Annotated in this window: 57 protein-coding genes; 37 read left to right on the top strand and 20 right to left on the bottom strand. The window is 72.7% G+C overall.

Annotated elements, in window-relative coordinates; all coding sequences use genetic code 11:
* The first annotated feature begins 406 nt into the window (after positions 1-406).
* Positions 407-1,450 carry a hypothetical protein gene (locus ABZ721_RS31170; protein WP_358792107.1) on the top strand — a complete coding sequence of 348 codons (1,044 nt, stop codon included), beginning with the start codon at positions 407-409 and terminating at the stop codon, positions 1,448-1,450.
* Positions 1,451-1,480: 30 nt separating this feature from the next.
* On the opposite strand, the gene ABZ721_RS31165 is transcribed toward ABZ721_RS31170, so the two are convergent.
* Positions 1,481-3,601, bottom strand: a complete 2,121-nt coding sequence (locus tag ABZ721_RS31165; RefSeq protein WP_358792106.1) for a prolyl oligopeptidase family serine peptidase — start codon at positions 3,599-3,601, stop codon at positions 1,481-1,483.
* Positions 3,602-3,794: 193 nt separating this feature from the next.
* Here ABZ721_RS31165 and ABZ721_RS31160 point away from each other — a divergent pair, with 193 nt between their 5' ends.
* The 8 genes from ABZ721_RS31160 to ABZ721_RS31125 all read left to right on the top strand — a co-directional run bounded on the left by ABZ721_RS31160 (position 3,795) and on the right by ABZ721_RS31125 (position 11,284).
* The gene (locus tag ABZ721_RS31160; protein WP_269271241.1) at positions 3,795-3,989 is read left to right on the top strand and encodes a hypothetical protein; all 195 of its coding nucleotides are present in this window, start codon (positions 3,795-3,797) and stop codon (positions 3,987-3,989) included.
* A gap of 16 nt (positions 3,990-4,005) precedes the next feature.
* Positions 4,006-4,866: an N-acetyl-1-D-myo-inositol-2-amino-2-deoxy-alpha-D-glucopyranoside deacetylase gene (gene mshB, locus ABZ721_RS31155; RefSeq protein WP_358792105.1), complete on the top strand. Its 861-nt coding sequence runs from the start codon at positions 4,006-4,008 to the stop codon at positions 4,864-4,866.
* Positions 4,863-5,282 (top strand): DUF6113 family protein, encoded by a 420-nt coding sequence (locus tag ABZ721_RS31150; protein ID WP_358792104.1) that lies wholly within the window; start codon positions 4,863-4,865, stop codon positions 5,280-5,282. The genes mshB and ABZ721_RS31150 overlap by 4 nt, the downstream gene beginning before the upstream one ends.
* Positions 5,283-5,617: 335 nt before the next feature.
* Positions 5,618-7,489: a hypothetical protein gene (locus tag ABZ721_RS31145; RefSeq protein WP_358792103.1), complete on the top strand. Its 1,872-nt coding sequence runs from the start codon at positions 5,618-5,620 to the stop codon at positions 7,487-7,489.
* A 106-nt stretch (positions 7,490-7,595) separates the two neighbouring features.
* Complete coding sequence (locus tag ABZ721_RS31140; RefSeq protein ID WP_358792102.1) at positions 7,596-8,552, top strand: ABC transporter ATP-binding protein; 957 nt, start codon at positions 7,596-7,598, stop codon at positions 8,550-8,552.
* The gene (locus ABZ721_RS31135; RefSeq protein ID WP_358792101.1) at positions 8,549-9,289 is read left to right on the top strand and encodes an ABC transporter permease; all 741 of its coding nucleotides are present in this window, start codon (positions 8,549-8,551) and stop codon (positions 9,287-9,289) included. Before ABZ721_RS31140 ends, ABZ721_RS31135 begins: the two co-directional genes overlap by 4 nt.
* A 79-nt stretch (positions 9,290-9,368) precedes the next feature.
* Complete coding sequence (locus ABZ721_RS31130) at positions 9,369-10,562, top strand: sensor histidine kinase (protein WP_358792132.1); 1,194 nt, start codon at positions 9,369-9,371, stop codon at positions 10,560-10,562.
* 83 nt (positions 10,563-10,645) lie between these two features.
* On the top strand, positions 10,646-11,284 hold the full coding sequence (locus ABZ721_RS31125; protein ID WP_358792100.1) for a response regulator transcription factor: 639 nt from the start codon (positions 10,646-10,648) through the stop codon (positions 11,282-11,284).
* A gap of 16 nt (positions 11,285-11,300) precedes the next feature.
* Here the strand turns inward: ABZ721_RS31125 and ABZ721_RS31120 are convergent, their stop codons facing one another.
* Positions 11,301-12,125 carry a transglutaminase-like domain-containing protein gene (locus ABZ721_RS31120; protein WP_358792099.1) on the bottom strand — a complete coding sequence of 275 codons (825 nt, stop codon included), beginning with the start codon at positions 12,123-12,125 and terminating at the stop codon, positions 11,301-11,303.
* Positions 12,122-13,129, bottom strand: a complete 1,008-nt coding sequence (locus ABZ721_RS31115; RefSeq protein ID WP_358792131.1) for a GNAT family N-acetyltransferase — start codon at positions 13,127-13,129, stop codon at positions 12,122-12,124. The genes ABZ721_RS31120 and ABZ721_RS31115 overlap by 4 nt, the downstream gene beginning before the upstream one ends.
* A 114-nt stretch (positions 13,130-13,243) precedes the next feature.
* Between ABZ721_RS31115 and fdxA the strand changes: the two genes are divergently transcribed.
* Entirely contained in the window at positions 13,244-13,564 is a 321-nt protein-coding gene (fdxA, locus tag ABZ721_RS31110; RefSeq protein WP_003985062.1) for a ferredoxin, read from the top strand.
* A gap of 88 nt (positions 13,565-13,652) precedes the next feature.
* Positions 13,653-14,750: a succinyldiaminopimelate transaminase gene (dapC, locus tag ABZ721_RS31105; RefSeq protein WP_358792098.1), complete on the top strand. Its 1,098-nt coding sequence runs from the start codon at positions 13,653-13,655 to the stop codon at positions 14,748-14,750.
* 72 nt (positions 14,751-14,822) lie between these two features.
* On the opposite strand, the gene ABZ721_RS31100 is transcribed toward dapC, so the two are convergent.
* A complete protein-coding gene (locus ABZ721_RS31100) occupies positions 14,823-15,335 on the bottom strand; it encodes an ATP-binding protein (protein ID WP_358792097.1) in 513 nt (170 codons plus the stop codon).
* A 275-nt stretch (positions 15,336-15,610) separates the two neighbouring features.
* Positions 15,611-16,552 (bottom strand): heavy metal transporter, encoded by a 942-nt coding sequence (locus ABZ721_RS31095; RefSeq protein ID WP_358792096.1) that lies wholly within the window; start codon positions 16,550-16,552, stop codon positions 15,611-15,613.
* 98 nt (positions 16,553-16,650) lie between these two features.
* Between ABZ721_RS31095 and dapE the strand changes: the two genes are divergently transcribed.
* The 3 genes from dapE to ABZ721_RS31080 all read left to right on the top strand — a co-directional run bounded on the left by dapE (position 16,651) and on the right by ABZ721_RS31080 (position 19,743).
* Positions 16,651-17,721 carry a succinyl-diaminopimelate desuccinylase gene (dapE, locus tag ABZ721_RS31090; protein ID WP_358792095.1) on the top strand — a complete coding sequence of 357 codons (1,071 nt, stop codon included), beginning with the start codon at positions 16,651-16,653 and terminating at the stop codon, positions 17,719-17,721.
* Positions 17,722-17,834: 113 nt separating this feature from the next.
* Positions 17,835-18,908 carry an alpha/beta hydrolase-fold protein gene (locus tag ABZ721_RS31085; RefSeq protein ID WP_358792094.1) on the top strand — a complete coding sequence of 358 codons (1,074 nt, stop codon included), beginning with the start codon at positions 17,835-17,837 and terminating at the stop codon, positions 18,906-18,908.
* 40 nt (positions 18,909-18,948) lie between these two features.
* On the top strand, positions 18,949-19,743 hold the full coding sequence (locus ABZ721_RS31080; RefSeq protein WP_358792130.1) for a TIGR00730 family Rossman fold protein: 795 nt from the start codon (positions 18,949-18,951) through the stop codon (positions 19,741-19,743).
* A gap of 16 nt (positions 19,744-19,759) precedes the next feature.
* On the opposite strand, the gene folP is transcribed toward ABZ721_RS31080, so the two are convergent.
* Positions 19,760-20,620 (bottom strand): dihydropteroate synthase, encoded by an 861-nt coding sequence (gene folP, locus ABZ721_RS31075; RefSeq protein ID WP_358792093.1) that lies wholly within the window; start codon positions 20,618-20,620, stop codon positions 19,760-19,762.
* Positions 20,621-20,754: 134 nt separating this feature from the next.
* On the opposite strand from folP, the gene ABZ721_RS31070 reads away from it, so the two are divergent.
* A complete protein-coding gene (locus ABZ721_RS31070) occupies positions 20,755-21,174 on the top strand; it encodes a cell division protein DivIVA (protein ID WP_358792092.1) in 420 nt (139 codons plus the stop codon).
* Positions 21,167-21,802: a DNA-3-methyladenine glycosylase I gene (locus ABZ721_RS31065; RefSeq protein WP_358792091.1), complete on the top strand. Its 636-nt coding sequence runs from the start codon at positions 21,167-21,169 to the stop codon at positions 21,800-21,802. The genes ABZ721_RS31070 and ABZ721_RS31065 overlap by 8 nt, the downstream gene beginning before the upstream one ends.
* Here the strand turns inward: ABZ721_RS31065 and ABZ721_RS31060 are convergent.
* A complete protein-coding gene (locus ABZ721_RS31060; RefSeq protein WP_358792090.1) occupies positions 21,768-22,568 on the bottom strand; it encodes an enoyl-CoA hydratase-related protein in 801 nt (266 codons plus the stop codon). The genes ABZ721_RS31065 and ABZ721_RS31060 overlap by 35 nt on opposite strands.
* 279 nt (positions 22,569-22,847) lie before the next feature.
* Between ABZ721_RS31060 and ABZ721_RS31055 the strand changes: the two genes are divergently transcribed.
* On the top strand, positions 22,848-23,015 hold the full coding sequence (locus ABZ721_RS31055) for a DUF3117 domain-containing protein (RefSeq protein WP_069464762.1): 168 nt from the start codon (positions 22,848-22,850) through the stop codon (positions 23,013-23,015).
* Between the two features lie 87 nt (positions 23,016-23,102).
* Here the strand turns inward: ABZ721_RS31055 and ABZ721_RS31050 are convergent, their stop codons facing one another.
* The gene (locus ABZ721_RS31050; protein WP_358792129.1) at positions 23,103-23,768 is read right to left on the bottom strand and encodes an O-methyltransferase; all 666 of its coding nucleotides are present in this window, start codon (positions 23,766-23,768) and stop codon (positions 23,103-23,105) included.
* A 199-nt stretch (positions 23,769-23,967) separates the two neighbouring features.
* Between ABZ721_RS31050 and sigE the strand changes: the two genes are divergently transcribed.
* The 5 genes from sigE (at position 23,968) to ABZ721_RS31025 (ending at position 28,225) form a co-directional block, all read left to right on the top strand.
* A complete protein-coding gene (sigE, locus tag ABZ721_RS31045; RefSeq protein ID WP_358792128.1) occupies positions 23,968-24,729 on the top strand; it encodes an RNA polymerase sigma factor SigE in 762 nt (253 codons plus the stop codon).
* Complete coding sequence (locus tag ABZ721_RS31040) at positions 24,726-25,514, top strand: zf-HC2 domain-containing protein (protein ID WP_358792089.1); 789 nt, start codon at positions 24,726-24,728, stop codon at positions 25,512-25,514. Before sigE ends, ABZ721_RS31040 begins: the two co-directional genes overlap by 4 nt.
* 97 nt (positions 25,515-25,611) lie before the next feature.
* On the top strand, positions 25,612-26,892 hold the full coding sequence (locus ABZ721_RS31035; protein ID WP_358792088.1) for a trypsin-like peptidase domain-containing protein: 1,281 nt from the start codon (positions 25,612-25,614) through the stop codon (positions 26,890-26,892).
* 122 nt (positions 26,893-27,014) lie between these two features.
* A complete protein-coding gene (locus ABZ721_RS31030; protein WP_358792087.1) occupies positions 27,015-27,464 on the top strand; it encodes a sec-independent translocase in 450 nt (149 codons plus the stop codon).
* A 146-nt stretch (positions 27,465-27,610) separates the two neighbouring features.
* Positions 27,611-28,225, top strand: a complete 615-nt coding sequence (locus tag ABZ721_RS31025; RefSeq protein ID WP_358792086.1) for a hypothetical protein — start codon at positions 27,611-27,613, stop codon at positions 28,223-28,225.
* Between the two features lie 55 nt (positions 28,226-28,280).
* Here ABZ721_RS31025 and ABZ721_RS31020 read toward each other — a convergent pair whose 3' ends face one another.
* Genes ABZ721_RS31020 through ABZ721_RS31010 form a run of 3 tightly spaced genes read right to left on the bottom strand, consistent with a single transcriptional unit; the run spans position 28,281 to position 31,360 of the window.
* A complete protein-coding gene (locus ABZ721_RS31020) occupies positions 28,281-29,438 on the bottom strand; it encodes an Mrp/NBP35 family ATP-binding protein (RefSeq protein ID WP_358792085.1) in 1,158 nt (385 codons plus the stop codon).
* A gap of 19 nt (positions 29,439-29,457) precedes the next feature.
* Positions 29,458-30,006, bottom strand: coding sequence for a DUF1003 domain-containing protein (locus ABZ721_RS31015; RefSeq protein ID WP_358792084.1), 549 nt, complete (start codon positions 30,004-30,006; stop codon positions 29,458-29,460).
* Complete coding sequence (locus ABZ721_RS31010) at positions 29,996-31,360, bottom strand: CBS domain-containing protein (RefSeq protein WP_358792083.1); 1,365 nt, start codon at positions 31,358-31,360, stop codon at positions 29,996-29,998. The genes ABZ721_RS31015 and ABZ721_RS31010 overlap by 11 nt, the downstream gene beginning before the upstream one ends.
* Before the next feature lie 270 nt (positions 31,361-31,630).
* Between ABZ721_RS31010 and ABZ721_RS31005 the strand changes: the two genes are divergently transcribed.
* On the top strand, positions 31,631-32,356 hold the full coding sequence (locus ABZ721_RS31005; protein WP_358792082.1) for a hypothetical protein: 726 nt from the start codon (positions 31,631-31,633) through the stop codon (positions 32,354-32,356).
* A gap of 35 nt (positions 32,357-32,391) precedes the next feature.
* Here ABZ721_RS31005 and ABZ721_RS31000 read toward each other — a convergent pair whose 3' ends face one another.
* Positions 32,392-32,919 (bottom strand): hypothetical protein, encoded by a 528-nt coding sequence (locus ABZ721_RS31000; protein WP_358792081.1) that lies wholly within the window; start codon positions 32,917-32,919, stop codon positions 32,392-32,394.
* Positions 32,920-33,110: 191 nt separating this feature from the next.
* On the opposite strand from ABZ721_RS31000, the gene ABZ721_RS30995 reads away from it, so the two are divergent.
* Positions 33,111-34,043: a DMT family transporter gene (locus tag ABZ721_RS30995; protein ID WP_358792127.1), complete on the top strand. Its 933-nt coding sequence runs from the start codon at positions 33,111-33,113 to the stop codon at positions 34,041-34,043.
* 81 nt (positions 34,044-34,124) lie between these two features.
* On the opposite strand, the gene ABZ721_RS30990 is transcribed toward ABZ721_RS30995, so the two are convergent.
* Positions 34,125-35,240 (bottom strand): magnesium and cobalt transport protein CorA, encoded by a 1,116-nt coding sequence (locus ABZ721_RS30990; protein ID WP_358792080.1) that lies wholly within the window; start codon positions 35,238-35,240, stop codon positions 34,125-34,127.
* 434 nt (positions 35,241-35,674) lie between these two features.
* Here ABZ721_RS30990 and ABZ721_RS30985 point away from each other — a divergent pair, with 434 nt between their 5' ends.
* The 4 genes from ABZ721_RS30985 to ABZ721_RS30970 all read left to right on the top strand — a co-directional run bounded on the left by ABZ721_RS30985 (position 35,675) and on the right by ABZ721_RS30970 (position 38,675).
* Positions 35,675-36,262, top strand: coding sequence for a suppressor of fused domain protein (locus ABZ721_RS30985; protein ID WP_358792079.1), 588 nt, complete (start codon positions 35,675-35,677; stop codon positions 36,260-36,262).
* A 109-nt stretch (positions 36,263-36,371) separates the two neighbouring features.
* The gene (locus ABZ721_RS30980) at positions 36,372-37,010 is read left to right on the top strand and encodes a DUF6758 family protein (protein ID WP_358792078.1); all 639 of its coding nucleotides are present in this window, start codon (positions 36,372-36,374) and stop codon (positions 37,008-37,010) included.
* 85 nt (positions 37,011-37,095) lie between these two features.
* A complete protein-coding gene (locus ABZ721_RS30975) occupies positions 37,096-37,953 on the top strand; it encodes a PHP domain-containing protein (protein ID WP_358792077.1) in 858 nt (285 codons plus the stop codon).
* Positions 37,954-38,066: 113 nt separating this feature from the next.
* Positions 38,067-38,675: a MarC family protein gene (locus ABZ721_RS30970; protein ID WP_358792076.1), complete on the top strand. Its 609-nt coding sequence runs from the start codon at positions 38,067-38,069 to the stop codon at positions 38,673-38,675.
* A gap of 75 nt (positions 38,676-38,750) precedes the next feature.
* On the opposite strand, the gene ABZ721_RS30965 is transcribed toward ABZ721_RS30970, so the two are convergent.
* The gene (locus ABZ721_RS30965; protein WP_187145002.1) at positions 38,751-38,891 is read right to left on the bottom strand and encodes a hypothetical protein; all 141 of its coding nucleotides are present in this window, start codon (positions 38,889-38,891) and stop codon (positions 38,751-38,753) included.
* 123 nt (positions 38,892-39,014) lie between these two features.
* Here ABZ721_RS30965 and ABZ721_RS30960 point away from each other — a divergent pair, with 123 nt between their 5' ends.
* On the top strand, positions 39,015-39,911 hold the full coding sequence (locus ABZ721_RS30960) for an NYN domain-containing protein (protein WP_358792075.1): 897 nt from the start codon (positions 39,015-39,017) through the stop codon (positions 39,909-39,911).
* Positions 39,912-39,942: 31 nt separating this feature from the next.
* On the opposite strand, the gene ABZ721_RS30955 is transcribed toward ABZ721_RS30960, so the two are convergent.
* Both ABZ721_RS30955 and ABZ721_RS30950 read right to left on the bottom strand, forming a co-directional pair.
* Positions 39,943-40,803, bottom strand: coding sequence for an alpha/beta fold hydrolase (locus ABZ721_RS30955; RefSeq protein WP_358792074.1), 861 nt, complete (start codon positions 40,801-40,803; stop codon positions 39,943-39,945).
* Between the two features lie 137 nt (positions 40,804-40,940).
* The gene (locus ABZ721_RS30950) at positions 40,941-42,530 is read right to left on the bottom strand and encodes a DEAD/DEAH box helicase (RefSeq protein ID WP_358792073.1); all 1,590 of its coding nucleotides are present in this window, start codon (positions 42,528-42,530) and stop codon (positions 40,941-40,943) included.
* A 467-nt stretch (positions 42,531-42,997) separates the two neighbouring features.
* Between ABZ721_RS30950 and ABZ721_RS30945 the strand changes: the two genes are divergently transcribed.
* Complete coding sequence (locus tag ABZ721_RS30945; RefSeq protein ID WP_358792072.1) at positions 42,998-43,726, top strand: ferritin-like fold-containing protein; 729 nt, start codon at positions 42,998-43,000, stop codon at positions 43,724-43,726.
* Positions 43,727-43,817: 91 nt separating this feature from the next.
* Here ABZ721_RS30945 and ABZ721_RS30940 read toward each other — a convergent pair whose 3' ends face one another.
* The 4 genes from ABZ721_RS30940 to ABZ721_RS30925 all read right to left on the bottom strand — a co-directional run bounded on the left by ABZ721_RS30940 (position 43,818) and on the right by ABZ721_RS30925 (position 45,623).
* The gene (locus tag ABZ721_RS30940; RefSeq protein ID WP_358792071.1) at positions 43,818-44,096 is read right to left on the bottom strand and encodes a hypothetical protein; all 279 of its coding nucleotides are present in this window, start codon (positions 44,094-44,096) and stop codon (positions 43,818-43,820) included.
* Between the two features lie 113 nt (positions 44,097-44,209).
* Entirely contained in the window at positions 44,210-44,440 is a 231-nt protein-coding gene (locus tag ABZ721_RS30935) for a DUF3107 domain-containing protein (protein WP_358792070.1), read from the bottom strand.
* A gap of 205 nt (positions 44,441-44,645) precedes the next feature.
* Positions 44,646-45,287 carry a TetR/AcrR family transcriptional regulator gene (locus ABZ721_RS30930; protein WP_277439963.1) on the bottom strand — a complete coding sequence of 214 codons (642 nt, stop codon included), beginning with the start codon at positions 45,285-45,287 and terminating at the stop codon, positions 44,646-44,648.
* 102 nt (positions 45,288-45,389) lie between these two features.
* Entirely contained in the window at positions 45,390-45,623 is a 234-nt protein-coding gene (locus tag ABZ721_RS30925) for a hypothetical protein (protein ID WP_358792069.1), read from the bottom strand.
* Between the two features lie 105 nt (positions 45,624-45,728).
* Between ABZ721_RS30925 and ABZ721_RS30920 the strand changes: the two genes are divergently transcribed.
* From ABZ721_RS30920 to ABZ721_RS30890, 7 genes are all read left to right on the top strand, one after another.
* Positions 45,729-46,727 carry an alpha/beta hydrolase gene (locus tag ABZ721_RS30920; RefSeq protein WP_358792068.1) on the top strand — a complete coding sequence of 333 codons (999 nt, stop codon included), beginning with the start codon at positions 45,729-45,731 and terminating at the stop codon, positions 46,725-46,727.
* Positions 46,728-46,735: 8 nt separating this feature from the next.
* Positions 46,736-48,163, top strand: coding sequence for a DUF3152 domain-containing protein (locus ABZ721_RS30915; protein WP_358792067.1), 1,428 nt, complete (start codon positions 46,736-46,738; stop codon positions 48,161-48,163).
* 10 nt (positions 48,164-48,173) lie between these two features.
* Complete coding sequence (locus ABZ721_RS30910) at positions 48,174-48,323, top strand: Ms4533A family Cys-rich leader peptide (protein WP_358792066.1); 150 nt, start codon at positions 48,174-48,176, stop codon at positions 48,321-48,323.
* 176 nt (positions 48,324-48,499) lie between these two features.
* A complete protein-coding gene (locus tag ABZ721_RS30905) occupies positions 48,500-50,218 on the top strand; it encodes an ABC transporter substrate-binding protein (protein ID WP_358792065.1) in 1,719 nt (572 codons plus the stop codon).
* 11 nt (positions 50,219-50,229) lie between these two features.
* Positions 50,230-51,213, top strand: a complete 984-nt coding sequence (locus ABZ721_RS30900) for an ABC transporter permease (protein ID WP_358792126.1) — start codon at positions 50,230-50,232, stop codon at positions 51,211-51,213.
* Complete coding sequence (locus ABZ721_RS30895; RefSeq protein WP_358792064.1) at positions 51,210-52,199, top strand: ABC transporter permease; 990 nt, start codon at positions 51,210-51,212, stop codon at positions 52,197-52,199. Before ABZ721_RS30900 ends, ABZ721_RS30895 begins: the two co-directional genes overlap by 4 nt.
* Positions 52,196-53,923: an ABC transporter ATP-binding protein gene (locus tag ABZ721_RS30890; protein ID WP_358792063.1), complete on the top strand. Its 1,728-nt coding sequence runs from the start codon at positions 52,196-52,198 to the stop codon at positions 53,921-53,923. The genes ABZ721_RS30895 and ABZ721_RS30890 overlap by 4 nt, the downstream gene beginning before the upstream one ends.
* Positions 53,924-54,162: the final 239 nt, after the last annotated feature.

The raw sequence follows: 54,162 nt of genomic DNA, 5'->3' as shown, positions 1-54,162 counted from the left end.
TTCATCCTCCAGTCAAGGGGGCGGCGGGTGAAGAAAGAGCCCAGTGCCTCTTCTTGGGCGAAGATTGTGCAGATTGCTGCGGTCGCGTGCTTGACAGTGATCCTCTGCGGGCGGCAATTGGGGATCTATACGCATCAAACGCGTTTACACGTAAGCAACTCGACTGTCGCAACACCGATATACGGACGTAGCACTCTGAGCAGCGTACGGACGGGCGCCGCCATGGGCCTGCCGGCGGCGTCCGCGGTGCTTTCGGCCGACTGTCGTCCAGGGAAAGCCTGTTCCCCTCCCTGATGTGCGGGTATATCTATGGGATCGGTGTGCCTGGGGGGAGACGGCCTTGTATCAGGGCAGAGTTCTCGCGCGCGGAGCGCGGGTTGCGGGCGGGATCATTTGTGTCGTTCTTATGGCAACAGAGATCGTTTGGATGGGCCGCGACATCGGCAATGTCGGTTTCAAGGACACATTGCTGAGCTGGATCGGTCGCATTTTCGCGGGCCAGGGGCACGCGCTCCTCGGCACGTCCATCACGGACCTGGTGCTGGTGGTCGTCTATCTGGGCGCCCTGGTGGCGGCCGCGCGGCCGAGCGCCGCCGGCGCCTTCGTGGCCGCCGGGCTGCTCACCTTCCTCTACCGGCTCCCGCTGCTGTGGATCCTGACCGAGGACATCACCGAGGGGCTCCCTCTGCGGGACCGCGCGCTGTACACCGCGATCGGCGCGCTCATCGCCTCCGTGGCGCTCATCGTCATCGCCGCCGCGGGACGCCGCCTGGTCCTCTCGCCTGCCGACGGCCCGCCGCCCGCCCCGCCGCGCACCGGGCCCGCGGTGGTCGCCGGGCTGCTGCTGATGCTCCTCGCGCTGGTGGCCGTCGCCTGGGAGGCGTACTACATCGACCGGTTCACCTCGGACCGGATGGGGCCCTTCTCGTACTGGCGGCAGTTCAGCGGGCAGCAGCCGTCCGGCATCCTGCTCGCCGCTCCGGGATTCTGGATCGACTGGGCGACGGCCCTGCTGTGCGTGGTCGCCGCGGTGCAGGCGTTCGCCAGGAAGCCGATGGCGCGCCCGCTGGGCACGGCGCTCGGCTGGGTGCTGCTCGCCTATGCCGTGTACACGCTGAACGTCTACTCCAAGCAGAAGCTGCTCTTCGAGTTCGACGACATCAGGACGCCCGACATCCTGCAGCAGCTGACGTCCCTCGCGGAGGTCGTCGCCGGGCTCCTGATCATCCTGCTGCTCGCGCTGCGCGGCACCGACCGGCCGCCGGTGCCGGGCGCCTGGGGCCCGCCGGGCGCCCCCGGCGGGCAGTACGGAGCCTGGGGCACGCCGCCCGCGCCCGCGCCGTACAACGACGCCCCGTACGGCCGGTCGCCGTTCGGCAGCCCGCCGCCGCTGCCGCCGGAGTACCCGCCGAACGCGCCGCCGCGCCCGCAGACGCCGCCCAGTTGGTAGGGGCGGCGCCGGCGGGCCCGGCCGCCCGGGTCAGGCCACGCCCAGCGTCCGCTTGAGGAACGCGACCTGGAGCAGCAGCAGGTTCTCCGCGACCTCCTCCTGCGGGGTCATGTGCGTGACTCCGGAGAGCGGCAGCACCTCGTGCGGCCGGCCGGCCGCCAGCAGCGCGGAGGAGAGCCGCAGCGAGTGCGCCACCAGGACGTTGTCGTCCGCGAGCCCGTGGATGATCATCATCGGCCGGACCTGCTCCGCGGCGCCGGACAGCCCCTCGTCGGTGACGACGGAGTTGGCGGCGTACACCTCGGGCTGCTCGTCCGGGTGGCCGAGATAGCGCTCCTGGTAGTGGGTGTCGTACAGCCGCAGATCGGTGACGGGCGCGCCGACGACCCCGGCGTGGAACACGTCGGGGCGGCGCAGCACGGCGAGCGCGGAGAGGTAGCCGCCGTACGACCAGCCGCGGATGCCGACCCGCTCCAGGTCCAGCGGGTACTCCCCGGCCAGCGCGTGCAACGCCTCGACCTGGTCGTTCAGTGTCACCCCGGCGAGGTCGCGGACGACGGCCTTCTCCCAGGCGGGGGAGCGGCCCGGCGTCCCGCGGCCGTCCGCGACGATCACCGCGAAGCCCTGGTCGGCGAACCACTGCGAGACCAGGTGGGCGTTGTGCGCGGCGACCACGCGCTGGCCGTGCGGCCCGCCGTACGGGTCCATGAGCACCGGCAGCGGCCCGTCGCCCTCCCGGTAGCCGGTCGGCAGCAGGACCGCCGCCGGGATCCGCCGTTCGCCCGCCTCGGTCAGCCGGACGACCGCGCGCAGCGCCGGCTGCTGCGCGTGCGAGGCGACGGCGGCGACGGGCTTGTCGTCCCGCAGCACCCGGGTCCTGGCGCCGGGGGTCTCCAGCGTCGCGGAGGTGAGCACCGTCAGCGCCCCGGAGCGCACCGCCGAGTGCACGCCCGGCTCGTCCGACACCCGGGTGACGCCGCGCTCGCCCACCCGGTAGACGTGGATCTCCCCGATCTCGGGGTGCTCCGCCGCGGCGCCGGCCGACGCCGAGACCAGGACGTCGTCCCCGGCGATGTCGAGCACCGCCCGGACGTGCAGCTGCGCGCCGGTCAGCGGGCGGTCGCCGACGACCAGGACGCGCGCCCCGGCCTCCTCGGCGATCCGGACCAGCTTCCCGTCCGGCGTCCAGGCCGGCACCCCAGCGAAAAGATCAAGCCAATCCTGATCTTCCTCCGCGTGCAGCGGATGCGTGCGGCCGGAGCCGGGGTCGACGCTCAGGAAGAGCTGGCTGCGCTGGTCACGGGCCTGGACGAGCAGGACGGGCGGGCCGGCCGCCGACCAGTGCACCTGGGCGAGGTACGGGTAGCGCTCCCGGTCCCACTCCACGTCCACCCGGGAGCCGTCGAGCCCGACCAGGGCCAGCGACACCAGGGCGTTGGCCGTGCCGGCCGCCGGATAGGCGATCTCGGCCGGACGGCGGTACGGGTGGGCCGGGTCGGCGATCCACCAGCGCTGCACGGGGGTCTCGTCGACCCGGGCGGCCAGCAGCCGCTCGCCGTCCGGCGACCACCAGAAGCCGCGGCTGCGCGACATCTCCTCCTGCGCGATGAACTCCGCCAGCCCCCACGTCACCTCGTCGCCGTCCGGCTCCGCGAGCGCCCGGTCGTTGCCGCCGTCGGCGTCGACGACGCGGAGCGCGCCCTCCGCCACGTACGCCACGCGGCGGCCGTCGGGCGACGGCCGGGGGTCGACGACGGGGCCCGCGGTGGACAGCTCGCGCGCCGTCCCGGCCCGCAGCTCGGCCACGAACAGCCGCCCGGAGAGCGCGAACGCCGCCAGCTCCACGGCCCGGTCCACCGCGTAGCCGACCACGCCCGACGACCCCTCGCGGCTGCGCTCGCGCCGCGCCCGCTCCTGCGCGGAGAGCTCCTCGCCGGCCCCCGCGAGCAGCTCCGCCGGGTCCGCGGCGACCCGCTCCTGGCCGGACTCCGGGTCCAGGACCCACAGCAGGTTCGACGCGTCGGTCCCGGACCGGGACCGCAGGAACGTCACGCGCTCCCCGTCCGGCGAGACGGTGAACGCCCGGGGCGCGCCCAGCGACAGGCGCTGGGTGCGGGCGTGCTGGCGGGGGAACGAGAGCTCTTCAGTCATGGCACCGACCCTAGGCCGCCTGTAGCGGGGCTCACCGGCTCTGGCGGAAAACCGGCTATGCGCCCCCGTGTGCTTCCGTGCACCGAGATATGCGGTGGCACGGAAAGTTATGATCAGTCGCCGTGTGTGGGTAAGGGTTAGTAGCAACTGGCAAGTGTCGTCGTGCCCCTGCGTACCTGGGAGGTGAGCCGTTGTGGCGCTTTCGATTTCGGCGGTGCTGCTACTGCTGATCGTCGTGGCCCTGCTGGTCAAGAAGTCTGGGCTCAAAGGCGGTCATGCGGTGGTCTGTGTCCTGCTCGGCTTCTACTTGGCGAGCTCGTCCGCGGCCCCGACCATCCAGCAGTTCACGACGAGCGTCGCGGGCATGATCGGGGGCTTCAAGTTCTGAGGCTTACGCTCTCTCCATGAGCGATCTCCCTCCCAGGCGGCTGCTGCTCGTCCACGCCCACCCGGACGACGAGTCGATCAACAATGGCGCGACGATGGCCAAGTACGTCGCGGAGGGCGCCCACGTCACCCTCGTGACCTGCACCCTCGGCGAAGAGGGCGAGGTCATCCCGACCGGCCTCGCACACCTGGCCGCGGACCGCGACGACACCCTCGGCCGGCACCGCGTCGGGGAGCTCGCCGACGCGATGCGGGAGCTGGGCGTCACCGATCACCGCTTCCTGGGCGGGGCGGGCCGCTACCGCGACTCGGGGATGATGGGCGTCGTCCAGAACGAGCACCCGGACTGCTTCTGGCAGGCCGACCTGGACGAGGCCGCCGGCCATCTCGTGGACGTCATCCGCGAGGTCCGGCCGCAGGTCCTGGTCGCCTACGACCCGAACGGCGGCTACGGGCACCCCGACCACATCCAGGCGCACCGCGTCGCGATGCGCGCGGCCGAGCTGGCCGCGGCCGAGGGGTTCGGCATCGAGAAGACCTACTGGAACTGCGTACCGCGCTCCGTGGTCGAGGAGGGCTTCGCCGCTCTCCGGGCGGCGGGCCGGGCCATCCCCTTCGAGGGGATCGCCTCGGTCGACGACGTACCGGGCGTGGTGGACGACGCGGACGTGACGGCCGTGATCGACGGGACCGGCTACGCGGAGCGCAAGGCCGCCGCGATGCGCGCGCACCTCACCCAGATCGCCGTGGACGGCCCGTTCTTCGCCCTCTCCAACGACCTCGGGCAGCCGCTCTTCGCCACCGAGTACTACACGCTGGCCCGCGGCACCGCGGGCGCGGAGCGCGAGGACGACCTCTTCGCCGGGGTGCGGGCATGAGCGCGGGCAAGGGCGCCGCCCCCGTCCCGGAGCCGTCGCAGCCGCTGGGCCGCACGGCGCGGATCGTGGCGTACGTCGTGCTCGGGGTGCTCGCCGCGCCGGTCGGCGGGGCGGGCGCGCTGGTCCAGGCCGGCTGGTTCCCCGGCGGGCTGCTGCTCGCGCTGGCGGGCGTCGCGGCGCTGTTCCTCGGCGGTGTGAAGCTCACCGGGACCCGGCTGGGGGTGGCGGTTCCGGGCGCTGTGTGGCTGGTCACCGTGATGATGCTCAGCTCGGCGCGGCCCGAGGGCGACTTCCTCTTCGCTGCCGGTATCGGCCCGTACATCTACCTGTTGGGCGGGGTGCTCGCGGGAGTGGTCTGCTCCATTTTGCCGCAATTGCCCTCATCCGCGGCTAATGACGCCCGACTTGGCGGCTGACCCGCACTCCATGGTCTGCTGAGGGGCGAGCGTTGCCCCGGTCACGGGGATCGCTCCGGCACCGCCCAGTATGGTGGTGCGCGCTGGCGAGCCGCCTGAGGATGGCCGTGAGGTGGCGAAGCTAACCGGGAGAGCCTGCTTTGAGTCGTGAAACTGACAGTTCGTCCTCCGGGAACCAGGGGGGTCGCGGCGGCGCCGCGTACCCGTCGGGGACCCCGCCGTACGGAACCCGCCCGTTTCCGTCGCTGCACCCGCAGGAGGGGTCGCAGGACGGCGACGCCGCGCCCGAGGCACCGGTGCCGCCGGCTGCCGAGGAGCCCAGGACCGAGACCACGATGACCACCCGGATCCGGATCAACATCCCCGGGTCCCGGCCGATCCCGCCGCTGGTCATGCGCACCCCCGTCGAGGACCGCGCCCCCGTGGAGCCGCCCGCCGAGGCCGACCCGGCCCGCCCGGCGTCCAGTTGGAACGCGGTGCCGCCGCCCGCGCCGGCCGCCGAGCCGGCGCCGGAACCGGAGCCGGAGCCGGAGGCGCCCGCCGGAGGGGAGCGGACCAGCGACTGGTTCGCCCCGCGCAAGGCCGCGGCGCCGCCGCCCCCCGCGCCCGGCGCGACGCCGCCCCCGGCGGCGAACGGCAGCGGACCGGCCGGCGGGCAGCAGGCCGGCGCCCAGCAGGCCGCCGGACAGCAGGCGTCCGGGCAGCCGGCCGCCGGACAGCCCACGGCGGGCCCGTACCTGGCGCCGCCGATGGGCACGCCGCTCGGCGGCGCGGGGAGCGTCCCCGTGAACCGGGACGACACCCCGTGGCCCGGCACCAACCCGCTGGCGCCGCAGGACCCCGCCTTCGGCGACCCCTCCTACGCCGACCGCAACTACTCCGACCCCGAGTTCAACGGCCCGCCGTTCGGACCGGACGGAGCCCCCGGCGACCGCGCCACGCCCTTCCCCGGCTACCGGCCGCCCGCGGGCGACTCCCCGCAGGGACCGGCCGGACCGGCCGGACCCACCACAGGACCGGTGACCGGTACCGCGCGGCTGCCCCTCGCGAGCCAGGCCGCCCCGGGCGCCCCCGGTGCTGCCGCCGCGCCCCCCGGCGCCCCGGCCGCGCCCGGTTCCCCCGGTGGCCGCGTCTCGGGCGACACGCTGGTCAGCGGCATCCCGACGGTGCCCGCGGGACCCAGGACGCCGAAGCCCCCGGCCGCCGACGAGAACTCCTACCGCTTCGAGGCGGACAGCGCCCCGGCGCCCAAGGGCCGCTCCAAGGTGCTGCTGGCGGGCGGCCTGCTGGTCTTCCTCGTGGGCGTCGCCTACGGCGCCGGCCTGCTGATGAACCACGCGGAAGTGCCCAAGGGCACCACCGTGCTCGGCGTCGACATCGGCGGGAAGTCCCGTGACGAGGCCGTCAAGGCGCTCGATGCGAAGCTCGGCTCCCGCACCACCGCCCCGATCAAGGTGAAGGTCGGCGGCAAGGTGCTGGAGCTCAAGCCGTCGGTGGCGGGCCTGTCCATCGACAACCTGGCCACCGTCCGCTCCGTCGCGCACACCGACTACAACCCGGTCTCGGTGATCGGGTCGCTCCTCGGCGGGGCGCGGCCGGCGGAACCGGTGATGATCGAGGACGACGAGAAGCTCAAGTCCGCGCTGCAGAACCTGTCCAAGCAGGCGGGCGGCGGCTCCGGCTCCGAGGGCATGGTCAAGTTCGTCAACGGCAAGGCCGTCGCCGTGCCGGGCACCCCGCGGCAGGCCGTCGACGTCGACGGGTCGATGAAGAAGATCACCGAGGCGTACCGGACGCGCGCCGAGACCGGCCGCGACCAGCCGGTGGAGCTGAACTCGACGACGGTGCAGCCGAAGGTCACCCAGGCCCAGCTCGACGAGGCGATCGCCGGCTTCGGCAAGACGGCGATGGCCGGGACCGTCACGGTGAAGACCGACAGCACGCACAAGGTCCCGTTCGGCCCGAACAAGTCGCTGCCCAAGTTCCTGACGATGGTCGCGGACGCCGACGGCAAGCTCCAGCCCACCTTCGACCTGGCCGTCCTCAAGGGGCTGTACGGCAAGATGTACAGCGGCGCGCTCGTGGTGCGGGACAACGGGACGAAGACCCCCGTCACCCCGCAGGACGTCGCCGACGCGATGCTGCCGGCGCTGAAGTCGTCCGAGCAGTCGAAGAAGACCGTGGTCATCCCGCACCTCGCGAAGTAGCGGCCCCGGCGGCGCCGGGCACCGTGCTCCCGCATGACATCTGTCATGCGGAAGACACGATGTCCGGCACTGCCGCGGGACCCCGCCGGTCCGCGAGGCTCGCGGCATGACCGCACCAGCCGCACAGACCACGACCGGCGGGCCCGCCACCGGCGAACCCGTGGTCGGATTCAGCGGCGTGAACAAGAGCTTCGGCCCTGTGCACGCTGTCGCCGACCTCACCTTGACCCTGCACCCCGGCGAGACCGTGGCGCTGCTCGGTCCCAACGGGGCCGGCAAGTCCTCCGCCCTCGACCTGCTGCTCGGGCTGCGCAACCCCGACTCCGGCACCGTCGAGGTCTTCGGCACCACCCCGGCGCAGGCCATCGCGCAGGGGAGGGTCGGCGCGATGCTGCAGAGCGGCGGTCTCATGGAGGACGTGACGGTCCGGGAGATCATCTCCCTCGCCTGCGCGCTGCACCCCCGCGCCTACCCGGTGGACGAGGTGCTGGCCACCGCCGACATCTCCGAGATCTCCGACCGCAAGGTCAACAAGCTCTCCGGCGGCCAGGAGCAGCGGGTGCGCTTCGCGCTCGCCACCGCGGGCGACAACGACCTGATCGTGCTCGACGAGCCGACCGTCGGGATGGACGTCACCGCCCGCCAGGCGTTCTGGGCGACGATGCGCCGCCGGGTCGACGAGGGCCGCACGGTGCTCTTCGCCACCCACTACCTGGAGGAGGCGGACGCGATCGCGGACCGCGTCCTGGTGCTGCACCGCGGCCGGCTCATCGCCGACGGCACCGCGGCCGAGATCAAGGCGCGCGCCGGTGCCCGCCGGATCACCTTCGACCTGCAGGGCGCGATCGACGAGCCGGCGCTGCGGGCGCTGCCGCACCTGGTGGGCGTCGAGGTGTCCGGGAGCACCGTCCGGATGCGCTCCGACGACGCCGACGCGACGGTGCACGCCGTCTACGGCCTGGGGCTCTACCCCCGCAACCTCGAAGTCGCGGGGCTCGGCCTGGAGCAGGCGTTCCTCGCCATCACCGACGCGGCGTCCGCCGAGGAGGCGGAAGAACGATGAAGACCCTGGTCAAGCTGGAGATCCTGCGCGTCCTGCGCAACAAGAAGTTCATGTTCTTCTCGGTGATCTACCCGCCGCTGCTCTTCCTGATCATCACGGCGGGCACCGACCCCCACGAGAAGCTGCCCGGCACCGATCTGTCGACGGTCGCGTACTTCATGGTCGCGATGTCCGCGTTCGGCGCCATGACGGCCGTCCTGATGGGCAACGCCGAGCGGATCGCCCGGGAGCGCGAGAAGGGCTGGGTGCGCCAGCTGCGGCTGACCGCGCTGCCGGGCCGGGGCTACGTCACCGCGAAGATCGCCTCGGCGGCCACCATCAGCCTGCCGTCGATCCTGCTCGTCATGATCGTCGGTGCCGCCGTGAAGCAGGTGCGGCTCGACGCCTGGCAGTGGGTCGCACTCCTGCTGTGCAGTTGGGCGGGCAGCTTCGTCTTCGCGGCGCTCGGGGTGGCCATCGGCTACGTCGCGTCCGCCGACGTCGCGCGGCCGATCTCGATGATCGCCTACTTCGCACTGGCGCTGCTCGGCGGCCTGTGGGTGCCCTTCACGTCCTTCCCGCAGTGGATGCAGAACATCGCCCAGTACCTGCCGGCCCGGCCGTACGCGGCGCTCGGCCAGGCGGTCGAGCTCGGTGACGCCCCGCACCTGAAGGACATCGCGATCCTGCTGGTCTATCTGCTGGTGTTCGCGGGCGGCGCGGCCTACCTGTACCGCAAGGACACCCAGAAGGCGTGACACCGTGAAACCCATGAAGCCTGCCGAGGGTGACCGTGCCGCGTGGCGCGACGAGGTGGAGGCCGCCGACTCCACCTCCATGGGCCGCGCGCCCGAGAACCGCCGGCAGGCGGTGGTCAAGCTGCTGTGGATCTCCATCTGGATGCTCTACCTGGGCGCCCCGCTGGACGACCTGGTGCACGGCGGCCACGGCACCGCCGTGGTCGTGCTCGCCTCGCTGGGCCTCGCGGGCTTCGTCGTCGCCTACCTGGCGCTGGTCTTCCTGCGCACCAACACCGAGGAGCAGGAGCGCTGGGTGCACTGGGTGCTGGGCGGCCTCGCCGTCCTGGCGGTGGCCACCTCCACCACCCTCGGCAAGCCCTGGCTGGTGCTCTTCGTCTACGTCGCGGTGGTCTGCGGTGCGGTGCTGCCGGCGCGGTGGTCCCGCTGGCTGATCCCGGCCGTCACGGGCGCGCTCGCCCTCGTCGGCTCCTTCGTCGACACCGCGGGGGAGCTCTTTCCCGCACTGCTGATCCCGTGCCTGCTCGGTGGCTTCGCGATGGTGGGCATCAGGCACCTCGTCCAGACGATGCGCGCGCTGCGCGAGGCGCGGGAGACCGTGGCGCAGCTCGCCGCGACCGAGGAGCGGCTGCGGCTCGCCCGCGACCTGCACGACCTGCTCGGCCACTCGCTCTCGCTGATCACGCTCAAGAGCGAGCTGGCCGGCCGGATGCTGCCGGACCGCCCGGAGGACGCCGCGCAGCAGGTCGCCGACATCGAGAAGGTCAGCCGCCAGGCGCTCGTCGACGTCCGGGAGGCGGTGAGCGGCTACCGACGCCCCACGCTGGCCACCGAGCTGGCGGGCGCCCGCACCGCGCTGGCCGCCGCCGGGATCACCGCCGAGCTCCCCGTGGAGCTGCCGCCCGCCGCGGCGGCGCGGGAGGACGGATCGGCCCCGCCGGCGCTGGCACCCGACACCGAGGGCGCGCTGGCCTGGGCGCTGCGCGAGGCGATCACCAACGTCATCCGGCACAGCCGCGCGACCCGCTGCGTGGTCACGCTCGACGAGCGGTCCGACGGCGCCGCCGGCACCGTCGTCCTCACCGTCACGGACAACGGCCACGGGCCGGCCGGCGGCCCCGGCGGCCCCGGCAACGGCCTGTCCGGCCTGGAGGAGCGCCTGCTGCTCGCCGGCGGCAGTCTCTCCACCGGCCCGGCGGCCCCCACCGGCTTCGCGCTGAGCGCGAGCGTGCCGCGCCGCACCCCCGTGGAGACGGCCCCGCCCCTGCTCTGACCCCGGCACGGGGACGGCGGCCCCGGCACGGGGAGCGCGAGGCTGCGACGGGCCCGCGGCCGGTGCGGCCCTACCCTGGCGGTATGAACGAGGCCAGCGGCGGGGCCCCCGCGCGGAACGTACGAGTCCTGCTCGCCGACGACCAGTCGATGGTGCGGGAGGCGCTGGCCACGCTGCTGGGGCTGGAGGACGACATCGAGGTCGTCGTCCAGGTCGCCCGGGGCGACGAGGTGCTGGCGGCGGCCCGCGCGCACCGGCCCGACGTGGCGCTGCTCGACATCGAGATGCCCGGCCTGACCGGGATCGAGGCGGCGGCGCTGCTGCGCGCGGAACTGCCGGACGTGAGGATCGTGATCGTGACGACCTTCGGCCGCCCCGGCTACCTGCGGCGCGCGATGGAGTCCGGGGCCGAGGCGTTCCTCGTCAAGGACGCCCCGGCCGCCCAGCTGGCCGACGCCGTCCGGCGGGTGCTGCGCGGGGAGCGCGTCATCGACCCGGCGCTCGCGGCGGCGGCGCTGGCCGACGGCGCCGACCCGCTGACCGCCCGGGAGCGCGACGTGCTGCGGGCGGCGGCCGACGGCGCGGTCAACGCGGAGGTCGCGCGGAGCCTGCTGCTCTCCGAGGGCACGGTCCGCAACTACCTCTCGACGGCGATCCAGAAGACCGGCGCCCGCAACCGGGCCGAGGCGGTGCGCATCGCCCGCGAGAAGGGCTGGCTCTGAGCCGGGCGCCCGCGCCTCAGTTCAGCTGGGCGCGGGCCGACCTGGCCTGCCGCCGGATGGTCTGCGAGGTCTGCGGATCGATCCCCTTCAGCATCTCCGCGTAGGCCTCCATCTCGGACGCCCCCTGGAGGAAGTCGCCCCTCCGGACGAGGAGCTGGGCGCGTTCGTAGCGCAGCCGGGCCGGGTGGCGGGGGAGCAGCAGGGCCAGCTCGACCGCCCACAGCTGCACACCGGTCTCCTCCGGCCGGGCGGCCGCCCAGGCGCGGATGTTGTTGAGCACCCGCAGCACGATGTCGAGCGGGTCGGCCGGCACCAGCATGCCCGGCGTCGGCGGGGCGCCGGTCGCGCCCGCGACGAGCAGCTCGGTGTCGTCGGAGGTGAGGACCCGGCCGCCGCGGAACGGGTCGGCGAGCACGAAGTGCCCGGCGGGATCGCCCAGTCCGACGACGAAGTGGCCGGGCAGCGCCACCCCGTAGACCGGGGCGCCGGCCCGCCGGCCGACCTCGATCCAGACCACCGACAGCAGGATCGGCAGGCCGCGCCGCCGCCGCAGCACCTCGTGCAGCAGCGAGGACTCCAGCCGCCCGTAGTCCGCGGGCAGCCCGGCGAAGCCGCAGGTGCCGCCGAGCAGCGCGGACAGCGCGTGGGCCCAGTCGTCGGCCGTCGTGAGGCCGTAGGGCAGCATCCCGGCCAGCCGGTCGAGTTCGATCTGCGCCGCGTCCAGGCCGTGCTGCCCGAAGTCCGGGTCGGCCTCCGCGCCGATCAGCAGGCACAGCTCGGCGAGGTCGGGCCGCTCCTCGCGGGCCGCCTCCGCGAAGCGCTCACGCCACCGGCCGGTCATGTCGACGGCCGGCGGTAGTGGTAGCCGTGGTGGGTGGTGAAGCCCAGCCGGTCGTACAGCTCGCGCGCGGCGTCGTTGTCCGCCTCCACCTGGAGGTACGCGAAGGACGCGCCCTCCTCGACCGCCCGGCGGGCCAGCGCGGCCATCACCGCGGTGGCGAGCCCGGTGCGCCGGTAGGCCGGCTCGACCTCGACCGCCCCGAACAGCGCCCACCGGCCGTCCACCACGGCGCGCCCGATCGCCCCGGGCGCGGTGGCGAACCAGACGGAGGGCCCGCCGAGCACGACGGCGAGCGCCTGCTCCGCCAGGTCACCCGTGCGGTGGTACGAGGCGAGCCAGGTATCGCCCGGCTCCCGGCTCAGGGAGACGGCGTCCGCGCCGGGCAGCTCCGCGAGCGGGGCCAGCGGCGCGGTGCGGACCAGGGTGTCGGCCTCGCGGAGCCAGCCGCGCCGGTCGAGTTCGGCGGCGAGCGGCGTGTCGTCGAGCACCTGGAGGTACGGGGTCGTGCCGCGCTCGCCGTACCAGCGCACGACGCGCTCCAGCGCCTCGTCCAGCGGCACCTGGGGATCACCGTGCGCGAGGACGGAGTTGGCGCGCCGGGTGAAGCCCTCCCGTCGCCCTCCACCCTTCTGAGGAAGCGCTCCGCGCACCTTCCTCTCCGTCGCCCTGAGCGTCCACTCCCCGAGCCGTTCCTGCTCCGGCGCCGGCCAGGCGCGCGAGGCCGCCTCCTGGAGTTCGGCCGGAACCACCCGGGCGCTGCGGCGAACCGGAGCGGGGGGCACCACTTTGCCCGCGACCAGCGCGGACTCCTCGATCCGGACGGTTTCGCCGTCCCGGCGAGTGACGCACACCACGCCGCGATCCCACGATGCGAGAACACCGAGGGTGTCGCTGAACGTAGGCTGCCCGTCAGCGATCTCCAGTACTCGCCGTACGGAAACACGTTTTCCCACGTCAGCAGGGCTGATGCGGACCACGAGCCGTCCTGTGGCGGCAAAATCCATAGTCATCAGTGCCCCTCTTGTTCGTCTCATGCCCAGGAACGGAGATACTAGGGGCGGGCATCGACGACGCCGCGCTCCCGCGCGAGATGAGCCCTACCGAGGAGGAACGACAGCGTGACCTACGTCATCGCGCAGCCTTGTGTCGACGTCAAGGACAAGGCGTGTATCGAAGAGTGCCCGGTCGACTGCATCTACGAGGGCTCCAGGTCCTTGTACATCCACCCGGACGAATGCGTCGACTGCGGCGCCTGTGAGCCGGTCTGCCCGGTCGAGGCCATCTTCTACGAGGACGACACCCCGGAGGAGTGGAAGGACTACTACAAGGCGAATGTGGAGTTCTTCGACGAGCTCGGATCGCCCGGTGGCGCCTCGAAGCTCGGGCTGATCGAGCGGGACCACCCCTTCATCGCCGCGCTGCCTCCGCAGAACGGCTGATCAAGACCGCACGTCGCGTCGGTCCCGTACGGGGAGGCTTCCGTACGGGACCGCCGTCGTTCCCACGTCCAGGAAAGCGAGCACCAGCGTGGCGCCAGTCTCCGACCGTCTCCCCGTCTTCCCCTGGGACCGGCTAGAGCCGTACAAGGCCGCGGCCGCCGCCCACGCCGACGGCATCGTCGACCTCTCGGTGGGCACCCCCGTGGACCCGGTCCCGGCCGTGATCCGCAGGGCGCTGTCCGCCGCGGCGGACAGCCCCGGCTACCCGCTGACGTACGGCACCGGATCGCTGCGGGACGCCATCGCGCAGTACCTGCGCGACCGGCTCGGCATCGCGGGCGCCGATCCGGCCGACGTGCTGCCGCTGATCGGCTCCAAGGAGCTGGTGGGCTGGCTGCCGACGCTGCTGGGGCTGCGCGAGGGCGACCAGGTCGCCTACCCGGAGCTGGCCTACCCGACGTACGAGATCGGGGCGCTCGTCGCCCGCGCCGAGCCGGTGACGTACGCCGACCCGGTCGCCGACCTGGACCCGGCGCGCGTCCGGCTGCTCTGGCTCAACACCCCGTCGAACCCGACGGGCCGGGTGCTGGACGCCGCCGAGCTGCGCCGCGTCGTGGAGTGGGCGCGCGAGCACGGCATCCTCGTCGTCTCCGACGAGTGCTACATCGAGCTGGGCTGGGACGCCGAGCCGGTCTCCGTCCTGCACCCGGACGTGTGCGGCGGCAGCCACGAGGGGCTGATCGCCGTCCACTCGCTCTCCAAGCGCTCGAACTTCGCCGGGTACCGGGGGGCGTTCCTGGCCGGTGACGCCGCCGTCGTGAAGGAGCTGCTGGGGGTGCGCAAGCACACCGGCATGATCGTTCCGGCGCCGGTGCAGGCCGCGATGATCGCCGCGCTGGGCGACACCGAGCACGCCCTCGTGCAGAAGGAGCGCTACGCCCGGCGGCGGGCCGTGCTGCGGACCGCCTTCGAGGCCGCCGGGTTCCGGATCGAGCACAGCGAGGCCAGCCTCTACCTGTGGGCGACGCGCGGCGAGTCCTGCTGGGACACCGTGGGCGACCTGGCCAAGCGGGGCATCCTGGTCGCGCCCGGCGAGTTCTACGGCCCGGCGGGCGCGCACTTCGTCCGGGTCGCGTTCACCGCGCTCGACGAGCGGGTCGACGAAGCGGTGCGCCGGCTGGCCTGACGGCCCCGGACGACGGGAAGGGCCCCGGGGAGCGCGCGCTCCCCGGGGCCCTTCCGCGTGTCCGTGCCGTGCTCAGCCGACGAGCGGCAGGCCGTTGGTCGGCAGCGCGTTCGTCGGCAGCCCGCTGGTCGGGAGGGAGTTGACCGGCAGGGTGCTCGCCGACGGGAGCGAGGGGCCGCCGGGCAGCCCGGAGACCGGGAGGGTCTCGGCGGCGGGCAGGCCGGCCTCGCCCACGGACTGGGCGGTCGAGCCGAGGAGGTTGCCGGTGGAGCCGGCGGCGTCGCCCGCGGCCTTCTGGGCGGCCGGGGCGGCGGTCTTGCCGGTGGTGCCGACGGTCCGGCCCGCGGCCGGGACGGCCGTCTGCACGGTCCGGGTGCCGGCCTCGGTGGCCACGCCGCTGGCCTGCTGGGAGGCGCTGTCGAGGCTGTTGCCGAGGCCCGCGCCGTCAAGGTTGGTCAGTCCACCCAGGTCAGCCGTCTGCGGCAGCGCGGCGGCCGAAGCGGCGCCGGCGCCCAGCAGGGGTGCCGCGGCCGCGCCGATCAGGAGGGCGGCACGGGCGATCCGACGCGAAAGGGGGAGGGACATGGTGCTCCTTTTACGGAGGGGGGAGAGGACGTGTCCGCCGGGCGGACGTGCTGACTACCGCTCCAGGAGCCCGAAGGTTGCGGCCGTTCGAGGTAAAGAGTTGGCAATGCGTCGCATAATAGTGCTCCGGCAAAAGCGGCCATTCCGGTCACTTCGCGAGCCGGTGAAGAAACGTCACATCGCTGATGCCGCAAGGCAATTGGCTACTGGACGGGGGAATTGCCCGGCTCCGGGGTTTCCCGGGGCCGCGATGCGCTTGCGGGTGACGCCCCGCACTATTGCGCGACCGTGATCCGCACGTCCCCGTCGGCCTTCTCGGCCGCACTGGTGTCGGACTTCTGCCAGCCGCCGCCGGAATCGGCCGCCCGCCACTGCTTGTCCCGGAACGAGACCTTCTCGACCTTCAGGTCGGCGGAGTGCGCCACCGCCCACTGCGCCAGCTCCCAGCCGCGGCGCTTCCCGTCCCCCTCCGCAGCGCCCCCGGCGGGGGTCGACGGCACCTGGACGGTCCGCTCGCGCGCCGTCCCGCCGCCCGCCCTGCCCTCGGCCGGGCGCGGGGCGACCTGCGGTCCGAACTCGCGGGCCAGCTGCTTGCGGACCTGCGCGGTGTCGCCCGTCGTGACGGTCGCGTCCGACGCCAGGGTGCAGGTGAGCGCGCCTGGCCGCCGCCCGGTCAGCGCCGAGGTCAGCAGGGCCGCGTCGGCCTCGTGCTTCGCGTACGCCTGGGGGAAGCCGCTCTTCTGCACCCGCTGGGCGGCCACCGTCAGCGGCAGCCGCGAGTAGCCGTCGATCTTCACCAGCCCGTCGAAGAACTCGTTCGTGGCGTGCACCGGGTCCATGATCTGCTGCGGGGTGCCCCAGCCCTGCGAGGGCCGCTGCTGGAACAGGCCGAGCGAGTCCCGGTCGCCGTGGTCGAGGTTGCGGAGCATCGACTCCTGCATCGACGTGGCCAGCGCTATCGTCAGCGCCCGCTCCGGCAGGCTCCTGGACGTCGCGACCGCCGCGATCGTCGAGGCGTTCGCCGCCTGCTCCGGTTCGAGGTCCAGGGACTCCCCGTCCGCCGCGACCGTGCACCCGGCCCGCTGCGGCCGGTGCTCGACCGCGTAGTACGCGCCGTACCCGGCGATCACGAGCAGGACGAGGCCCGCGACGGCCGGCCGGAGTCGGCGGCCGCGCCTACGGGGGTGCGCCTCGGGTGCCGGCGGGGGCTCGGACATGCGCCCACCGTACCCAAACACCTCTCCGGAGCCTCGAACGTCGCACCGGACGCGCACACGTCGCGGACGGCCCGGGGGCCGCCGGTAGGGTCGGGGCCATGACCGCAAGCCCGCTCGACCTCAGCCAGGATGCCGCCGCCGTCACGGCGCAGCTCGTGGACATCCCCTCCGTCAGCCTCGCCGAGAAGGCGCTGGCCGACATCGTGGAGGAGGCGCTGCGCGCGCTTCCGCACCTGACCGTGGACCGGGACGGGGACGCGGTGGTGGCACGGACGAACCTCGGCCGCGCCGAGCGGGTGGTGCTCGCCGGACACCTGGACACGGTGCCGATCGCCGACAACCTGCCCTCCCGGCTCGACTCCGACGGCCTGCTGTGGGGCTGCGGCACCACCGACATGAAGTCCGGCGTCGCCGTCCAGCTGCGGCTGGCCGCCACCCTGCCCGAGCCCAACCGCGACCTCACCTTCGTCTTCTACGACGCCGAGGAGATCGCCGCGGAGTTCAACGGCCTCAAGCGGCTGGTGGAGAAGCACCCGGACTGGCTGGCCGGCGACTTCGCGGTGCTCCTGGAGCCCACCGACGCCCAGGTGCACGGCGGCTGCCAGGGGACCCTGCGGGTCAGGGTGCAGACCACCGGCCGCCGGGCGCACTCCGCGCGCAGCTGGCTGGGGGAGAACGCCATCCACAAGGCCGCCCCGATCCTCGCCCGGCTCGCCGCCTACGAGCCCCGCCGGGTGGTCATCGACGGGCTGGTCTACCCCGAGGGGCTGAACGCCGTGATGATCGAGGGCGGGCACGCCGGGAATGTGATTCCCGACACCTGCGCGGTGATCGTGAACTACCGGTTCTCGCCCGACCAGACCGAGGCCGAGGCGCTCGCGCACGTCACCGAGGTCTTCGAGGGGTTCGAGGTCGTGCCCACCGACAGCGCACCCGGCGCGCTGCCCGGGCTCTCCCAGCCGGCCGCCGCCGCGTTCCTCGCCGCCATCGGAACGGAGCCGTTCGGCAAGGAGTCCTGGACCGACGTGGCCCGTTTCTCCGCCCTCGGCATCCCGGCGGTCAACTACGGCCCCGGCAATCCCAAGCTCGCCCACACCCGCGAGGAGAACGTGTCGGTGGCCGCCGTCCTGGAGGCCGAGGAGCGGCTGCGGGCCTGGCTCACCGCCTGACCGTCCGGGCGCGGGCGGGGGGCCGGCGGGAACCGCGCGGGCCGAAATCGGCGTGATGTTCCTGCCATGGTGTGATCGGATGATTGATCGCGTGGGGGGAAGAAGGCCGTTCGATGGGACTGACCAGTCCGCTGTTGTTCGTCGTGCTCGTCGTCGCGGCCGTCGCCGCCGTGGCGGGAGCCGTGCTGCTCTGGGGGCGCGTGCCCGGCCCCCGGCTGATCCGGCTGCCCGCCCGCGTCGGGATGATCGTGGTCTGCCAGCTGACGGCGGTCTTCGTGGTGATGGCCGCGGTGAACAACCAGTACGGCTTCTACGCCTCCTGGGACGACCTGCTCGGCGGCGGCAACGGCAGCATGAACACCAACGCGAAGCACAAGGCGCCGCCGCCGGGGCCGCCGCAGCTGACGGTGAAGTTCGACGCGTACGCGCAGGGGTTCCGCAAGGCGGACGTGCACGGCTCGAAGTCCGGCGCGTCGGGGGACGTCATGGTCTGGACGCCGCCGCAGTACGACAAGAAGGAGTACGCGAACACCCGCTTCCCGGTGATCGTGGTCCTGCACGGCCTGCCGGGGAGCCCGCGCAGCTTCCTGCGCGCGATGCGGCTCGGCCAGATCATGGAGCGCCAGATAGCCGAGGGCAAGGCCGAGCCCGCCATCCTCGTCCTGCCGACGATCACACCGAAGGGCGCCAAGGCGGGCTGTACCGACGCGCCGAACCGGGGCAAGGGCGGCACCTGGCTCGCCCAGGACGTTCCCGACGTGGTCGCGCACAACTTCCGTACGCTGCCCGCCCCCACCGGCTGGGCGGTGATGGGCATATCGACCGGCGGCTACTGCGCCGCGCGGCTCGCCCTGGACTTCCCCGCCCGCTACGTGGCGGGCGCCGCGCTGGCCCCCGACAACCCCGCCGAGGGCCCCCGGTCGCCGCTGTGGCTGGCCCACAACACCAGGCCGAACGTGGACCTGCTGATCGGTTCGAGCGCCCAGGACCCCGAGAGCCCGCCCCGGTTCGCCGAGTGGCTCGGGAACGCCGTCCGGACGCCGACGACGGTCACGCCGCTGCGGCTCGACACCGGCGGCCACAACTGGAAGACCTGGGGACGGATGTTCCCCGAGGCGCTCACCTGGGTGAGCAGCCACCTGGAGGCGCCGCGCGTTGTGCCGCTGGCCAGCCCGGACGCGCCGTGATGCGTCGTACGCTGCTCGCATGAGTACCGCACGCAGGGACATGGGCAACGCGCAGGAGGCGGCAGCGGCGGCCAACGAGGCGGCCGAGCGCTCTTCTCCGCAGGGACAGGGCTGGCCGGAGCGGCACACCGGACCGGTGGTCAGGCGGCGCGACCAGGTGCAGGCCGGCACCACCGACCAGCGGCTGCTGGACAGCCGGGAGTCCGCGGAGTGGGTGCACGGCGATCCCTGGCGGGTGATGCGCATCCAGTCCGAGTTCGTCGAGGGGTTCGGCGCCCTGGCCGAACTCGGCCCGGCCGTCAGCGTGTTCGGCTCCGCCCGCACCCCGGTGGACTCCGTGGAGTACGCGGCGGGCGTCGAGATCGGCCGGGCGCTGGCCGAGGCCGGCTTCGCGGTGATCACCGGCGGCGGCCCCGGCGCGATGGAGGCGGCCAACAAGGGCGCGGGCGAGGCGGGCGGGGTCTCCGTCGGGCTCGGCATCGAGCTGCCCTTCGAGCAGGGCCTCAACCCGTACGTCGACATCGGCGTCAACTTCCGCTACTTCTTCGTCCGCAAGACGATGTTCGTGAAGTACGCGCGCGGGTTCGTCGTGCTGCCCGGCGGATTCGGCACCCTGGACGAGCTGTTCGAGGCGATCACCCTCGTCCAGACGAAGAAGGTCACCCGGTTCCCGATCGTGCTCTTCGGCACCGCCTACTGGAGCGGCCTGGTCGACTGGGTCCGCGGCACGCTCATCGAGGGCGGCAAGGCCTCGGCGGCCGACCTCGACCTGTTCCACGTGACCGACGACATCGGCGAGGCCGTGGCCCTGGTGACGAAGGAGACCGAGGGCTGAGCCCCGGGCGGCACCGTCACGCCAGCCCGCGGCGGGCGACCGCGGGCGGGCGCGGGCCCGCGATGGAGGCCACCATGTCGAGCACCTGACGGGTCTCGGCGACCTCGTGCACGCGGTACACGCGGGCGCCGAGCCAGGCCGAGACCGCGGTGGTCGCCAGGGTCCCGATCAGCCGCTCCTTGACCGGGCGGTCGAGCGTCTCGCCCACGAAGTCCTTGTTGGACAGCGACACCAGCACCGGCCACCCGGTCGCCGTCATCTCCGGCAGCCGCCGGGTCGCCTCCAGCGAGTGCCGGGTGTTCTTGCCGAAGTCGTGCCCGGGGTCGATGAGGACGGCGTCGCGCCGCACCCCGAGCGCGACGGCCCGCTCCGCGAGGCCCACGGTGACCCGCAGGATGTCCGCCATGACGTCCTCGTACCCCACCCGGTGCGGGCGGGTGCGCGGCTCCGCGCCGCCGGCGTGGGTGCAGACCAGCCCGACGTCGTGGCGGGCCGCGACCTCGGCGAGCTTCGGGTCGACACCGCCCCAGGCGTCGTTCAGCAGGTCCGCGCCGACCGCGCAGACCGCCTCGCCGACCTCGTGCCGCCAGGTGTCGACGCTGATCACGACGTCCGGGTGGCGCCGGCGCACCTCGGCGACGAAGGCGACCGTGCGGCGGATCTCCTCCTCGGCCGAGACCTCCTCGCCCGGTCCGGCCTTCACCCCGCCGATGTCGATGATCGCGGCGCCCTCGGACACCGCCCGCTCCACGCGCAGCAGGGCCGGTTCATCGGTGAACGTGGCGCCCTGGTCGTAGAACGAATCGGGTGTCCGGTTCACGATCGCCATGATGAGGAGCTCGTCGTCGCCGAACTCCCGCGTGCCCAGCCGCAGCATTTGCGTGTGCCTCCTGTAGGTCGCCTGCCGGCGACGATAGCCGCAGGAAGGTCCGCCGGGGCTGCGGGAGGGTCCGGCGCGGGCCGGACATGGCACCATCGTGCCAACACATCGCGCGGCCCCGGGAGACGGTCTTGTTCTGGTTCATGCTCATCGCGCTGGTCGCGGTCGTCGCCGCGGTGGCACTGGCCGTACTCGGCGACGGCGGGACGCTCCGAGACGCGGATCCGGACCGGATAGACGACCGGCTGCCCGCCGACCGCCCGCTGGTCCGCTCCGACATCGACGCGCTGCGGCTGCCGGTGGCCGTGCGCGGCTACCGGATGCTGGACGCGGACGAGGTGCTCGACCGCCTCGCGGCCGAGCTGGCCGAGCGGGACGCGCGCATCGCGGACCTGGAGGCGGCCCTGGCCGGCGCCCAGGCGACCGCCCTGGCCACGCCGTCGCTGCTGGACCCGCCGCTGTCGCTGTCGGTCCTTGACCAGCCGCCGCTGCGTCCGGACGCGCCGCCCTCGCTGCACAAGGAGCAGCCGGAGGACCACCCCCATGAGTGAGCGGGCCGCGATCACCGGCGAGGACGGCCTCGCCCGCTGCCCCTGGGGGCTGTCGGCGCCCGAGTACGTGGAGTACCACGACGCCGAGTGGGGCCGCCCGGTCCGCGGCGACGACGCGCTCTACGAGCGGCTGTGCCTGGAGGCGTTCCAGTCCGGGCTCTCCTGGATCACGATCCTGCGCCGCCGCGAGAACTTCCGCGCCGCCTTCGCGGGCTTCTCCATCGAGGCGGTCGCGGAGTTCACCGGCGAGGACCGGGACCGGCTGCTCGCCGACCCCGGCATCATCCGCAACCGCGCCAAGATCGACGCGTCCCTCGCCAACGCCCACGTGGCCGCCGGCCTCGGCGCCGGCGGCCTGGACGAGCTGATCTGGTCGCACGCGCCCGACCCGGCGGGGCGGCCGGTGCCGCGCACGCTCGACGACGTGCCGGCGACCACGCCCGAGTCGGTGGCGCTGGCCAAGGACCTCAAGCGGCACGGCTTCCGCTTCGTCGGTCCGACCACGGCCTACGCGATGATGCAGGCCTGCGGCCTGGTCGACGACCACCTGGCCGGCTGCCACGTCCGCACCGGCGCCGGCGCTCCCGGCGCGGTCAGCGGCCCAGGTAGCGCGGCGCCTCCTTCTTGAGGAACGCCTCCACGGCGATCCGGTGGTCCTCGGACGCGCCCGCGACCGTCTGCAGCTCGTCCTCCTTCTCCAGCGTCTCCACCAGCGAGTGGTCCGTCCCGTACGCCAGCGACGCCTTGATCGCCGCGTAGGCCACCGTCGGGCCCGCCGCGAGGCTCCGTGCCACCGCCAGGGCCTCCGCGGCCAGCTCGGCGGCCGGGACCACCTTGTTGGCGATACCGAGCTCCAGGGCCTCCTGGGCGGTCACCTTGCGGGGGAAGAGCAGCAGATCGGCGGCGCGGCCGTGGCCGATCAGCCGGGGGAGGGTCCACGACGCGCCCGAGTCGGCGGTCAGTGCCACCCCGGCGAAGGACGTGTTGAAGCTCGCGGTGTCGGCGACCACCCGGTAGTCCGAGGCGAACGCCAGCCCCGCCCCGGCGCCGGCGGCGACCCCGTTGATCCCCGCGACCACCGGCTTCGGCATCGTCGCGATGGCGGTGACGATGGGGTTGTAGTGCTCCTTGACCGTCGACATGGTGGCCCCGGTGCCGGACTTCCGGTCCTCCATCAGCAGGCCGACGTGCTCCTTGAGGTCCTGGCCGACGCAGAACGCGCGCCCGGTCCCGGTCAGCAGGACCGCCCTGACCTGGGCGTCCGCCGCCGCGGCCCGGACGGCCTCGCGGAGCGCGACCTTGGTCTCGACATTCAGGGCGTTCATGGCATCGGGACGGTTCAAGGTGATGGTCGCGAGCCCGTCGCTCACCTCGTACAGCACGCTGTCGGACATGGATGATCCCCTTCGTCGCGGCTCCGGTCCTGGCCAGCATGCCGGACATCGCGACGGGCGGACATGTGACGTACGTCAAACATTCAACGGGGTGATTGCGGCACGGAACGGGAGTGCGGAGGCCGTGTATCGCGGTCTCGTCACCGAATTGGCCGGTTTTGTGGGAGGGGTTTCTCGAACGGATGGGAACCGATGTTGGTCATCGGGTCGGGACATGCGGGATAATGGTCGAGAACCAATGTGTTCGAGTCCGAGCTGGTTTCAGGAAGGGGAACGAGCATGGCGGCCATGAAGCCGCGGACGGGTGATGGCCCGCTCGAGGTCACCAAGGAGGGGCGGAGCATCATCATGCGCGTTCCGCTCGAGGGCGGCGGACGGCTTGTTGTCGAGCTGACTCCTGACGAGGCGGATGCCCTCGGCGACGCGCTGAAGAAGGCCATCGCCTGACACGAGCGCGTTCCCGATAAACGTCACGGCCCCGATTCCTGACCGTTCCAGGTCCGGAACCGGGGCCGCTGCCGTGTGGTGGCGCGGTCACCCGCCGCGTCGGACCGCGCACAGCAGCCCGTCGTCGGTGGGCAGCAGGACCGGCGCGAACGCCCGGCTGTCGCGGACCGCGCGCATCAGTTCGCGCAGCCGCACGGCCTCGGTGTCCTGGTGCGCCGCGTCCAGGGTGCGGCCCTGGGCGAAGGTCCCCTCGAAGCAGACCAGCCCGCCGGGGCGCAGCAGCCGCAACGATTCGCCGAGGTAGTCCAGGTACTCCAGCCGGTCCCCGTCGCAGAAGACGAGGTCGTAGCCGCCGTCCGCCAGCCGCGGCAGGACCTCCAGCGCGCGGCCGGGGATGAACCGGGCGCGGTTGGCGGCGAAGCCCGCGTCCCGGTAGGCCTCGCGGGCCAGTTGCTGGCGGTCGGGCTCCGAGTCGACGGTGGTCAGCACGCCGTCCGGCCGCATCCCGAGCAGCAGGTGGATGCCGGAGACGCCGGTGCCGGTGCCGATCTCGACGACGGCCTTGGCGTCCGAGGCCGCGGCCAGCAGCCGCAGCGTCGCGCCGGTTCCGGGGGAGACGGGGCGCAGACCGGACTCGTGGGCACGGCGCCGGGCGCGTATCAGGGCGTCGTCTTCGGCGACGAAGGCGTCGGCGAACGCCCAGCTCGCCTGCCGGTTGCCGGTAATGGCCCTCTCCCTGTCCCCGTCGGTGATACGGCCCGCCCGGCGACTGTATCCGCCCCCGGCATCCGCCGGGTGGTGCCCCCAGGGCCGGGAACCCGTTGAGGAGAGTACGCGTTAGGAGGGCGGGACCGAGAACGTGCGGTGCACGGGAAGTACCCGCCGTGCAGCCGTCCGGACCAGGTCCCCGGCGAGACAGCGCACTTATCCGGAGCTAACGGGCGAGGTGGATATGGTAGTGGCTCTACTGGAGACCACCAGAGCCGACAGGGGAGGTGCGGCTGCGGCCGGTGATCCGGGAGTGCTTCGGCATATTCTCAGGTCTTCCGGACAGCCGAAATCCGTGACCAACACTGCTGACCGTTCACGCAATGACGCACCCGCCAACGCGACCTTCGCCAACGACGGGGAGAGCCAGGCGTGGACGCCTCCTTCCTGGGAGGAGATCGTCAGCACGCACAGTGCCCGCGTCTACCGCCTGGCGTACCGCCTGACGGGCAACCAGCACGATGCCGAGGATCTCACCCAAGAGGTCTTCGTCCGTGTCTTCCGTTCCCTGTCCACGTACACGCCCGGCACCTTCGAGGGCTGGCTGCACCGCATCACCACCAATCTCTTCCTGGACATGGTGCGGCGACGTCAGCGAATCAGGTTCGACGCGCTCGGCGACGACGCGGCGGAGCGGCTCCCGAGCCGTGAGCCGTCCCCGGCACAGCACTTCAACGACACGCACTTCGACGCGGACGTCCAGCAGGCCCTGGACACCCTCGCGCCGGAGTTCCGGGCCGCGGTCGTGCTCTGTGACATCGAGGGGCTGTCGTACGAGGAGATCGCCGCCACCCTCGGCGTGAAGCTCGGCACGGTCCGGAGTCGGATCCACCGCGGCCGCTCCCACCTGCGCAAAGCCCTTGAGCACCGTTCCCCCGCGGCCCGTCCGGGTCGCGCGCTGGCCGCCGCCATACCGAAACCGGGCCTGGAGGGCGGGAGAACGTGAGCAGCAGCGGTACCGGCCAGCAACACGTCGCATCAGCCGAGCAGCATCTCGGCGACCGGCTCGCCGCCTTCGTCGACGGTGAGTTGCCGGACGACACCCGGGACCGGGTGCTCGCGCACCTCGTGACGTGTCCCCAGTGCAAGACAGCCGCCGACGAGCAGCGCCGGCTGAAGAACGTCGTGGCGACCACGGCCCCGCCGGCCCTGTCCGCGGGCCTGCTGGCCCGGCTGCAGGGACTGCCCGGTGGCGACGACGACGGAAGAGGCCCGTTCGACGGCGGCCTCTTCGGCGGCGGTGACGTCTTCGGCAAGACCTCGGTGGAGGAGTTCTCCTTCCTCTCCCCGGGCCCCGACCTCGCCGCGCCCGCCGACGTGCGCTCCCGCGGCTTCCGCATCCACGAGGTCGAGCGCCCGGCGTCCGGGTCCGGCTCCGCCTCGCGCGGCCGGCGGTTCGCCTTCGCCGCGGCCGGCGCGTTCTCCATGGCGGCCATCGCCCTCGGCGGCGCTCTCCCTGTGGACGCGGCGCTCGACAGCGGCGCCCGCCCCGAGGAGCAGGGTCCCGCGGTCGCCCCGCTCGGCGGCGTCGACCAGGCCGGCGACCTCAGGCCGCTGCGCGGCGACCTGATGAGCCCGGCGCAGGATCACTACCTGCAGCACCCCCCGATGACGGGCGTCACGCCCGCGTCGGTGGCCCACCAGCTGATGGCGCCCGTGTCGGTCGCCACCCGCGTGGCGACCGCGCCGCCGACCCCGGCGGCCACCCCCGGGCCCGCCGTCCGGCGCTGAGCCCCCCAGGCCGTCCTGACGGGCGCGGATGACGCGCTGACGCCATCCGGCCGTGTGGCACTTGCGGAGTCCTGTACACCGCCCTCAGGCTCGGAGAATGAGCGATGAGGCCGACCGGCCGCAGTGGTGGAGCCACCCGGCGGGGCCGGTGCCCGGCGGGAGCGGTGCGGGGGCGCCGGGTCCGGCCCCGGACGAGGCGTTCCCCGACCCGTACCTGCTCAACAGGACGTCCGGCGGACACCCCGCCCCCGGCGGCGGCCCGGACCGGCCCCGGGGCGGCCGGGCGCTCCCGCTGATCGCGGGGGCGGCGCTGATCGCGCTGCTCGCCGGCGGCATCGGGGGCGCTGCGGGCGTCTACGCCGAGCGGCACAGTGCTCCGGAGAGCGAACCGGTGACGCTGCCGCAGGCCTCCGAGGTCAGCGCCGACCGCGCCCGCGACAGCGTCGCGGGGATCGCGGCCCGGACGCTGCCGGGCGTCGTCTACATCCATGTGAAGGGCTCCGCCGGCGAGGACACCGGCACCGGGTTCGTGCTGGACACCAGGGGCCACATCCTCACCAACAACCACGTCGTCGGTTCGGCCGGCAAGGGCGCGGACATCCAGGTCACCTTCACCGGCGGGCAGCGCAGCACGGCGAAGGTCGTCGGGGTGGACAGCGGCTACGACCTCGCGGTCATCGAGGTCGGCGGGGTGTCGGGGCTGCGGCCGCTGGTCTTCGGCAACTCCGACTCGGTGCGCGTCGGCGACCCGGTGGTCGCCATCGGCGCCCCGTACGGCCTGGAGGGCACCGTCACCGCGGGCATCATCAGCGCCACCCGCAGGCCGGTCACCGCGGCGGGGACCGCCGACGGCTCCGAGGTCAGCTACGTGGACGCGCTGCAGACCGACGCCCCGATCAACCCCGGCAACTCCGGGGGCCCGCTGGTGGACGGGCAGGGCCGGGTGATCGGTATCAACAGCGCGATCCGGGCGGCCGACGACGGCGGACCGGCCGGCGGCCAGGGCGGCAGCATCGGCCTGGGCTTCGCGATCCCGGCCAACCAGGCGAAGCGGGTCGCCGAGGAGCTGATCAACACCGGCCGGGCCACCCATCCGGTGATCGGGGTGAGCGTCGACATGGCCTACGAGGGCGACGGCGCCCGGGTCGGCGGCAAGGCGGGCACCGCGGCGGTGACCCCCGGCGGTCCCGGCGACCGGGCCGGAATCACTTCGGGTGACGTCGTCACGGCGGTCGACGGGGAGCGGGTGCACCGCGGCGAGGAGCTGATCGTCAAGATCCGCAGCCACCGGCCGGGCGACCGCCTCACCCTCACCCTGGTGCGGGACGGCTCCGAGCGCACCGTCGAGCTGACCTTGGGCTCGGCCACCGGGGACTGACCCTTTACCCGGTGTCGACGTACTGTTGGCCCAAGCCACTCCCGCGCTGACCGCGCGGCCGGGTACGGTAAGTCAACCCGGACCCTGCCCACCCGGCTGTGGACGTCCCAAGGAGCTGCAAGGTGTTCTTCGACATAGGCCCGATGGAGATGATCGCGCTCGTCATCCTTGCGGTGCTCGTCTTCGGCCCGGACAAGCTGCCGAAGGTCATCCAGGACACCATGTCGTTCATCCGAAAGGTGCGGGCCTTCTCGGACAGCGCCAAGGAGGACATCCGCAAGGAGCTGGGGCCCGAGTTCAAGGACTTCGAGTTCGAGGACCTGAACCCGAAGACGTACATCCGCAAGAACATCCTGGAGAACGAGGAGCTCGGTCTGCAGGATCTCCGCAACGGATTCGACTTCCGCAAGGAGATGGCCGAGGTCACCGATGCCGTCAACGGCACCGACACCACGGCCGCGGCGGCCGCCGCCGGCTCCGCGGGAGCGGCCACGGGTACACCCGACCGGCTCCGCAAGCGCGAGGCGCCGGACAAGGACGAGCCTCCGCCGTTCGATTCCGACGCGACCTGAGTCAACCTGTATGTCCTGATCCACCCCATGGGGTGGCTATTCTCCATGTGTTCGCCATCACCGTGCGCCGTTTTGGCCCCCGGGCCCGGCTCCGGTCCGGCAAGATGGCGAGTCGCCCAAAAGGGCATGGAGGAGGCGCCACCCCGATGGAGACGAAGACCGGCAGAGCGGATCGAGCGGTCGACGGCTACTTGATGGCCGACTTCCCGTGGTACGGGCTGGACGAGGCGTTCACCGGACGCCGCTGGCTCACCGCGGTGGGCACCAGCGCGGACGGAACCGTTGAGCACGGCTCGATAGGGCATGGCGATGAACCGTCCATCAAGGCGGAGACCACCGACCCCGACGCGCAGCGGTTCGCCGTGGTCGTCACGGTCGCCCGGCGTCCCGGCCGCCGCAGCGCGGACGGCACCGGTGTCCTGGAGGCCACCTCGGTGTCCTCGGCGGCCTGGCTGGCGGGCTCAGGCCTGCTGTCCTGCACCTGGCCGACCCACATGGAGCGCGCCCTGCGCCAGGACTGGCTCGACCAGCAGATCGCGACCGCCTGGGACCTGGCTGACGACCTGGCCGGCCCGCACTGGTCGACCCTGACGCTCCCGGTGGACGGCGAGCCCACCGCGTTCCACTACCGGGAGTCCGAGTACGGCTGGGTCCTCGCGGGCTCGGCGCGCGGCGCCCACCTGGGCGCGTACGGGCGCGGCATGAGCGCGTACGGGCTGGGGCTGGCCGTGGTCAAGGACGTCACGACGTACGACGGCTGAGCGTGCTCATGGCGGTGCCCCCGACCGCGCCGCGGCCGGGGGCACCGCCACGTGGTCAGAACTTGTTGCGCGGGGTGATCCCCAGCGACATGCCCGCCAGGCCGCGGGCCCGGCCGCCGAGCTTGCCCGCGATCGCCTTGAGAGCGAGCGCCGCCGCGGAGTCCGGGTGGCTCAGGACGACCGGCCGGCCGTCGTCGCCGCCCTCGCGCAGCCGCACGTCGATCGGGATCTGGCCCAGCACCGGCACGGTCGCGCCCGTGGTCCTGGTCAGGCCCTCGGCGACCCGCTCGCCGCCGCCGCTGCCGAAGACGTCGACGACCTCGTCGCAGTGCGGGCAAGGCATCCCGGACATGTTCTCGACGACGCCGACGATCTTCTGGTGGGTCTGCACCGCGATGGAGCCGGCCCGCTCCGCGACCTCGGCCGCCGCCTGCTGAGGCGTCGTCACCACGAGGATCTCGGCGTTCGGGACCAGCTGCGCGACGGAGATGGCGATGTCGCCGGTGCCCGGCGGCAGGTCCAGCAGCAGCACGTCCAGGTCGCCCCAGTACACGTCGGCGAGGAACTGCTGCAGCGCGCGGTGCAGCATCGGGCCGCGCCACACCACGGGCGCGTTGCCCGGGGTGAACATGCCGATGGAGATGACCTTCACGCCGTGCGAGGACGGCGGCATGATCATGTTCTCGACCTGGGTGGGCCGGCCCTCGACGCCGAGCATGCGCGGGACCGAGTGGCCGTAGATGTCCGCGTCCACGACGCCGACCTTCAGGCCGTCGGCGGCCATCGCCGCCGCCAGGTTCACCGTCACCGAGGACTTGCCGACGCCGCCCTTGCCGGAGGCCACCGCGTAGACGCGGGTCAGCGAGCCGGGCTGGGCGAAGGGCACCTCGCGCTCGGCGGTGCCGCCGCGCAGGTTGCCGGCGAGCTCCTTGCGCTGCTCGTCGCTCATCACGTCGAGCTCGACGGTGACCCCGGTGACACCCGGGACCGCCTCGACGGCCGTCGTGACGTTCGTGGTGATGGTCTCGCGCATCGGGCACCCCGACACCGTCAGGTACACGGCGACCTTCACGGTGCCGTCGTCCGCGATGTCCACGGATTTGACCATGCCGAGATCAGTGATCGGCTTGTGGATCTCCGGGTCGTTCACCGTCGCGAGCGCCGCGCGCACGGCGTCGGCGGTCGGAGCGGATCCGTGTGTGTCGGTAGCCATACGGTCGATGGTACGGCGCCTAACGGTCAGTTCTGGCGTCGCCTTCGTCACGCCGCTCCTCGAGTTCCTTCAGCAGATCCTGGAGCTCGGAACGGATCCAGTCGCGGGTCGCGACCTCCCCGAGGTTCATCCGCAGCGAGGCCACCTCCCGCGTCAGGTACTCGGTGTCGGCGATGCTGCGTTCGTTCTGCTTGCGGTCCTGCTCGTGGGTGACGCGGTCGCGGTCGTCCTGCCGGTTCTGCGCGAGCAGGATCAGCGGGGCCGCGTACGACGCCTGGAGGGACAGCATCAGCGTCAGGAAGATGAACGGGTACCGGTCCCAGCGCATCGAGTCGGGGGCGAAGATGTTCCACAGCACCCACAGGATGATCAGGACGGTCATCCAGACGATGAAGCGCCCGGTGCCCAGGAAGCGCGCGATGCGCTCCGAGAACCGGCCGAACTCCTCCGGGTCGTAGGTCGGCAGCAGCCGGCGCCGGGTCGGGCGCGGCTGGTCCAGGCGCACCCGCGGCCGCGGCCCGTTGGCGCCGGACGCCTTCGCGCGCTCGCGCTCGGCTTCAGCGGCCATCGTCGGGTCCGTCCTCGTCGGCGCGCGTCTCGCCGACGTGGTACGCGGCCGTCGCACCGTGCAGGTCGGTCTCGCGCCAGTCGTCGGGCAGCAGGTGGTCCAGCACGTCGTCGACCGTCACCGCGCCGAGCAGCGAGCCGCTCTCGTCCACGACGGGGGCCGAGATCAGGTTGTACGTGGCGAGGTAGCTGGTCACCGCGGACAGCGGGGTGCCGGGCGGCAGCGGCAGCAGGTCCGTGTCGACGATCGAGCCGACGAGGGTGAACGGCGGGTCGCGCAGCAGCCGCTGGAAGTGCACCAGGCCCAGGTACTTGCCGGTCGGGGTCTCGTCGGGCGGCCGGCACACGTACACCTGGGCGGCGAGCGCGGGGGACAGGTCCGGGTTGCGGACCCGTGCCAGCGCGTCCGCGATCGTCGCGTCGGGCCGCAGCACGATGGGCTCGGTGGTCATCAGGCCGCCGGCCGTGCGCTCCTCGTAGGAGAGCAGCCGCCGCACGTCGGCCGCGTCCTGCGGCTGCATCAGCGTCAGCAGGCGCTCCTGGTCGACCTCCGGCAGCTCGGAGAGCAGGTCGGCCGCGTCGTCCGGGTCCATCGCCTCCAGGACGTCGGCCGCGCGCTCCTCCTTGAGCTTGCCGAGGATCTCGACCTGGTCGTCGTCCGGCAGCTCCTCCAGGACGTCGGCGAGCCGGTCGTCGTCCAGGGCGGCGGCGACCTCGCCGCGGCGCTTGGGCGACAGGTGGTGCAGCACGTTGGCGAGGTCGGCGGGGCGCAGCCGCTCGAAGGTGGCGAGCAGGTTTTCCGCACCCTGCCCGTGCTCCTCCAGCGAGAAGCCGGTCACGGCCGACCAGTCCAGCGTCAGCGTTTCTCCCGCCCGTCGCCCGCCACCACCCTTCCAGCGAAGCGCTCCGCGCTGCCCCCATTGATTGCGCAGCGCGCCGCCCTTGCCGCGGCGGACGAAGACCTTGTCGATCTCCCACTCGCGGCGGGCCGGCAACTGCACCATCGAGATGTCCAGCACGGTCACCTCCTCGCCGGTCGCGACGATCCGCACCCGCCGGTCGAGCAGTTCGCCCAGGACCAGGGTCTCGGTCGGCCGCTGTTCGAACCGCCGCATGTTGACGACACCGGTGGTGATCACCTGCCCGGACTCGACGCCCGTCACCCGGGTCATCGGCAGGAAGATCCGCCGCCGGCTGACGACCTCGACGACCAGCCCCAGCACCCGCGGCGGCTTGCCGCCGACCCGCAGCATCACGACGAGGTCGCGGACCCGGCCGACCTGGTCGCCGCCCGGGTCGAAGACCGCGACCCCGGAGATGTGCGAGATGAACACGCGCGGGGCACCTGCGGCCATGCGGTGCCTCCCGGCGGTCGTGCGGGTCGCGCTTCGTCGCTGCCAGGCTAACCCGCCGGGATCTTGGCTGCCGCACGGTGCTGCTCCGCGGGAGCCCGCGCCCCGCCGCCCGGACGCCGGGAGCCGGACCGGGGGCAGGCCCGGAGCCGGGCCCGGAGCCGGACCGGGAGTCGGCCGGGAGTCGGGGCCGGGGTCTCGGCAGGGAGCTGTACGCTGCGGTAGCTTCGGGTCCCCCCACCCCGTTCCCCTGCCGCTGGAGGAAGAGCACCCGTGTTTCCCGGCCGCCGTTCCACTCTTCTCGTCGGGGCGCTCTGCGCCGGACTGACCCTCACCGGCTGCGGCGATCCGGACGCCGGGACGAACGGGGTCGCCAAGCTGCCGCCGAAGACGATCGAGCAGCGGGCCCGCGACGCCGCCGCGGCGGCCCCGACCGTACGGCTCTCCGGCACCGTGGTCAGCAAGGGCAAGACGTACAAGCTCGACATGCGGCTGCGCGCCAACGGCGGCGTCGGGGACGTCACGACGCAGACCAGCACGTTCCAGCTGCTGCGGGTCGGCGAGGACCTCTACCTGAAGGCGGGCGCCGACTTCTACGGCGACGCCGGGGCCGGCAAGGACAACCAGGCCGCCGCGGCGAAGCTGAAGGACAAGTACGTCAAGGTGCCGGCCGGTGACCCCGCCTACCAGCAGTTCAGCGGCTTCACGGACAAGAAGGTGCTGCTCGACGCGCTCTTCGCGCTCGACGGCGAGCTGTCCACCGGCGACCACCGCAAGGTCAACGGCATCCGCACCATCGAGCTGTCCGCGGACGACGGCGGGGGCGGCACCCTCGACGTCTCCCTCGAAGGCAGCCCCTATCCGCTGCGCTACGAGCGCGCGGGCGGCTCCGGCACCCTGACGCTCGCCGACTGGGGCAAGGACTTCGTCCTCGCGGCCCCGGACGCCGGCGCCGTCGTCGACTACGGCAAGTCCGTCACGGGCACCTCGGGCGGCTGACCGGCCCGGGCCGTCCCCAGGACATCCCTACGGCGTCAGCCGCGCTTCCTCCGGCGCGCCAGCAGCCGGGGCAGCGCCTCCGGCATCGGCTGCCGGGTCGTGGCGGGGGAGGGGACGGGGGCGGCCGCGCCCGAGCCGTCCGGCATGGCGCCGGGCTGCTCGCCCGGCGGTCCCGACGGCACGAGCCGCAGCACCTGGCACTCGCGCGCCCAGCGCGCGGTCATCGTCTCGGCGTCCGGCGCGTTCAGCCGCTTGCCCTTGAGCTCCTCGACGGCGGCGGTCCGCCCGTCGCTGTCCGGGGCGAGCACGGAGACGGCGGCGGGCCACGCGACCAGCCGCCCGCCCTTGTCCTTGCTGCGCACCGTCACGACCGCGGTGCCGCCGTCGGTCAGTCCGCCGAGCGGCTGCTCCCCGGGGCCGCCGCCGACGACGCACAGGGCGCCGTCCACCCACGCGTGCCACACGGCCTGCGGCGCGGGGCCGGCCGGGGCCTGGACCCAGACCAGGCCGGACTTCTTGGTGGCCTCCTCGACGAGGGCCGTCTGCTCGGCGGTTTCCGTCATGGGGCTCACCCTATGGGGTGCGCCCTCGCGAGCGGATCGCATCAGCTGTCCCGCACGGCCGCCCGGACCCGGTCCACGCGGTGGACGACAGGAGCATGCTCTTGTCACGGGCCTTACGCTGGTCGGTGACGCCTTCCGACCGAGGAGAACCCGTGTCCGCCGAGCCGCGCACCGTCGCCCCGCCTGCCGCCGTGTCACCCGCGGCAGCCGTCGCGCACCGGCCGCTGGACCTCACGCTGCTGGCGGTCGCCATCGCGGGCGTCTCGTTCTCCGCACCGCTGATCGCGGCGACCGCCGCCCCGGCGCTGGCCATCGCGTTCTGGCGGAACGCGATGGCGATCGGCGTGCTGACCCCGTTCGTGCTCCGCCACAACCTCGGCGAACTGCGGCGGATGGGCCGCCGCTCGCTGCTGCTGTCGGTGGCGGCGGGCGGCACCCTCGCCCTGCACTTCGGCCTGTGGCTGCCGAGCCTGTCGATGACGTCGGTCGCCACCTCGACCGCGCTGTGCACCACGACCCCGATCTGGACCACGGTCATCCTGCGGATACGCGGCCACCGGCCGCCCCGGATGGTCTGGGCGGGCACGCTGCTGGCCGTGGTCGGCGTCATCATCCTGACCGGCATCGACATGTCGACCGACACCCGCGCGCTCGCCGGTGACGCGCTCGCGCTGGCCGCGGGCATGGCGGCGGCCGCGTACGTGCTGCTGGGCGCAGAGGTCCGCAGGAGCGCCAGCACCACCGCCTACACCTACATCTGCTACTCCACGACGGCGGTCGCGCTGCTCGTGACCTGCCTGGTCTCCGGCGCCTCGCTGGGCGGGTACAGCGGCGAGACCTGGCTCAAGCTCGTCGCGCTCACCGTCGCCGCGCAGCTGCTGGGCCACTCGCTGCTGAACCGGGTGGTGCACGGGCTGGGCCCGTCCACCACCTCGACGGCGATCCTGCTGGAGACGCCGGGCGCCGCCCTCATCGCGGCGCTCTGGCTCGACCAGACCCCGCCGGCCATGGCCTACCCGGCCCTCGGCGTGATCCTGGCGGGCCTGGCGCTGGTGATCCTGGCCGACCGCCGCCCGTCCCGCGCGGTGCCGGCGGACCTGCCGGCCACACCCGGCGGCGCCTGAGCCGCGACCCGGGCGGGAGCTCCGGCCGCGACCCCCGGCCGCGACCCCGGGCCGTGACCCCGGGCCGCGACCCGGCGCCCGCTACAACCAGCCGTTGCGGCGGAACCCGCGGTGGATGCTGAAGCAGATCGCGACCGTCGCGCAGAGCACCATCGGGTACCCGTACCGCCAGTGCAGCTCCGGCATGTGGTCGAAGTTCATCCCGTACACGCCGGTGATCATCGTCGGGACGGCGAGGATCGCGGCCCAGGCGGTGATCTTGCGCATGTCCTCGTTCTGCGCGACGGTCGCCTGCGCCAGGTTCGCCTGGAGGATCGAGTTGAGCAGGTCGTCGAAGCCGACCACCTGCTCGTGGACGCGCGCCACATGGTCGGCGACGTCGCGGAAGTACTTCTGGATCTCCGGGTCGATCAGCCGCATCGGCCGCTCGCTGAGCAGCTGCATCGGCCGCAGCAGCGGCGAGACCGCCCGCTTGAACTCCAGCACCTCGCGCTTGAGCTGGTAGATCCGCCCGGCGTCGCCACCGCGCGCGGACTTGCCCTGCGTCGCGGAGAAGACGTCGATCTCCACGTCGTCGATGTCGTCCTGCACCGCCTCGGTGACGGCGAGGTAGTCGTCGACCACCTGGTCGGCGATGGCGTGCAGGACGGCCGAGGGGCCCTTGGCGAGCAGCTCGGGGTCCTCCTCCAGCCGGTGCCGCAGAGCGCGCAGCGAGCCGTGACCGCCGTGCCGGACGGTGATGACGAAGTGCCGGCCGGTGAAGACCATGACCTCGCCGCTCTCCACCACCTCGCTGGTGGCGGTGAGTTCGGTGTGCTCGACGTACCTGATGGTCTTGAAGACGGTGAACAGGATGTCGTCGTAGCGCTCCAGCTTGGGGCGCTGGTGGGCGTGGACCGCGTCCTCGACGGCCAGCGGGTGCAGGCCGAACACCTCGGCGATGCCGGCGAACTCCTGCTCCGTGGGCTCGTGCAGCCCGATCCAGACGAAGCCCTCGCTGCGGCTGCCGCTGCGCACCTTCTCGAGCGCGGCGGCGGGGTCGATGTGGTCGCTGCAGCGGGCGCCGTCGCGGTAGACGGCACAGTCCACGACCGCGCTGGTCGCGCTGGGAGTGCGGGTGGCGCCGTAGTCGTATGAAACGGCGCTCTTGCGCAGGGAGGGACGGACCACTGCACGCAGGTCACGGATCATCGACATGGCAAGCTCCTTCACGGACTGGCCGACGGCATGGAAGCCGCACTGAAATGCTGATCAAGGCAGGGTGATCACAAGGCAGTTCAGGCGCTCTTCCGGCGCGGTGTCCGCGGCATGCGTTGATCCACGGGGGAAGTCGTGACTTCCGTGTTTCCCGGCGGCAGTGCCGGGTATGGAACGCGAGGGTTCAGCCGTCGAGGCGGCGGAAGGAAGAGCGGGCAGGACTGCACGGTCGACTATGATCCATGTCAACCCCACCTCCTCCGGCCGATCCCCGCTGAGGGATGACGTGTACCCATGGCAGCGCCGGACTTCACGGCGGCCAACGCCCCACCTTAGCAAGCGCCTGGAGCGCTCCTGCCCGGCTTTGCCTCTTCCATACGCTTTCCCGGGCTTCCCCTACCTGCCGCGGACGCGCCGGACCTATGCTCCGCGGTATGGGCGATCTTCTTCAGCTGGTCGAGGCGCGACTGCACTCGACGTTCGGTGAGCGGCACAGCAGGGCGGCGGTGACCTTCCTCGGCACCGACCGCATCGAGGTGCTGCGCTTCGTCGACGGTGATGTCCTGCGCTACGCGACGCTGGGCATGTCACGCCAGCCGATGAGCGATCCCCTCGCCACCGTCGCCGACCCGCTGCGCGGCCCGCGCGCCGAACTGGTGCTGTCGGTGCGGGCCGGGCTGGCCCCCGTGGACCAGGTGCTGCGGCCGCTCGCGGTGCTCGCCGCCTCACCCCAGGTCGAGGGCGTCGTCGTGGCGCCCGGCGCCTCGCTGGACGTCGGCGGACCGCTGTGGACCGGCGCGCCGTTCTCCGCCGTGCTGGTCGCGGAGTCGGGCGGCCTGGTCGAGGACCTGGAGATGGAGGACCCGCTGGACCCGGTCCGCTTCTTCCCGGTGCTCCCCATGACCCAGAACGAGGCGGCCTGGAAGCGCGTCCACGGCGGCGCGGCGCTGCAGGAGCGCTGGCTGAAGCACGGCACGGACCTGCGCGACCCGCTGCGGGCGTCGGTGCCGCTCGCCGACTGATCCCCGCGCCCCGCCGCCGGGCGCCCCGGCCGTTCGTACGGATGGTCTCGGACGCCGGACGGGTGATCGTCCTTGACGCGGGCACGTCGCGGGAGGACCGTTGGTCCCTATGAGGGGCGAACCCAGTTGCCCGAAGTGCGGTGGCCGGGTGCGAGCGCCCGGCCTCTTCTCCGATGCCTGGCAGTGCACCATGCACGGGACCGTGTACCCGCTGCAGCCGGTCGTCCCGCCGAGTGTCGAGGCGCTCGGGGTCGCGGTGCACCGGGCGCAGGTGCCGGTGTGGATGCCCTGGCCGCTGCCGGTGGGCTGGCTCTTCTCCGGGGTGGCCTCCGCGGGCGACGACCGCAGCGGCGGGCGGGCGACCGCCGTGGCCTGCTCGGGCCCCGGGCCGCTCGGCGGCCCCGGTGAGCTGCTGCTGATCGCCGAGGAACTCGGCGTGGGGCTGGGGGCGCGCTACGCGGGCATCCCCGGACCCGACCCCGGCCCCTCCATGTGCGTGGACCAGTCGCCGCACACCAAGGTGCTGGCCGCGGGCCGGCCCACCCCGCTGTGGCACGTCAAGGACGCGCCCGGCGACCGGGCGGTCTTCGCGGGGGAGGCGCTCGGGCTCTGGCTCTGGGCGATCGTGTGGCCCGAGCAGTCCGGCCTGATGATGTACGACGAGCTGGTGCTCACCGATCTGCGGGACGCGGGGGCGGAGATCGACCTGCTGTCGTGCGGCGCGCTGTCTCCCCGGCTGCTCTCCTGAGATTCGCAGGTTCCCCGGCCCGCTATCCTTGATTTTCGAAAGCCTGTGCCGGGTACCGCCTACCGCCGTTGGGAGCTGAGCCGCTGTGCGTATCGACCTGCACACCCACTCGACGGCCTCCGACGGTACGGACACCCCCGCCGAGCTGGTGCGCAACGCCGCGGCCGCGGGTCTCGACGTCGTGGCGCTCACCGACCACGACACGGTCGGCGGCCATGACGAGGCCGTCAAGGCGCTGCACGACCTCGGGTCGCCGCTGACGCTGGTGACCGGCGCCGAGCTGTCCTGCACGGTCGACGGCATCAGCATGCACATGCTGGCGTACCTCTTCGACCCCGAGGAACCCGAGCTGTTCCGGGAGCGTGAACTCGTCCGGGACGACCGGGTGCCGCGTGCGCGGGCCATGGTCGGCAAGCTCCAGGAGCTGGGCGTCCCGGTCACCTGGGAGCAGGTCGCCGAGATCGCCGGCGACGGCTCGGTGGGCCGGCCGCACATCGCGACCGCGCTCGTCGACCTCGGTGTCGTGGACAGCGTCTCGGACGCGTTCACCGACCAGTGGCTGGCCAACGACGGCCGCGCGTACGTCGGGAAGCACGAGTTCGACCCCTTCGATGCCGTGCGCCTGGTCAAGGCGGCCGGCGGCGTCACCGTCTTCGCGCACCCCGGTGCGCACAAGCGGGGCGAGACCGTTCCGGAGAGCGTCATAGCCGCTCTGGCGGCGGCCGGACTCGACGGCATCGAGGTGGACCACATGGACCACGACGAGGCCACCCGCGCCCGGCTGCGCGGCTTCGCCGCCGAGACCGGACTGCTCGCCACCGGCTCCAGCGACTACCACGGCAGCCGCAAGACCTGCCGGCTCGGGGAGTGGGTCACCGACCCCGAGGTGTACCGGGAGATCGCGCGCCGGGCGACCGGCGCCGTCCCGATCAGCGCTGTCTGACGCCCTTCCCGCCCAGCGGCGGCCCCGACCCCTGTCCGCCCCCCCGGCGGCCCCGACGCCCGGCGTCCCGTTCGGTCCGCCGGACCGACCACCTCTGAAAGCCCCCACTGGACATGTTCGACGTCACCCTCTTCGGGTCGGTCTTCGTCACGCTCTTCGTGATCATGGACCCGCCCGGAATCACCCCGATCTTCCTCGCGCTGACCTCCGGGCGCGCCACCAAGGTGCAGCGCCGGATGGCCTGGCAGGCGGCTTCCGTGGCCTTCGGCGTCATCACCGTCTTCGGCCTCTTCGGCCATCAGATCCTCGACTACCTGCACGTCTCGGTCCCCGCGCTGCGGATCGCCGGCGGTCTGCTGCTGCTGCTCATCGCGCTCGACCTGCTCACCGGCAAGATGGACGAGCCGACCCAGACCAAGGACGTGAACGTCGCTCTGGTGCCGCTGGGGATGCCGCTGCTCGCCGGGCCCGGTGCGATCGTCACGGTGATCCTGGCGGTGCAGAACGCCCACGGGTTCGGTCAGCAGGCGTCGGTGTGGGCGGCGATCGCGGCCATGCACGTCGTGCTCTGGCTGGTCATGCGCTACTCGCTGGCGATCATCCGGTTGATCAAGGAGGGCGGGGTGGTGCTGGTGACCCGGCTCTCCGGGATGCTGCTGTCGGCCATCGCCGTCCAGCAGGTGGCCAACGGCGTGCTGGGGTTCGTGCACGGCGAGGGCTGAGCCCGCCGGATGCCCCCGGACGCAAGAGCGCCCCTGTACGTCCTTCGTACAGGGGCGCCGTCGTCGAATGCTGTCTCAGATCGCCGGTCGGATGTAGATCCGCTGGCCGATGGCCGCGGCCTGCTGGACGATCTTGTTGACGGCGGCGGCGTCCACGACCGTGCTGTCCACAGCGGTGCCGTTCCTGTCGTCAAGTCGCATGATCTCGAAGCGCATGATGCTTCTCCCTTCGTTGCACTGTCCATGAGTAGTCAACGAACCCCCTCACTAAAACATTCCGTACGCTAAGGAAAACTTTTCCGAGCCTAAGTACCCGCGAGTACGGGACAATGGCCACCTATGGACAACGACAGCGCGCTGGCCGCCGTGGCCGCCGGTATCGAGCGCACCAACGAACTCCTGCAGCGGGTCCTGGCCGAGGTCGCCACCACCCCCGCCACCCACGCCGTGTTCGTCGACGCCGGCTACGTCTACGCCGCCGCCGGCCGCCTCGTCGCGGGCACGGAGGACCGGCAGGCCTTCGAGCTGGACGCCGAGGCGATCATCGAGGCGTTCATCGACAAGGCGCGTGCGCTCTTCCCGGACAGCCGCTTGCTGCGCGTCTACTGGTACGACGGCGCCCGCCGCCGGATCCACACCCGCGAGCAGGAGCGCATCGCCGAGCTGCCCGACGTCAAGGTCCGGCTCGGCAACCTCAACGCCAGCCGCCAGCAGAAGGGCGTCGACTCCCTGATCCGCACCGACCTCGAATCGCTCGCCCGGCACCGCGCCATCAGCGACGCGGTCCTCATCGGCGGTGACGAGGACCTGGTGTCCGCCGTCGAGGCGGCCCAGGGGTACGGGGCGCGCGTGCACCTGTGGGGCATCGAGGCCACCGAGGGGCGCAACCAGGCGGACCCGCTGCTCTGGGAGGTCGACAGCCAGCGCGCCTTCGACCTGGAGTTCTGCAAGCCGTACGTGACCCGGCGCCCCACCCAGGAGCACGGCGACGGGCCGGTGCCCTCGCGGGCGGACGTGCAGTTCGTGGGCGCCCGCGTCGCCGGGCAGTGGCTCACCGCCCGCGGCCGCGACACCCTCGCCGAGCTGCTGACCAGCCGGCCGTACCTGCCGCCGGCCTACGACCAGGAACTGCTCGTCGAGGCCGAGGGCCTGCTCGGCATCTCGCTGCGCGGCCACGCCGACCTGCGGCGCGCGCTGCGCGACGGTTTCTGGGACCACCTCACCGCCCAGCTCTGACTCCACACTCGCGACCCCCCGTCCTCCGGGCTCACTCGTCCTTCGGGCTCCAGAAGTCGATCAGCGCCTCGGCCGTCGCCTCGGGCTGCTCCACGTTCGGCGAGTGCTCGGCACCCTTGATGACCACCCGCCGCGCGCCCAGCCGCAGCGCCATGTCGTCGAGCCACTCCGGCGGCCACGCGTAGTCGACGGCGCCGGAGAGCACTAGGACGCGGACCGGAACCGCCGCCAGCTCGGCGACCCGGTCGGGCTCCGAGACCAGCTGCTTCCCGGTCGCGATCAGCTGCTCCGGGACGTTGCCCATCCAGCGCCGGTACAGGAACTCCCCGACGGCGGGCGGCACGTCCGGCGCGTCGGCGTTCTCCGCGTCCATCGCGCGCATCGCCTGCCAGACGGCTTCCATCCCCAGCGCGGGCAGCGCCTCGACGAGCATCCGCGTCCGTGCCTGCTGCTCGGCGTCGATGGCGGCGGGACCGGAACTCATGATCGTCAGCGAGGCCCACGGCAGCTCCGGGGCGCTGATGGCGGCGGCCCGCACGATCAGCCCGCCCAGCGAGTGGCCCAGGACATGCACCGGCCCGGTGCCGCCCAGCGCCTCGGTCTGCGCGAGGACGTCGGCGGCCAGCTCCTCCTGCGCGTACGCGCTCTCCTCGGCCGGGCCGCCCGTCTCGTGCTGGCCCCGGCCGTCGACCGCGACCACCCGGTAGCCGGCCAGGGCCAGCGGTTCGAGCAGCGCGATGAAGTCCTCCTTGCTCCCGGTGAACCCGGGCACCAGCAGGGCGGTCCCCCGGACCGCCGTCCCGGCGTCCAGCACCGCGAAGGTGCCCCGGGAGGTGGCGAGGCGGTGTGCGCGGGCCCCTTCGGGCAGCTCGAGCGTGGGAGGTCGACTCATGCCGTGAGATTACGCGACGCGTGTGTACGACAGGTTGCGGACAGCGACGGATCACCGACCGAGAACGGACGAACGCCACCGCCCCCGGTGAACAACCGGGGGCGGTGGCGTTGCGTGCGCTGTCGTGCCGAGCGGGGTCAGCTGTCGGCCGGCTCGGCCTTCGCGGGACGGGTACGGCGACGGCGGCGGGCCGGCTTGGCCTCGTCGCCCTCGGCGGCGGGAGCCTCGGCCGGAGCGGCCTCGGCCACGGCCACCGGCGCGCCCTCGGCGGCCGGAGCGGCGGCGCGGGTGCGGCGACGGCGGCGCGGGGCCGCCTTCGTCTCGCCCTCGGCGTCCGCCACGGCCACGACCGGGGTGACGGCCGCGGTCACGGCGGTGTCCACCGCGACCTCGGCGGCGGCCTCGGCCTTGACGGCCTCGCCGGAACGGGTGCGGGTGCGCTGGCGCGGGGTCCGCGTCCGCGCCGGGCGCTCCTCGGTGACGGTCGCCGCGGCGGCGGCCGCGGGCTTGCGCCCACCGCCCTTGCCCCGGCCGCCGGTCTCGCCGAGGTCCTCGACGGTCTCCGCGCCGAGGCCGGCGCGGGTGCGGTCGGCCCGGGGCAGTATGCCCTTGGTACCGGCCGGGATGTTCAGCAGCTCGTACAGGTGCGCGGAGGTGGAGTACGTCTCCTCCGGCTCGTCGAACGGCAGGTCCAGCGCCTTGTTGATCAGCTTCCAGCGCGGGATGTCGTCCCAGTCCACCAGGGTGATCGCGATACCGGTCTTGCCGGCGCGGCCGGTGCGGCCCACGCGGTGGAGGTACGTCTTCTCGTCCTCCGGCGACTGGTAGTTGATGACGTGCGTCACACCGTCGACGTCGATGCCGCGGGCCGCGACGTCGGTGCAGACCAGCACGTCGACCTTGCCGTTGCGGAACGCGCGCAGCGCCTGCTCGCGGGCGCCCTGGCCCAGGTCGCCGTGGACCGCGCCGGAGGCGAAGCCGCGCTGGGCGAGCTGGTCGGCGATGTCGGCCGCGGTGCGCTTGGTGCGGCAGAAGATCATGGCGAGGCCGCGGCCGTCGGCCTGCAGGATGCGGGAGACGAGCTCCGGCTTGTCCATGGAGTGGGCGCGGAAGATGTGCTGCGTGATGTTCGCGACAGTCGCGCCCTCGTCGTCCGGCGAGGTGGCGCGGATGTGGGTGGGCTGCGACATGTAGCGGCGGGCCAGGTTGATGACCGCGCCGGGCATGGTGGCCGAGAACAGCATCGTCTGGCGCTTGGGCGGCAGCATGGCCATGATGCGCTCGACGTCGGGCAGGAAGCCCAGGTCCAGCATCTCGTCGGCCTCGTCCAGGACGAGGGCGCGGACCGACTTGAGGTTCAGCTTGCGCTGCCCCGCCAGGTCCAGCAGGCGGCCGGGCGTGCCGACGACGATGTCGACGCCCTTCTTGAGGGCCTCGACCTGCGGCTCGTAGGCGCGGCCGCCGTAGATGGCCAGCACGCGCACGTTGCGGACCTTGCCGGCGGTCAGCAGGTCGTTGGTGACCTGCTGGCACAGCTCGCGGGTCGGGACGACGATCAGGGCCTGCGGCCCGTCGGGGAGGTCCTCGGCCTTGGCGCGGCCGGCCTCGACGTCGGCGGCGACCGTGACGCGCTCCAGCAGCGGCAGGCCGAAGCCCAGCGTCTTGCCGGTGCCGGTCTTGGCCTGGCCGATGATGTCGTTGCCCGCCAGTGCGACCGGAAGGGTCATCTCCTGGATCGGGAAGGGATGGACGATGCCGACGGCCTCGAGGGCTTCGGCGGTCTCGGAAAGGATTCCGAGGCTGCGGAAAGTCGTGGTGGTCAGGATGCTTGCCTCTTCTGTGAGACGCGGCACTGGGCTGTGAGGGGGGTCGAGCGTCCGCGTCCGGAAAGGAACGCCGGGCGCTGACCGCGCAGGTGTCGTACAGCCGTGGGTGGCTGAGAAGCGCGGGACCACTGCCCTCGCACATGCCGCGAGTGGGCCCCTCCTGATGTCAGGAGGGCGGTCGGTGTAGGAGCCGATCGGGCCACCGACCGGGCATCCAGATACTGCGTGCAGTGCACAGGAAATTGCCGAAAATCGGCGGGGTGCATTACCACTCTACCCCGGAATCACGCAGCTGCACCCGATCAATAGTTTCGGACGGGACTGCAGGGGTGGTCCGGGCGCCCGTGGACTTGGCTATTGTGCGCACCATGGAGACGCCTGACGAGACGACCGCACCTTCCACCGGAATCGCAGCCCTGGACTGGGCAGGAGCCTCCGCCGACCCTCACTACCGGGCGGCGGTGGTCGATCTGCTGGGAGCGCTGGCCTACGGCGAACTGGCCGCGTTCGAACGCCTCGCGGAGGACGCGAAGCTCGCGCCGGAACTCGAGGACAAAGCACAGCTGGCCGCCATGGCGGCGGCCGAATTCCACCACTTCGAGCGGCTGCGGGACCGGCTCACCGAGATCGGGGCCTCCGCCAAGGAGGCGATGGAGCCCTTCGGCGCGGCCCTGGACGAGTTCCACCGCCAGACCGCCCCCTCGGACTGGCTGGAGGGCCTGGTCAAGGCCTACGTCGGGGACTCGATCGCCTCGGACTTCTACCGCGAGGTCGCGGCGCGGCTCGACACCGACACCCGCACGCTCGTACTGGCCGTCCTGGACGACACCGGTCACGCCAGCTTCGCCGTCGAGAAGGTCCGCGCCGCCATCGAGGCGGAGCCCCGGGTCGGCGGCCGGCTCGCGCTGTGGGCGCGGCGGCTGATGGGCGAGGCCCTGTCGCAGGCGCAGCGGGTCGTCGCCGACCGCGACGCGCTCTCCACGATGCTCGTCGGGGGAGTGGCCGGCGGATTCGACCTGGCCGAGGCGGGCCGGATGTTCACCCGGATCACCGAGGCGCACACCAAGCGGATGGCGGCGCTGGGACTCGCCGCCTGACCTGCCGGCCGCCGGGGCCGGGCCTGCGGGTGCCCTACGGGTGCCCGGGTGCCTACGACTGTCCAGGGGTGCCTACGGGTGCCGCCTACGGTCAGGCCCGCCCCGCGACCGAGTGGCGGAGAAAGCGGCGGTCGTCCGCGGGGCGGACGAGCAGGCTCAGCAGCGCCGCCGCGACGAGGGCCGACGCGGGGAGCGTGATCGCCGCGTGCCCGCCGCCGAGGACGGCGCGGGTGATCAGTCCCCCGACCAGAGCCGCGATCGGACCGGTGGCGAGGACGAGGGAGCGGGACGGGAAGCGTTCGGGCCAGAAGTGCGTGGCGGCGTAGGCGATGCCCAGACCGAGCGCGGCGAAAACGACTGCTTCCCACATGTACGTGGTCCTTCCCGAGGGGGCCGACCGTTGCACAACGGTCCTACCCATTCGGGGCGCCGGACAAAACGGAGGGCCCGCACCCGGTTTCGGGTGCGGGCCCTGCGTCGTCGTCACATCGCCGCGCCGAAGCCGACCTTCCGGCTGGCGGGCTGGCCGATCTCCACGTACGCGAGCCGGTCTGAGGGGACGAGGACCTTGTGGCCGTTCTCGTCCACCAGGCTCAGGAGCGGCGAGGTGCCGGAGACGGCGTCCGCGACGGCCTTCTCGACCTCCTCGGCCGACTGCGCGCTCTCGATGCTGATCTCGCGCGGCGCGTGCTGCACGCCGATCTTGACCTCCACGGCTCTGTTACCTCCAGGTCTGGCGGTGTGCGCGTCTTCGCGCCGTACGCAGGAAACACTAGCCGGGCTCGGAGGGGTCGAATCCGAAGTCGGGGAACGCCGGTAGCGAACAGCGACGGGGAATAACCGGCGGTGGCCGCTCCCGGTGGCCGTCAGCGCGGGCCGACGGCCGTTCGTGACGGCCGTCCGCGCGCGCCGACGCCCGTCAGTGGTGGCCGTCGGTGCCGTGCAGCGGGAAGCCGGCGATACCGCGCCATGCCAGCGACGTCAGCAGGTTGACGGCGGTGTCCCGGGGGATCTGGCTGTTGCTGGAGAGCCAGTAGCGGGCCACGACCTGGGAGACGCCGCCGAGGCCGACGGCCAGCAGCATCGACTGCTCGCGGGGCAGTCCGGTGTCCTCCGCGATGACCTCGCAGATCGCCTCCGCGCACTCCAGCGAGACCTTGTCGACCCGCTCGCGCACGGCGGGCTCGTTCGTCAGGTCCGACTCGAAGACCAGCCGGAAGGCGCCGCCCTCGTCCTCCACGTACGCGAAGTAGGCGTCCATGGTCGCCTCGACGCGCAGTTTGTTGTCGGAGGTGGAGGCCAGTGCGGTGCGCACCGCTTGCAGCAGCGACTCGCAGTGCTGGTCGAGCAGCGCCAGATACAGCTCCAGCTTGCCCGGGAAGTGCTGGTACAGCACCGGCTTGCTGACACCGGCCCGCTCGGCGATGTCGTCCATCGCGGCGGCGTGGTAGCCCTGGGCGACGAACACTTCCTGGGCCGCGCCCAGGAGTTGTTCGCGCCGGGCCCGGCGGGGCAGGCGGGTGCCGCGCGGGCGTGCCTGAGTCTGCTCGATGGCTGTCACGCCGCCTCCCAATCTGTTGAAGGAACACTGCGGGTGCCATCGTACTTTTCGGTAACGGGGCTGTGCGCGGTGCGAGAGCACATTCTCACTACCTGGGACCCCTCAGCGATAGTCCTCCTCGTCCAGCTCGACCACCCGGCGCTGTTCCGCGAGGTCCGCGGGATCCGCGGACGCGACGGGCGCATCGGAATCGTTACCGGCCGGGGAGTCGTGCCGGGGAACGATTTCGGTGTGCTGTTCCGCGGCGTCGGCCTCAGGGGTTTCGATGTCCATCTCGACGGCCGCACCGTCCGCGGCCTCGAATCCATCCTCGGAAATCTGGATTTCGTCGGACACATTGACTCCCTTCCTCACTGTCGAGCGTAGGAGAGGGCGCTGCCGAGCGCAGCCTGTGAGGGCGAACACACAGGCGCATGCGTGATCGTCTCGTAACATTGCCCCATGCCCTCGACGGAGTCTCCCCACGCTGCGATCGCCCCCGCAGCCGTCCCCCCACAGGGGCCGCGGCTCGGACCAGGGGAAACGCAGCGAAATGTGAGCCTGCCCGGACTGTCTCTGGTGGTCCGCGAGCGGACCTCGGAGCGCCCGGGACCGGAACCGGCCGTTCTGGTGCACGGACTGGGCGGTTCGTCGCAGAACTGGACACAGCTGATGGACCGGCTGGCCGACCGGCTCGACAGCCAGGCACCGGATCTGCCCGGCTTCGGCTTCTCGCCGCCGCCGGACGACGGCGACTACACGATCGCCGGGCACGCCCGCGCGGTGGTGCGGCTGATCGAGTCGGGCGACCGGGGCCCGGTCCACCTGTTCGGGAACTCGATGGGCGGCGCGGTGGCGACGAAGGTCGCGGCGGCCCGTCCCGACCTGGTCCGGACGCTGACACTGGTCTCGCCCGCGCTGCCGGAGCTCCCGCCGCAGCGCACCGCCTGGCCGACGGCGCTGGTCTCGATGCCGGGGATCCCCGCGCTCTACCTGCGGGCGACGCGGGGCTGGGCGGCCGAGCGGCGGACGCAGGAACTGCTCACGCTCTGCTACGGCGACCCCTCCTCGGTCGGCGAGCGGGCGCGTACCGAGGCGATCGAGGAGTACGAGCGCCGGATCGCGCTGCCGTATTTCTGGGACGCGATGGTCCGTTCGACACGGGGCATCGTCAGCGCGTACACCTTGGGTGGTCAGCACTCGCTGTGGCGGCAGGCGGAGCGGGTACTCGCACCGACGCTGCTGGTCTACGGCGGGCGCGACAAGCTGGTCTCCTTCCGGATGGCGAAGAAGGCCTCGCTCGCGTTCCGTGACTCGCGGCTGGTGACGCTGCCCGACAGCGGGCACGTCGCGATGATGGAGCACCCTGATGTGGTGGCTCGGGCCTTCCGGGACCTGCTGGCTCAGGTGGAGGGGCACGAAATGAACGGCAAGACGAGCGCTGCGGCGAGCAGGAGCTGATACAGGGCGTGGGGAAGCACAGCGCGGGCGGCGGCCGACAGAGCCGCGACGGAGACATAGCGGGCACGCTCGGCGGCGGCCGGTCCGGACAGGGCCGCAGACGCCGGAGCGATGTCGCCGTTCCCGTCTCCGTCCCGCCCCGGTCGCCGGCTCCGGGCGCCCGCTACGACGGCGGCTACCTCGTCGGCGACCACCCGGACTCCCGCCCGCACCCCGAGCACCGCGAGCACGCGGCCTGGGGCGCCCAGGACGACTGGGCGGCCGAGCACGGCCACGGCCGCGCCGGCCACCGGCCGGACGAGCTGCCCGACCCGTACGACACGGGCCAGTGGCAGACGTTCGACGAGCCCGTCCTCCCCGCCCCGGACCCGTACGACACCGGCCGGTGGCAGACCGTCGACCGGCCCGGCGGCCGTCCGGCCCAGGAGCCGCGGGACCCGTACGACACCGGCCAGTGGCAGACGTTCGACGAGCCGGTGCTGCCGCCGCGGTCCTTCGACGCGCCGTCCAGCCCCCGGATTCCGCGGCCGCGCGCCGAGCAGGAGCCGATTTCCGGGCAGGAGCCCGGCATGGACTCCGAGATACCGGCGGCTCCGGCCGCCGACATGGGCAGGAAGAACGGCGGCAAGGGGCGTACCTTCACCGGGATCGCCGCCGCCGCGGTGGTCACGGTGCTCGCCGTGGTCGTCACCGGGCAGGTCGGCGGCGGTGGCACGGCGCGCAGCGAGGCGGGGTCCTCCGACAACGCCAAGCGCGGTGGCAACGACGCGGCCTCGCGCTCGAAGCAGCGTCCGACGCCCGGCGTCGCGAACGCCGACGCGCCGGCGGTGACCGTCGCCACGTACGACGAGCTGATGGCCCAGCCGTACCCGCTCGACGCCAAGCTCGCGCTGAGCGGCCAGTTCCAGACGGTGCCGGGGCACGACCCCGCGCCGGGCAAGGGCAAGGTGCGGCGCTTCCGGGTCGACGTGGAGAAGGGCCTGCCGCTCGACGGCGCGCTCTTCACCCAGGCGGTCTTCAAGACCCTGAACGACCAGCGCAGTTGGGGCCACGGCGGAGCCATGACCTTCGAGCGGGTGTCATCGGGCCCGGTCGACATCGTCGTTACCCTCGCCAGTCCGGGGACGACCGCCAAGTGGTGTGCGAAGTCCGGTCTGGACACCACAGTTGACAACGTGTCATGTGACGCGGCGTCGACCGAGCGCACGATGATCAACGCGTTCCGGTGGGCGCAGGGCGCCGTGACGTTCGGCCCCGACCGCATGCACGAGTACCGCCAGATGCTCATCAACCACGAGGTCGGCCACCGGCTCGGCCACGGCCACACCGGCTGCCCGAAGGCGGGCGCGCTCGCGCCGGTGATGATGCAGCAGACGAAGTTCCTGTCGCTCGACGGCGGCCCCACCTGCAAGCCGAACGCCTGGCCCTTCCCGTAGGGACGCCAGAATGATCTCCGCCGATCACTTTTTGACATCGGCGGGATCATCGTTCAGTCTTCTGGACATGTCGCACCGCCACGCACCCGAGGACGCCAGCATCAAGCTGGTGCTCATCGGCGTGGCCGAGATCTGCGTAGCCGACATCCTCTGTCGGTGACCCACGGTTCGGTCGCGTAGAGGCTTTCCGCCTCCGCGCCGAGCTGTCCACCCGTGGGCAGACGCACCCCCCTGAGATCGAGCCATTTCCCCGTTGAGGGGGAGCGGCCGCTGCTGCCCGCGGGTATTCGTTGAATCCTGCCGTCCCGCCCAGCAGCCGTGAAAGGCCGAACTCTCATGCGTCAACCGTCCCTCATATCCCGCCGCGTGGCAGCGGTAGCCGTTGGTCTGGCCCTCGCCGGAGGGGCCGCCGCCTGCGGCCCGAAGGACAGCGGTGCCGCCAAGGCCTCCACCGACGGCAAGCCCGCCAAGGGCGGCACCCTCTACGTGCTGAACAACCAGGCGCAGGAGGACTTCGACCCGGCCCGGCTGTACACCTCGGGCGGCGGCAACGTCCCCTCGCTGGTCTACCGCACGCTGACCACCCGCACCCGGGCCAACGGCGCCGAGGGCTCGAAGGTCGCCGCCGACCTGGCCACCAACACCGGTGAGCCGAGCAAGGACGCCACCGTCTGGACGTACCACCTCAAGGACGGCCTGAAGTACGAGGACGGCACGGCCATCACGACGGCCGACATCAAGTACGGCATCGAGCGCTCCTTCGCGGCCGAGCTGTCCGGCGGCGCCCCCTACCTGCGCGACTGGCTGATCGGCGGCGCCGCGTACCAGGGCCCGTACAAGGACAAGAACGGCCTGGCCTCGGTGGAGACGCCGGACGCCAAGACGATCGTGTTCCACCTGAACAAGCCCGAGGGCGAGTTCCCGTTCCTGGCCACGCAGACCTCGTTCGCCCCGGTCCCCAAGGCCAAGGACACCGGCACCAAGTACGCCGAGCACCCGGTCTCCTCCGGCCCGTACAAGGTGATCAAGAACGAGAACAACGGCGAGCACCTGGTCCTGGAGCGCAACCCGAACTGGTCCGAGGCCACCGACGACCAGCGCAAGGCGTACCCGGACAGCATCGACGTCCAGTCCGGCCTCGACCAGGCCGTGATCAACCAGCGGCTGTCCACCGGCTCCGGCAAGGACGCGGCGGCCGTCACCACCGACACCAACCTCGGCCCTGCCGAGCTGGCCAAGGTCAGCGGCGACAAGGCGCTCGCGAGCCGGGTCGGCACCGGCCACTTCGGCTACACCGACTACATCGCCTTCAACCCGAAGGTGAAGCCGTTCGACAACCCGAAGGTGCGCCAGGCCATCGCGTACGCGGTCAACCGCACCACCGTGGTCAACGCGGTCGGCGGCTCCTCGCTCGCCGACCAGGCCACCACGTACCTGCCGGAGCAGGCGTCCTTCGGCTACACGCCGTACGACCCGTTCCCGGCGGGCAAGACCGGCGACCCGGCCAAGGCCAAGCAGGTGCTGGCGGAGGCCGGCTACCCGAACGGGATCACCGTCTCGCTCACCCACGACGTGACCAAGGCCGACGAGCAGGGCCCCGAGGTCGCCACCGCCGTCCAGGACGCGCTGAAGGCCGCGGGCATCACCGTCAAGCTCGACGGCCAGGAGCACAAGGCGTTCAGCGACAAGATCCACAACGTGGCGACCGAGCCGGGCTTCTTCCTCACCGGCTGGGGCGCGGACTGGCCGTCCGGCGGCCCGTTCCTCGGCCCGATCTTCGACGGCCGGCAGATCGTCAAGGACGGCTCCAACTTCAACAACGCGCAGCTGAACGACCCGGCGGTCAACCAGGAGATCGACGAGATCAACAAGCTGACCGACCTCAAGGCCGCGGCCGTCCGCTGGGGCGCGCTCGACAAGAAGATCGGCGAGCAGGCCGTCACCGTGCCGCTCTTCCACCCGGTCTACAAGCGGCTGTACGGCAAGGACATCAAGAACGTCGTGATCAGCGACTGGACCGGCGTCCTGGACATCTCGCAGGTCTCGGTCAAGTGACCACCCAGGACCTGACGGCCGTCGAGGCGGGGGCGGTCGCCGATCCGGCCGCCCCCGCCCCGGGGGCCCGGCAGGTCTGGCGACGGCTGCGCGCCCAGCGCGCGGCCGTCGCCGGCTCCGCCGTCATCGCACTCCTCGTCCTGGTAGCGCTCGCCGCACCCCTGCTGAGCGCCGTCGAGGGCCAGAACACCACCAGCTACCATCCCGAGCTGGTCGACTCCGCCTCCGGCGGCGTGCCGCTCGGCTCCTTCGGCGGCATCAGCGGCGACCACTGGCTCGGCGTCGAGCCCGGCACCGGCCGCGACATGTTCGCCCGGCTCGTGTACGGCGCCAGGATCTCGCTGGCCGTCGCGCTCGGCGCCACCGCCGTGCAGATCCTCGTCGGCGTCGGCACCGGCCTCGCCGCCGGGCTCGGCAACCGCTTCGTGGACAACTTCCTCAGCCGCGTCACCGACGTCATGATCACCATGCCCGCGCTGGTCTTCGCCATCGCGCTGATGGCCGTGGTCCCCGACGGCTTCCCGCGCCCCCTGCTGCTGGCGCTCATCATCGGCTTCGTCGCGTGGGGCAGCATCTCCAAGCTCGTCAGGGCGCAGGTGCTCAGCCTCAAGTCGCTGGACTACGTGGCCGCCTCGCGGCTCGCCGGCTCCGGCACCTGGCGCATCGCCCGCCGCGAACTGCTCCCGTCGCTCGTCGCCCCCGTCATCACGTACGCCGCGCTCCTGATCCCCGCGAACATGGTCATCGAGTCCGGCCTGTCGTTCCTCGGCATCGGCGTCAAGCCGCCCACCCCGTCCTGGGGCCAGATGCTCTCCAGCGCCAACACCTGGTACGAGGCCGATCCCGCGTACGTGCTGCTGCCCGCCGGGATGCTCTTCGTCAGCGTGCTGGCCTTCACCGTGCTCGCCGACGGCGTCAGGACCGCACTCGACCCGCGCGCCGCCAGCCGGCTGCGCGTCGGCACCGGCCGCAAGCGCGAGGAGGCCGCGTCATGATCCGCTTCCTGCTGCGCCGCACGGTCTCCGCGCTGGTGGTCCTGCTGGTGCTGGCCGTCGTGCTGTACGCCGTGTTCTACCTGGCGCCCGGCGACCCCGCGCAACTGTCCTGCGGGCCCAAGTGCTCGCCCGCCCAGCTCGTCCAGATCCGCGAGCAGATGGGCCTGGACGACTCGGTCTACGCCCAGTTCTGGCACTTCCTGCAGGGCATCGCCACCGGCCACGACTACAGCACGGGCACCGGCACCGAGCACTGCTCCGCGCCCTGCTTCGGCCAGTCCTACCGCACCGGCGAACTCGTCACCGACATCCTCGTCGCCAAGCTGCCCGCCACCGCCTCCCTCGCGCTCGGCGCGATGGTGCTGTGGCTGATCCTCGGCGTCGGCACCGGCGTGCTGTCCGCGCTGCGCCGCGGCCGGCCCACCGAACGGCTGCTCACCGGGCTCACGCTCGCGGGCACCGCCACCCCGGTCTTCATCATCGGCATCCTGCTGCTGATGCTCTTCTGCTCGGTGCTGCAGTGGCTGCCCTACCCCTCCTACGTGCCGTTCACCGACGACCCGCAGCAGTGGGCGTGGAACCTGCTGCTGCCCTGGCTGGCACTGGCGCTCGTCGAGTCCGCCAAGTACGCGCGGCTGACCCGCAGCTCCATGCTGGAGACGCTCGCCGAGGACCACATCCGCACCTTCCGCGCCTACGGCGTGAGCGAGCGGGCCATCATCGGGCGGCACGCGCTGCGCGCCGCCCTCACCCCGGTGATCGCGCTGTCGGCGCTCGACCTGGGCGCGATGTTCGGCGGCGCGCTGCTGACCGAGTCGCTGTTCAACGTGCCGGGGCTGGGCCAGAAGCTCGTGCAGTCCGTCGAGCTCAAGGACCTGCCGGTCGTGGTGGGCATCGTGCTCGTCATGGGCTTCGCCGTCGTCATCGCCAACGCCGCCGCGGACGTGCTGTACGCGCTGGCCGACCGAAGGGTGGTGCTGGCATGAGCGCCGCCACCGACTCCGCCGTGGAACCCGCCGCCACCACCGGGCCCGCCGAGCCGCTGGTGGAGGTGCGGGACCTCGTCATCGACTTCCCGACCGCGTCCGGCACCGTGCGCGCCGTCGACGGGCTGAGCTTCCGGTTGGAGGCGGGCGGCGCCCTGGGCATCGTCGGCGAGTCCGGCTCGGGCAAGAGCGCCACCGCGTACGCCCTGCTGGACCTGCACCGGGGGACCGGCGCCAGGACCGCTGGCACCGTACGCGTCGCCGGGACGGACGTGCTCGCCGCGGACGACGCCGAGCTGCGGCGGCTGCGCGGCGGCCGGGCGGCGATGGTCTTCCAGGACCCGCTCTCCTCGCTCGACCCGTACTACGCGATCGGCGACCAGATCGCCGAGGTCTACCGGGTGCACGTGAAGGCCTCCCGGCGGGCCGCCCGCGAGCGGGCCGTCCAGGTGCTCGACCGGGTCGGCATCCCGGACGCGGCCCGGCGCTCGCGCGCCCGGCCGCACGAGTTCAGCGGCGGGATGCGGCAGCGGGCGCTCATCGCCATGGCGCTGGCCTGCGAACCGCGGCTGCTGATCGCCGACGAGCCGACCACCGCGCTGGACGTCACCGTCCAGGCCCAGATCCTCGACCTGCTGCACGAGCTGCGCGCCGAGACCGGGATGGGGCTGCTGCTCGTCACCCACGACCTGGGGGTGGTGGCCGGCAGCGTCGACGACGTCCTCGTCATGCGCGGCGGCACCGCCGTCGAGCGCGGCCCGGTGGGCGCCGTGCTGGACGCCCCGCGCGAGCCCTACACGCGGGCGCTGCTGGCGGCGGTGCCGCAGGTGGACACGGTGCGGCCGGCGGCCCTGGTCAAGCAGCGGACGGCGCCGGAGTCGGCGGAGACGGCGGAGTCGGCGGCGGAGGTGCCGCTGCTCGAAGCGGTGGGCCTGCGGCGGGAGTTCGGCAAGCGGCGCGGCACGGTGACCGCCGTGGACGGCGTCTCGCTGACCGTCCGGCGCGGCGAGACCCTCGGCATCGTCGGCGAGAGCGGCAGCGGGAAGACGACCCTCGGCCGGATGCTGGTGCGGCTGCTCGACCCCACGGACGGCACGCTGCGCTACGACGGCCGCGACATCGGCACGCTCGGCGACAAGGCCCTGCGGCCGCTCCGCCGCGAGCTGCAGATGGTCTTCCAGGACCCGGTCTCCTCGCTCAACCCGCGGCGCAGCATCGGCGAGTCGATCGCCGACCCGCTGCGGGCGACCGGCGGGATGACGGACCGGGCGATCGTCGAGCGCGTCAGGGAGCTGCTGGAGCGGGTCGGCCTGGAACCGGACTGGTACCACCGCTACCCGCACGAGTTCAGCGGCGGCCAGCGGCAGCGGGTCGGCATCGCGCGGGCGCTGGCGCCCTCCCCGAAGCTGATCGTCTGCGACGAGCCGGTCTCGGCGCTCGACGTGACGACCCAGGCCCAGGTCGTCGCGCTGCTCGGGGAGCTGCAGCGCGACCTGGGGCTCTCGCTGGTCTTCATCGCGCACGACCTCGCGGTGGTGCGGCAGGTCAGCGACCGGGTCGCGGTCATGCGGGCCGGCAGGATCGTCGAGGAGGGGCCGGTGGACGCGGTGTACGACGCTCCGCAGCACGCCTACACCAAGGGCCTGCTGGCGGCCGTGCCGGTGCTCGACCCGGTCGAGTCCGCGGCGCGGCGCGCCGGCCGCAAGGGGCTCGCGGAGGTCTGAGAACGCGGGCCGAGAGGGTCTGGGAACGCGGGCCCGCCGCCTGGTGGAGCGTGATGCTCCGCGCACTCTAAGCGACGACAACGCATCGTGGTGCGAGAAGTTACGACCGTTCACCCCTTCCGGTGGCGCGGCGGACAACCGTCCGCCGCCCCCCCCGGGCCGAGAGCAGCACAGCCAGCGCCCGCCGGCGCCAGGGCACCGACCCCCCCACCCCGCCCGAGGGCGTGCCCTGGCGGCGC

Origin of the sequence: Streptomyces sp. NPDC006733 (genome assembly GCF_040636125.1) — a bacterium.
Classification (GTDB): Bacteria; Actinomycetota; Actinomycetes; order Streptomycetales; family Streptomycetaceae; genus Actinacidiphila.
Note: the sequence above shows the minus strand (reverse complement) of the source record. Positions and strands in the feature narration are given on the sequence as shown.

What these genes read in the sequence shown, in the direction of transcription:
- ABZ721_RS31170 (WP_358792107.1), top strand. Translation starts at nt 407, where the DNA reads ATGGCAACAGAGATCGTTTGGATGGGCCGCGACATCGGCAATGTCGGT.
- ABZ721_RS31165 (WP_358792106.1), bottom strand. Translation starts at nt 3,601, where the DNA reads ATGACTGAAGAGCTCTCGTTCCCCCGCCAGCACGCCCGCACCCAGCGC.
- mshB (WP_358792105.1), top strand. Translation starts at nt 4,006, where the DNA reads ATGAGCGATCTCCCTCCCAGGCGGCTGCTGCTCGTCCACGCCCACCCG.
- ABZ721_RS31150 (WP_358792104.1), top strand. Translation starts at nt 4,863, where the DNA reads ATGAGCGCGGGCAAGGGCGCCGCCCCCGTCCCGGAGCCGTCGCAGCCG.
- ABZ721_RS31145 (WP_358792103.1), top strand. Translation starts at nt 5,618, where the DNA reads ATGACCACCCGGATCCGGATCAACATCCCCGGGTCCCGGCCGATCCCG.
- ABZ721_RS31140 (WP_358792102.1), top strand. Translation starts at nt 7,596, where the DNA reads ATGACCGCACCAGCCGCACAGACCACGACCGGCGGGCCCGCCACCGGC.
- ABZ721_RS31135 (WP_358792101.1), top strand. Translation starts at nt 8,549, where the DNA reads ATGAAGACCCTGGTCAAGCTGGAGATCCTGCGCGTCCTGCGCAACAAG.
- ABZ721_RS31130 (WP_358792132.1), top strand. Translation starts at nt 9,369, where the DNA reads ATGGGCCGCGCGCCCGAGAACCGCCGGCAGGCGGTGGTCAAGCTGCTG.
- ABZ721_RS31125 (WP_358792100.1), top strand. Translation starts at nt 10,646, where the DNA reads ATGAACGAGGCCAGCGGCGGGGCCCCCGCGCGGAACGTACGAGTCCTG.
- ABZ721_RS31120 (WP_358792099.1), bottom strand. Translation starts at nt 12,125, where the DNA reads ATGACCGGCCGGTGGCGTGAGCGCTTCGCGGAGGCGGCCCGCGAGGAG.
- ABZ721_RS31115 (WP_358792131.1), bottom strand. Translation starts at nt 13,129, where the DNA reads ATGGATTTTGCCGCCACAGGACGGCTCGTGGTCCGCATCAGCCCTGCT.
- ABZ721_RS31100 (WP_358792097.1), bottom strand. Translation starts at nt 15,335, where the DNA reads ATGTCCCTCCCCCTTTCGCGTCGGATCGCCCGTGCCGCCCTCCTGATC.
- ABZ721_RS31095 (WP_358792096.1), bottom strand. Translation starts at nt 16,552, where the DNA reads ATGTCCGAGCCCCCGCCGGCACCCGAGGCGCACCCCCGTAGGCGCGGC.
- dapE (WP_358792095.1), top strand. Translation starts at nt 16,651, where the DNA reads ATGACCGCAAGCCCGCTCGACCTCAGCCAGGATGCCGCCGCCGTCACG.
- ABZ721_RS31085 (WP_358792094.1), top strand. Translation starts at nt 17,835, where the DNA reads ATGGGACTGACCAGTCCGCTGTTGTTCGTCGTGCTCGTCGTCGCGGCC.
- ABZ721_RS31080 (WP_358792130.1), top strand. Translation starts at nt 18,949, where the DNA reads ATGGGCAACGCGCAGGAGGCGGCAGCGGCGGCCAACGAGGCGGCCGAG.
- folP (WP_358792093.1), bottom strand. Translation starts at nt 20,620, where the DNA reads ATGCTGCGGCTGGGCACGCGGGAGTTCGGCGACGACGAGCTCCTCATC.
- ABZ721_RS31065 (WP_358792091.1), top strand. Translation starts at nt 21,167, where the DNA reads ATGAGTGAGCGGGCCGCGATCACCGGCGAGGACGGCCTCGCCCGCTGC.
- ABZ721_RS31060 (WP_358792090.1), bottom strand. Translation starts at nt 22,568, where the DNA reads ATGTCCGACAGCGTGCTGTACGAGGTGAGCGACGGGCTCGCGACCATC.
- ABZ721_RS31055 (WP_069464762.1), top strand. Translation starts at nt 22,848, where the DNA reads ATGGCGGCCATGAAGCCGCGGACGGGTGATGGCCCGCTCGAGGTCACC.
- sigE (WP_358792128.1), top strand. Translation starts at nt 23,968, where the DNA reads ATGGTAGTGGCTCTACTGGAGACCACCAGAGCCGACAGGGGAGGTGCG.
- ABZ721_RS31035 (WP_358792088.1), top strand. Translation starts at nt 25,612, where the DNA reads ATGAGCGATGAGGCCGACCGGCCGCAGTGGTGGAGCCACCCGGCGGGG.
- ABZ721_RS31025 (WP_358792086.1), top strand. Translation starts at nt 27,611, where the DNA reads ATGGAGACGAAGACCGGCAGAGCGGATCGAGCGGTCGACGGCTACTTG.
- ABZ721_RS31020 (WP_358792085.1), bottom strand. Translation starts at nt 29,438, where the DNA reads ATGGCTACCGACACACACGGATCCGCTCCGACCGCCGACGCCGTGCGC.
- ABZ721_RS31015 (WP_358792084.1), bottom strand. Translation starts at nt 30,006, where the DNA reads ATGGCCGCTGAAGCCGAGCGCGAGCGCGCGAAGGCGTCCGGCGCCAAC.
- ABZ721_RS31010 (WP_358792083.1), bottom strand. Translation starts at nt 31,360, where the DNA reads ATGGCCGCAGGTGCCCCGCGCGTGTTCATCTCGCACATCTCCGGGGTC.
- ABZ721_RS31000 (WP_358792081.1), bottom strand. Translation starts at nt 32,919, where the DNA reads ATGACGGAAACCGCCGAGCAGACGGCCCTCGTCGAGGAGGCCACCAAG.
- ABZ721_RS30990 (WP_358792080.1), bottom strand. Translation starts at nt 35,240, where the DNA reads ATGTCGATGATCCGTGACCTGCGTGCAGTGGTCCGTCCCTCCCTGCGC.
- ABZ721_RS30985 (WP_358792079.1), top strand. Translation starts at nt 35,675, where the DNA reads ATGGGCGATCTTCTTCAGCTGGTCGAGGCGCGACTGCACTCGACGTTC.
- ABZ721_RS30980 (WP_358792078.1), top strand. Translation starts at nt 36,372, where the DNA reads ATGAGGGGCGAACCCAGTTGCCCGAAGTGCGGTGGCCGGGTGCGAGCG.
- ABZ721_RS30970 (WP_358792076.1), top strand. Translation starts at nt 38,067, where the DNA reads ATGTTCGACGTCACCCTCTTCGGGTCGGTCTTCGTCACGCTCTTCGTG.
- ABZ721_RS30965 (WP_187145002.1), bottom strand. Translation starts at nt 38,891, where the DNA reads ATGCGCTTCGAGATCATGCGACTTGACGACAGGAACGGCACCGCTGTG.
- ABZ721_RS30960 (WP_358792075.1), top strand. Translation starts at nt 39,015, where the DNA reads ATGGACAACGACAGCGCGCTGGCCGCCGTGGCCGCCGGTATCGAGCGC.
- ABZ721_RS30955 (WP_358792074.1), bottom strand. Translation starts at nt 40,803, where the DNA reads ATGAGTCGACCTCCCACGCTCGAGCTGCCCGAAGGGGCCCGCGCACAC.
- ABZ721_RS30950 (WP_358792073.1), bottom strand. Translation starts at nt 42,530, where the DNA reads ATGACCCTTCCGGTCGCACTGGCGGGCAACGACATCATCGGCCAGGCC.
- ABZ721_RS30945 (WP_358792072.1), top strand. Translation starts at nt 42,998, where the DNA reads ATGGAGACGCCTGACGAGACGACCGCACCTTCCACCGGAATCGCAGCC.
- ABZ721_RS30940 (WP_358792071.1), bottom strand. Translation starts at nt 44,096, where the DNA reads ATGTGGGAAGCAGTCGTTTTCGCCGCGCTCGGTCTGGGCATCGCCTAC.
- ABZ721_RS30920 (WP_358792068.1), top strand. Translation starts at nt 45,729, where the DNA reads ATGCCCTCGACGGAGTCTCCCCACGCTGCGATCGCCCCCGCAGCCGTC.
- ABZ721_RS30910 (WP_358792066.1), top strand. Translation starts at nt 48,174, where the DNA reads ATGATCTCCGCCGATCACTTTTTGACATCGGCGGGATCATCGTTCAGT.
- ABZ721_RS30905 (WP_358792065.1), top strand. Translation starts at nt 48,500, where the DNA reads ATGCGTCAACCGTCCCTCATATCCCGCCGCGTGGCAGCGGTAGCCGTT.
- ABZ721_RS30895 (WP_358792064.1), top strand. Translation starts at nt 51,210, where the DNA reads ATGATCCGCTTCCTGCTGCGCCGCACGGTCTCCGCGCTGGTGGTCCTG.
- ABZ721_RS30890 (WP_358792063.1), top strand. Translation starts at nt 52,196, where the DNA reads ATGAGCGCCGCCACCGACTCCGCCGTGGAACCCGCCGCCACCACCGGG.